This window comes from Streptomyces sp. NPDC035033, assembly GCF_040636735.1.
GTDB lineage: Bacteria > Actinomycetota > Actinomycetes > Streptomycetales > Streptomycetaceae > Streptomyces.
Window position 1 is genome coordinate 1 of record NZ_JBEZUZ010000054.1, and the last position, 51,433, is coordinate 51,433.

Sequence of the window (51,433 nt, forward strand, 5' to 3'; positions counted from 1 at the left end):
CCACCCCCGCCGGCCCCGCAGCGGCCCGTGCGGCCCGCGGGGGGGGGGCGCCCCGAGACCCCCCGCGGGCCCCCCCCCCCCCCCCCCCCGCCCCTCACTCCTTGCGGTAGGCGTACGCCTCCGAGGCCGCGGCCGCCACCTCGTCCAGACCGGCACCGGCGCTCGCCGTCACCAGGGCCGCCACCGCGCCCTCGACGAACGGCGCGTCCACCAGCCGCGCGCCCTCCGGCAGTTCGCCGCCCTCCGCGAGCAGCGCCTTCACCGTGAGGACCGCGCTCCCGAGGTCCACCAGGAGCGCCACCCCGGCCCCCGCGTCCACGGACCTCGCCGCCGCGGCGATCAGCTCCGCGCTCGTGCCGAGGCCGCCGTCCGGGGCGCCGCCCGCCGCCGCGACCGGCGCCGGGTCCCCGCCGGCCAGCCCGCGGGCCAGCTCCGCCACGGCCGTCGCGACGGCCGCGCTGTGCGAGACCAGGACGATCCCGACCCTCTCCCCGCTCATCCGGCGGCCACCTCCTCCAGCGCCGCGAAGAGCAGGGCCGAGGACGTCGCCCCCGGGTCCTGGTGCCCGACCGACCGCTCGCCGAGGTAGCTGGCCCGGCCCTTGCGGGCCCGCAGCGGGACGGTCGCCGCCGCGCCCTCCTCCGCCGCCGCCCGCGCCGCCGCGAACGACCCCGGCAGCGCCGCCACCGCCGGCGTCAGCGCGTCCAGCATCGTCTTGTCGCCCGGCGCCGCCCCGCCGAGCTGCCCGACCGCGGCGACCCCGGCCGCCAGCGCCTCCGCGAGCTCCGCCCGGCTGACCTCCCCGGCCTCGCCCAGCGCCTTGCCCGCCCGCCGCAGCAGCGTCCCGTACAGCGGCCCGGACGCCCCGCCCACCGTCGAGATGAGCTGCCGTCCGGCGGCCACCAGCACCGCGCCCGGCGTCGCGGGCGGCTCCTCCGCCAGGACCCGGGCCACGGCGGCGAAACCGCGCCGCAGGTTGGCGCCGTGGTCCGCGTCGCCGATCGCCGCGTCGAGTTCGGTCAGCCGGCCGGCCTCGCGGTCCACCGTCTCCGCCGCGGCCGCCATCCACCGCACCGCGAACCCGGCACCGTACGTCTCCGTCACGTCCGTCCCCTCTCCCACGCCCCGCTCACCGGCCCCAGCGCAGCGCGGCCGTCGACACCGGCGCGTCCCACAGCCGCAGCAGCTCCTCGTCCGCCGCGCACACCGTCACCGAACACCCCGCCATGTCGAGCGAGGTCACGTAGTTCCCGACCAGCGTCCGCGCCACCGGCACCCCGCGCGCGGCCAGCACCCGCCGCACCTCCGCGTTGAACCCGTACAGCTCCAGGAGCGGCGTCCCGCCCATCCCGTTCACGAGCAGCAGCACCGGGTCCGACAGCCGCAGGTCGTCCAGGACGGCGTCGACGGCGACCTCCGCGATCTCCCCCGCGGTCATCATCCAGCGCCGCTCCCGCCCCGGCTCGCCGTGGATGCCGACGCCCAACTCCAGCTCACCGGGCGGAAGTTCGAAGGTCGGACCGCCCTTCGCCGGCGTCGAGCAGGCGCTCAGGGCGACCCCGAACGACCGCGACCGTCCGACCACCCGCCGGGCCACCGCCTCCACCCGCTCCAGAGGCGCGCCCTCCTCGGCGGCCGCCCCGGCCAGCTTCTCCACGAAGAGGGTGGCGCCGGTCCCGCGCCGCCCCGCCGTGTACAGACTGTCGGTCACCGCCACGTCGTCGTCGACGAGGACCTTGGCCACCTGGATGCCCTCGTCCTCGGCGAGCTCCGCCGCCATCTCGAAGTTGAGCACGTCCCCGGTGTAGTTCTTCACCACGAACAGCACCCCCGCCCCGCTGTCCACCGCCGCGGCGGCCCGCACCATCTGGTCCGGCACCGGCGACGTGAACACCTCCCCGGGGCAGGCGGCGTCCAGCATCCCCGGCCCCACGAACCCGGCGTGCAGCGGCTCGTGCCCCGACCCGCCCCCCGACACCAGCGCCACCTTCCCCGCCACCGGCGCGTCCCGCCGCACCACCACCCGCCGTTCGACGTCCACGGTCAGTTCGGGGTGAGCGGCGGCGATGCCCCGCAGGGCATCGGCGACGACGGTCTCCGGCACGTTGATCAGCATTCTCAACGGTGTCTCCTCACGCGGCTGGCAGGGAGGGGGAAAGCCGGCCGTGGCGGTCCCCGGCGTCGCGGGCGGGGCCGATCCGCCCCCTGGGGGCAGTATCGGCCTTGCGGCGGCGAAGGTCACGCAGATCCGGCGGATGCGCGGCTCGCGGACGAGCGGAGCGCGCCCCCGATCTCCGCCGGGGGAGCTCCCGGGCTGAGGACCGCTCCCGGCGCCGGAGGCGGCGCGCCGAAGCGGACCGGGCGGGCCCCCCCGGGGCTCCGCCCCGCCCCGGGCGCGGGCGGGGGCGCCCCCCGGCGCCCCGGGCGGCCCTCTCGTCGACGAGAGGGCCGCCCGGTCCGTGGTGGGGCGGTTCAGGGGCGTCCGGCGTCCCGGGGGCGCTTCACGCCGGTGGCGGCCAGGACGGCACCGAGCGCGCAGAGCGTGCCCGCGACGAGGACCGAGGTGTGGACGCCGTTCATGAAGGCCTGGTGGCTGCCCTCGGTGACGGCCGTCCGGAGGGCGGCGGGCAGGGCGTCCGGGACGGGCGCGATGCCCATGGCCACGGCGTCCTTCGCCGCCAGCAGCCCTTCGGCCACGGGGCCCGGCGTCCCGGCGGCGGTGAGTTCCCCGGTGAGCGTCGTGCCGACCCGGCTGCTGATCAGCGAGACGAGGACGGAGGTGCCGAGGGCGCCGCCGATCTGGAGGGCGGTCGCCTGGAGGCCGCCGGCCACGCCGGCGTCCTCGACGGGGGCGTTGCCGACGATGGCGTCGGAGGAGGAGGCCATGACCATGCCGACGCCGAGGCCCAGGGCGACGAACGGCGGCCACAGGAGGGCGTAGGACGCGTGGGCGTCCCAGCCGAGCATGGCGAAGCAGGCGGCGCCCTGGAGCACCATGCCCAGGGGCATGGTGAGGCGGGGGCCGAACCGGTCGGTGAGGGCGGCGCCCAGCGGGGAGGCCACGACCGAGGCCAGGCTCAGCGGCAGCGTGCGGACGCCGGCTTCGACGGGGGTGAAGCCGCGGACGTTCTGCAGGTAGATCATGACGAAGAAGATCACGCCGAGCAGGACGAAGAAGTTCAGCGCGGTGATGAGCGTGCCGATGGTGAGCGCCGGGTTGCGGAACAGGCGCATGGGCAGCAGGGGCGAGGCGACGCGGGTCTGCCACCACCCGAAGGCCACGAGGACCAGGAGGCCGGCGGCGATGGCGCCGAGCGTGCCGGCGGAGGTCCAGCCCCAGGTCTCTCCCTTGACCACGCCGAAGACGAGCAGGAGCAGGCCCGCGGCGAGGAGGACGACGCTGAGGACGTCGAACGTCTCCCGCGCGGCGGCCTCGTTCCGGCTCCCGGGGAGGACGGCCGCGCTGAAGACGAGGGCGAGGACGCCGATGGGGGCGTTGATGAAGAAGACGGATTCCCAGTTGACGTGCTGGACGAGGAGGCCGCCGACGATGGGGCCGAGGGCGGTGGAGACCGAGGAGACCATGGCCCAGACGCCCACGGCCATGCCGAACTTCTTCGGCGGGAAGACGGCGCGCAGCAGACCGAGGGTGTTGGGCATCAGCAGGGCGCCGAAGAAGCCCTGGAGGGCGCGGAAGGCGATGACGCCCTCGACGGATCCGGCCAGGCCGATGGCGACGGAGGCGAGGGTGAAGCCCGCGACGCCGACGAGGTAGAAGGTGCGCCGGCCGAAGCGGTCGCCGAGCTTGCCGCCGAGGATGAGGGCCGCGGCGAGGGCGAGCAGGTAGGAGTTGGTGACCCACTGGAGGTCGGAGGTGGAGGCGTGGAGGTCGCGCCCGATCTCGGGGTTGGCGATGGCGACGACGGATCCGTCGAGGCCGACCATGAAGAGGCCGAAGGCCACGGCGATCAGGACGAGCCACGGGCGGGAGCGCCGGTCGGGGGCGGACGGTCCGGTGGGCGGGCGGTGGGACGGTTCGGCGAGCGTGCCGACGGAAGGCATGGCGGTGTCGGGTCTTTCGGTTCGGGGCGTGCCGACGCGGCCGCGGGCTTCACGGCCGGGCCGGACGCGGCCGCGCGTGCGCATGCGCGTGCGCGTGCGAAGGGGGAAAGGGGAGCGGGGCGCCGACACGGCACCGGGGCCGCCCGGACGGTGCGGGCGGGGGCCGGATCAGTGCGTGCCGTGCAGGTGCCGGTCGAGGCTCTGGAGGGCGCCGAGCGCGGAGCCGAGCGCGTCGAGCTCACCGTCGGTCATCGTGCGCAGGGCCCGGCCGACGCGGGCGCTCATGATCTGCGCGACCTCGCCGAGCCGCCGCGCGGCGACCGGCGTCAGATGGAGGTGCGCGACGCGCTTGTCGGCGGGGTCCTGACGGCGCACCAGCAGGCCCTGGTCGGTGAGCTGGGTGACCAGGGCGCTGACGTTGTTCGGCTTCATGAGCAGCGCTTCGGCGGCCGCCCGGACGGTGGTGCCGTCCTGTGCCGCGACGTGGCGCAGCAGGGCGAGCTGGCCCTCGGAGGGCTTGGGGTGCGGGTAGTCCTGATCGACGTACCGTTCGAGCGCCCGTCCCAGCGCGGGCAGGCAGGCCGCGAGGCCGGCGGCCGTGCGGTCGTTGTCCTGCGCGGACGCGCTGGGTGGGAGCATGGAGGGCATTTAACTATGAGCTCATAGCTATGTCAAGAGACCTGTTCCGCGGGGGCGCCCGCCGGCGCGGTCGCGGCGCTTCACGCGGCCTTGGCCAGGGTGGACCGGTCCGGGGCGGACGCGGGGCGGGCGGGTGCCGGGAGGCCGGTCCTGGTGGCCCGTCCGTCGCGGCGCGGCCAGAGGAGGAGGGCGCCGGCCGCCCCCGCCCCGGCGAGGGCCGCGAGGACGGACCAGGCGAGGGTGAGGCCGGCGGCCGTGCCGAGCCACCCGGCGATCGGATAGGTGATCAGCCAGGCCAGGTGCGACAGGGAGAACTGGGCCGCGAACGCCCCGGGGACCGCGTTCCGTCCGACGGAGGCGCGGAGGACCGCGCCGGTCGGCGTGATGACCAGCGCCATGCCGACGCCGATCGCGGCCCAGACGACCGCCGTGCCGGTCCACGTGGCGAGGCCGGCCGCGGAGAGCGTCACCGCGGCGGTCGTGGCGCCGACGAGGACCCCGGCCCCGGTCGTCATGACGGTGCGGGCGGCGACCCGGTCGAGGACGCGGGGGAGGACCAGCGCGGCCAGGAGGGTTCCGGCGCCGGAGGCGGCGAGCATCCGGGCGACGTCAGCCTGGGAGCCGCCGAGCCCGTCGCGGACGTGGTTGACGGTGTTGACGACGACGATCGACCCGGCCGCCGCGACCGCGAGGTTCAGCGCCATGACGCCGCGCAGCCGCGGAGTCCCGAGGAAGGTCCTGATCCCGGCCGCCGCCTTCTCCCACGCCCCGGCGCGGCCGCTGGGACGGGCGTCGGGGACGCGCGCCGACAGGACGAGCGCGGCGGAGGCGAGGAATCCGGCGGAGGTGCCCAGGAACAGCCGGTCGAAGCTCAGGAACGTCAGGGCGACGGCCGCCAGGACGGGGCTGAGCAGGCTCTCCATGGTGGAGGCGACCTGCGAGGCGGACAGGGCGCGCGTGTAGGCGGCCTCGTCGGGCACGATGTCGGGGATGACGGCCTGGAACGTCGGGGTGAAGGCCGCGGAGGCGGCCTGGAGCAGGCCGATCAGCACGTAGACGTGCCAGACCTCGGAGACCAGCGGCAGGGCCAGGACCACCGCGCCGCGGATCACGTCGAGGAGGAACAGGAACGTTCTCCGGGGGAGCCGGTCGACGTACGCGGCGGCCAGGGGCGCGATGACCACGTACAGGACCATCTTGATGGTCAGGGTGGTGGCGAGCACCACGCCGGCGCGCGGACCGGCGAGGTCGTAGGCGAGCAGACCGAGGGCCACCGTGGTCAGCCCGGTGCCGAACAGGGCGATGACCTGGGCGCCGAACAGACGGCGGTAGTCGCGCAGGGCGAACAGGCGCATGGCGGGTTCCTTCCGTGTCCGTGCGGCGGGGCGCGGCCCCGGGGCGGAGGCCGCGCCCCGCGCGTACAGGCGGGGAGATGGCGGGACAAGGGGTCGCTTCCGTCCGTGGGGTGGGCGGCGGGTGGTCAGTGGTGGCCGTGGTGGCCGTGGTGCGCGTGGTGGCCGTGGTGTTCCTGGGGGTGGTTCCCGTGTCCGGCCGCGGTGGTCTCCACCGTGAACTCGGCCGTCCGGACGACGCCGTCGTGCTGGAAGTCCAGGTACAGCCGGTAGGTGCCGGCCGAGGGCGCGACCGCCACGAAGGTGATGGCGGGGCCCGGCGCGGTGACGCCGTCGCCGGGCGCGCCCTCCGGGTGGACGTGGAGGTAGCCCAGGTCGCCGACCCGCAGCGCCACCAGGTGTCCGTACGCGGCCAGGTAGGGCTGCAGGTCGGTGACGGGGTGGCCGTCCCGGCTGACGGTGAGGGTCAGTTCGCTCGCCTCGCCGGGCACGAGCGCGCCGTCGAGCGCGACGGTGTACGCGCCGGTCCGCGCGGTTCCGGTGGGCTCGGGGAGCGGCCGCGGGGCGTACGGTCCGGCGACGGCGACGTCGATCCCCAGCGTCAGGGTCCCGTCGTGGCCGACCGGGTGGATGTCCGTGAAGAACCTCCAGTCCCCGGGCTCCAGGGCCAGTTCGGTGCTCCAGGTGCCCTTCTCGTCCCGCACCGGGTGCACGTGCTGGAACCCGGTCGTGTCCCGCCGGACGGCGATGAAGTGCAGTTCCTTCTCGTGCTCGGGGACGTACTCGGTCACCGGCAGCCCGTCGGGGCCGGTCACCCTGAAGTCGATCCGCCGCGTGCCGGCGGTGAGGACCGTCGCGTCGAGTTCGAGGGTGTACCCGTCCTCCGAGACCGACAGTCCGCCGGGCCGGCCCCCGCCGTGACTTCCGTGGCCGCCCTCCTCGTGACCGGCGTGACCGGCGTGACCGATGTGGCTGGCGTGGCTGGCGTGGTCGTTCATGACGTCTCCTCTGGCGTGCCGAGGCTTCCGGTGCCGTCCCGGTCGGGACGACGATCACAACCATATACCCCCCGGGGGTATTCCGGGGATGGTGGAGAAAATTTCGCGGAGGGTCCCCGGGGCGAGGCCCCGGGCGGCCGGGCGTGACCGCGGAGAGGCCGGGCGCCGCGCCGGCGGTCCGCGCCGCGGGGACCACCGCCTCCGCCGGACCGGCCTCCGGCCCCGCACGCGCCGGCCACGGGGACCCGGCGGCGAGGTGAACGCCGGGACAACCGACCGAGGGCGCGGGGGAGTTGCCGGGAGCGCTGCGTTACGTTGAGGGGGTGACCGACATCGAATCGCGCATCGACACCTCCCGGCCGCACACCGCCCGGATCTGGAACTACTGGACCGGCGGCAAGGACAACTACCCGGTCGACCGGGAGGCGGGGGACCGGATCCGGCAGCTGCACCCCGGGATCGGGGAGTACGCGAAGGCGGACCGGCTGTTCCTGGGCCGGGCGGTGCGGCACCTGGCCGAGCGGGAGGGCATCCGGCAGTTCCTGGACATCGGGACGGGGCTGCCGAGCGCCGACAACACGCACGAGGTCGCCCAGCGCGTCGCCCCCGACGCGCGGGTCGTGTACGTGGACAACGACCCGCTCGTGCTCGCGCACGCCCGCGCGCTGCTCGTCGGGACGCCGGAGGGACGGACGGACTACCTGGACGCGGACCTGCGGGACGTCGACGCGATCCTGGCCGCCGCGGCGGAGACGCTCGACCTGACGAAGCCGGTCGCGCTGATGCTGCTCGGGGTCGTCATCTTCGTCGAGGACGACGAGGAGTCGTACGGAATCGTCCGCCGGCTCATGGACGCGCTCGCGCCCGGCAGCCACCTCGTCCTGTCCCACACGGTCACCCGCCCCGACATGCCGGACGTCGACGCGGCGGTGGCGTTCTGGAACGAGCACGGCACCCCGAAGCTCACCCAGCGCACCCCCGAGGCGATCGCCCGCTACTTCGACGGCCTGGAGCTGCTGGAGCCGGGCGTGGTGTCCTGCTCCGCGTGGCGGCCGGAGACCGTGGTGCCGGACGTCGCGATGTACGCGGGCGTCGGCCGCAAGTGAGGACGCGGCGCGGGGGCTCCTGACGCCGCGCCGCCTCAGGGGCTCCCGTCGCCGCCGCCACCGTCACCGCCCCCGTCGCCCGGGCGGCGCGGGCGGCTCCGCCGCGAGGGCGGGGCGGGGTGGCGGGACAGCCGGGCGTCCAGTTTCGCGAGCGTGGCCGCCGTGGCCATGAGGACGAGCGCCGTCGCCGCGAGGCCGATGCCGACGTGCAGGCCGTGCGCGGTCAGGACCACGCCGATGCCCAGGCTCGCGGGGACCCCCAGACCGGCCACGGCCGTCTGGAGCGCCTCCAGTCGCCTGCGCGTGCCGAACCGGCCGGCCATAGCGGTTCCCCCTCGCCGTGAAGTGTCGGTCCGGGGGTGGTTCCCGCGCCGCCGGGGCGGAACACGCGCCTCCAGGCACGGCCCGTCGTACCGCCCGCCCCGTGCGTCCCCCCTCGTGCGTTCCCGGCCCGGTGGGCGGATCCTGGAAGGGACGGGGGAGCAGCGCCCCGGCGCCGTGCGGCACCGGCGGCGCCGGACGGCATGCGAGGAGGCAGACCATGACGCGGAACCTGGAGTGGAAGGTCGGCCTGGAACTGAACGAGGAGGCGGGCCGGACCAGGGCCGAGGCACGGCTCGACACGGGGACGGCGACCTTCACCGGGCACGGTTCTGCCCGCTGCAACCCGTCGGACACGGACGTGCCGGTGATCGGCGACGAGCTCGCCGCGAGCCGGGCGATGAAGGACCTGGCGGGACAGCTGATGCGGGAGGCGAACCGCGAGATGGAGGCGGCGGGCGCCGGGACGGTGCCCGGCCGCACGGGCCCCGGATACGGCTGGCCGGAGGCGGTCTCCTGAGGAGCCCGCCACCCCGTGCGGTACGGCTCCGCGGGCACCCGCCCGCGGAGCCGTACCGCGCCCGGCGGGCCGTTCACCCCTGAGACGGCTCCACGGTCAGGTGGTCGACGACCTCGACCACCCCGTCGACGGACTCGCACAGCCGCACCAGGAGCCGGACGAGGTCCTGCCGGTGCACGGTGCCGCTGAGGGTCACGCGGCCCTCGTCGACGTCGATGTGGAGCGCCGCGGGGGAGAGCCCGAGGATGCGCATGACGACGTCCTCGCGGATCTCCTCCTGGATCGCGCGGTCGCGGCGCAGGAAGAGCTGGAGCAGGTCGCTGCGGCTGAGGACGCCGATGAGCCGGCCGCCCGCGTCCACGACCGGCAGCCGCTTGACCCGGTGCCGCTCCATCACCCGGGCGGCCTCCACGGCCGTCCAGGAGGGGCGGGCGGTGTGCACCGGGCTGGACATCATCGCCTCGGCGGTGCTGGGGCCGTCCTTGGCGGTGTGCCGGCGCAGCAGGTCCGCCTCGGAGACCACGCCCACCGGCCGGTTCTCCTCGTCGACCACCGGCACCGCCGTGATGCCGTACTCGTCGAGGAGCCGCGCGATCTCCTTGAACGGGGTCCCGCGCTGGACCGAGACCGCCGTCGGGGTCATCAGGTCCGCGACACTGCGGTGCCTCATCGTCCGTTCCGTCCCTTCTGCGGGTGATGGTTCCATGATCCCGCATCCGCCGCCCGGGGGAGACGGGCGGGGTGGGGAACAGGGGTGCGGAAGACGTCTTGTGGGTGGGACGGGTCCGTGGTTACCTGCCGGTTACCTCCGGTAAGTCGCTGTCCCCACACGGAAGAAGGCCCCCCATGCCCTCGGCTCGTACGACCCGGACCCGTCGCCTCGCGGTCGCCCTCGCCGCCTCCCTCACGGCCTCTCTCTCGCTCCTCGCCCCGGCCGCCGCCGCGCCCCCGTCCGCCCCGGCCGGCGCCGCCGACGCGCCCCTGCGCGAGGTCATGTTCGTCGGCAACAACTGGGACGGCACCGCCGATGTCATCGCCGCCCGGGGCGACTTCCACCGCATCGGCCGGGTGAACGTGATCCCGGACAAGGAGGAGCGCCTCCGCGAGATCTACCTCAACCCCGTCAAGCTCGCGTTCTTCCTCGGCGTCCGCAACGGCCCGGGCGAGGGCCACGACCAGTTCGTGGACGACATGTACGCCACCCCCGACGGCACCGCCATGGTCGTCTCGCGCCCCAGCTTCGCCGACGTCGTCTCCCTCGACCTGCGCACCGGCCGGATCAACTGGCGCTTCCCGGTGGCCGGTCACCGCTCCGACCACATGGCCGTCTCGCCCGACGGCACCCGTGTCGCCGTCTCCGCCTCCACCGCCGACACCGTCCACGTCCTGGACATCGCCACCGGCCGCCAGGTCGGCTCCTTCAAGACCGGCGCCAAGCCCCACGAGAACGTCTTCACCTCCGACGGACGGCTGTGGAACATGTCGATCGGCGAGGTCACCACCGCCCTCGACGCGCCCTGGCTCGACTGGACCAAGGGCGACCGGAAGATCACCGTCGTCGACGCCACCACCTTCGAGACGGTCCGCGTCATCGACATGCGCCCCCGCCTCGACGCCTTCGGCCGCGACGACCTCTCCGACGCCGTCCGCCCCCTCGTCCTCACCCCCGACGAGAAGAAGCTCTACTTCCAGGTCTCCTTCCTCAACGGCTTCCTGGAGTACGACGTGGAGAGCGACCGCGTCACCCGGCTGAAGAACCTGCCGGGCAACCCCGCCACGGACCCCGACCGCACCACCTGGGTCAACGACTCGCGCCACCACGGCCTCTCGATCAGCCCGGACGGCCGCAAGCTCTGTGTCGCCGGCACCATGGACGACTACGCCACCGTCGTCGACCGCGAGACCCTCCAGGAGGGCCCGCTGGTGCCGGCGGACAAGCCCTACTGGGCCACGGTGAGCGGCGACGGCCGGTCCTGCGTCGTCTCGGAGAGCGGCTCCGACCGGGTCAGCGCCATCGACTTCGCCACCGGCGAGCGCGTCGCCTCGGTGGCCGTCGGCGACCACCCCCAGCGGGTCAGGCTCGCCCGCGTCCCCGCCGACTGGGTCTCCCCCACGGGGAACTGACCTCTCGTCACGTGGCGGAGGGGCCGGCCGGATCGCCCTCGATCCGGCCGGCCCCTCCTCGTCGTCCGCTCAGGAGCGGGCGACCGTCACCTCGTGGAGCGAGTAGCCCCACTGCGTGGCCCGCCGCTCCCCGTGGATCCGTACGTACCGGGCGGGCGTGGAGGCGAACTCGGCCGTGTCGTAACCGCCGTCCCCCGCCTCCGTCGACCAGACCGTCCGCCAGGCCTCACCGTCCTCGGAGACCTCGATCCGGTACTGGCGGGCGTACGCCCGCTCCCAGTCCAGGGTCACCCGGCCGACCCGCCGGACCTCGCCCAGGTCCACCCGGAGCCACTGGTCGTCCGACCAGTCGCTCGCCCAGCGGGTCCCGGTGTCCCCGTCGAAGGCGCGCCCGGAGGCGTAGCTCGTGAACGGGTGCCACTCGGTCGAACTGGCCGAAGCGGGCCTGCCCGACGCCAGGTTCACGCCCGGCTCGTGCCGCTCGGTCGCCCGCCAGGTCCGCAGGTAGGACTCGGCGCCGAGCGCCAGGTCGTCGATGACGGCGGGGCCGCCCGGGGTGCGCCGGATCTGCTCGATCCAGTCCGGCACCAGGCCGGCGTGCGCGGCGCCGTCCGTGTTGAGGTCCCAGGTCCGCTCGCCGGTCACCTGCCGGTCGAGCACGGTGCCGCCGTCGAAGCTGCGGTACGGGTACGTCACCGCGTTCGGCGCGTCGGGGCCCACCGGGCCGGGCCAGCCGCCGACGCCGTTCATGTCCGTGCCGTACCCGAGGCCGACGCCGTACTTCTCGCGCAGCTCGGCCTTCCCGTTCGCCTCGCCGATGAAGCCGCCGGCGCCGTGCATGTACGGAGCGGTGAACCCGCCCAGCTTGTACAGCCGTTCGGTCCAGTCGAGGTCCATCCAGCTGTGCGTGGAGAGCACGCCCGGGTACTCCTCGGCCTCCAGCATGTCCAGCGCCCGGCCGGCCGCCTTCACGCTCATGTGGTCGAGCTCCAGCATCATGCCCCGCTCCATCATGCCCCGGAGCGCGTACTCGCCCAGGCGGGTCAGCCCCCGGGTGTTGCAGCGCGCGTCGGAGGCGTAGCCCGGCACGCTCACCCCGGCCGGCAGCTTCTCCGCCATGGCGGCGGGCGCGACGAGCCCGATCGGGTTGTCCTGCTGCGGGCCCGCGCACTTCTCGGTCGCCCAGAAGGTGCCGGTGGACAGGAACTGGCCGATGTTCACCGCCACGCCCGTCGTGCCGCTGTCGAAGCGGACGCCGCACAGCGCGTTGTCGAACTTGTGGCACAGGAACATGCTGCGCACCCCGAGCCCGTACAGCTCGTCCAGGCCGCGGTCGATGTCCGCCCGGTCGCACTGGGCCACGTCGAGGATCTGCTTGCAGCCGAACGGCTCCGAGGTCTCCACCCCGAGGACGACGGCGAGCTTGCCCTGCTCGATCACCGACCGCGCCTGGTCGGCGCTGGTGACGACGCGGAACCAGCCCTTGCCCGGGCCGCCGAACATCGCGTCGACGTAGTCCTGCATCTCGTAGGTCTTCCGGGCCTCCAGGCGGATGGCCTCCATCTCGTCGCACCCCCGGTCCCGGGGCATGATCGAGCACAACAGGCCGTTGGAGACGAGGTCGTTGACGAGCACGCGCTGCCCGCCGCGCCAGGCCCGCTCCAGCCAGGCGTAGTAGTTCTGCTGGTGGGTCAGCGAGTCGTGGGCCGGCCAGTCGGCGAAGGTGGGCCAGCCGTCCGGGTCGTGGGTGCCGTTCGCGCCGCCGGTGAGGTTCTCGAAGAGGGCGCCGGAACCGTCCGGGTAGTGCTCCGGGCAGTCCTTCAGGGCGTCCGCCACGCCGGCCGTCGAGAACGGCTTGCCGCAGATCAGCCGCCCGCCGAAGCCCTCGTTGGACATCACGTGGTTGTGCGCGTCGACGAAACCGCGCACCCGCCCCTGGGCGTCGGTGCCGGTGAACGGCGCGCCCGTGGCGTTGACCTGGGAATCGGTCGCCGGCCGCGCGGTCGGCTCCCACCACGGCGAACCGGCCGCGGGGACGGGCGCGGCGCCGAAGAGCACCGCCGCGAGGGCGAGGAGGAGGGACACGAGGCCGAGGCGGCGTGTCCCGCGGAAGGAGGAGGTGTTCCGGGTCGTGGGTGGGGGCATGGTCGCGAAGCCTCCGGTCGGTGGGGGGAGTACCGGGCGCCCCGAGGATCGCGGTGCCGGAGGACCGAGTCAAGGGTCCGGGTCAAATGACCTGTTGACGATCGGGGACCCCGCCGCCGCCCCCGCCCCGGCGTCACCCCTCGATCAGCCGCACCAGCTGATCGGCCGTCAACTCCAGCTGGTCCTCGGCCGCTTCCTCGTCCCGCAGGACCAGGTACTGGAGCGTCATGCCGTCCACCGCCGCCGCCAGGTGCCGGGCCAGCGTCCCCACCGGCACCTTCGGCTCCTCCCCGCGCACCGCCCCCACCTGCTCCACCAGCTCCGTCGCCGACCGCACGTACTGCTCGTACTGGGCGCGCGCCAGGTGCTCGAAGCCCGGCTCGCGCAGCGCGTACTGGGTGAGGTCGTACGTGAGCATGTGGTGCTCCGGATGGGCGGTGACGTCCTCCCAGTACGCCCGCAGCGCCGCCCGCACCGTCTCGCGCAGGGTCGCCCGCGGCTCGACCGCCTTCCTCACCCGCGCCACGTAGTCGCCGATGATGGTCTCGATGGCCGCTTCGAGCAGGGCCTGCTTGGAGTCGAAGCAGTAGTGGAAGACGCTCAGCGAGACCCCGGCCTCGGCGGAGATCGACCGCGTGGTGGTCCTGGCCACGCCGTCCCGGCTCATCGCCCTGATCGCCGCCTCGACCAGCTGCCGGCGTCGCTCCGCCGACGGCATCCGCCCCATGCTTCCTCCTCGTTTCCGGGGCGCCAGGGTAACCGCAGCCTCCTGGCGGCGGACCGGGAGGCCGGTGGCCGGTCCGGCGGTCAGCCCGCCGGCGGCCAGGCGCCCCGGTCCGCGAGGTGCAGGATCAGGGCGGCGATGTTCCAGGCGTCGTCCTCGCCGCGGTGGTGGCGGCCTTCCAGGGGGAGGCCGGCGTGGGTGAGGGCCTGGGCCATGCCGGGGCACCTGCGCAGGGCGTGGGCCTCGGTGAAGACGGCCTTGGCGTTGGTGTGGCGGCGGCCGAAGGGGTACGGGGTGCGGGTGGCCTCGCACTGGCGGGTGAACTGTTTGCGGTCGTAGTCGCCCCAGCTCGCCCAGGGGCGGGTGCCGGCGGCGTGGTCGCGGGAGAGCAGCCGGCAGGCGGTCGCGAAGTCGACGCCGGTCTCCACCTCGGCCTGGGTCAGGCCGGTCAGTTCGGTGCAGAAGGCGCTCACGCGCGAGCGGGCCGGGCGGACCAGGATCCGGTGGCGGCCGACCCGTTCGCCGGCGACCGGGTCCACGACGGTCAGTCCGATCTCGATGATCTCGCTGACCTCGCCCGGCGGGGGCGTCGTGTCCCAGCAGGTCGCCTCGACGTCGACGACGTTGATCAGGGAAGGGGAGTCCATGGACGGAGCCTAGGAGGGCCGCCCGGCCGCGGGCATCCGGATTTTCCCGTGGCCCCGGTCCCCCGGCCCCCCGGTCTTCCTCAGCTCGCCTCAGTCCTCCTTCGGGGTCAGGACCGCGCGCAGGGCCGCCACCGCGTGGGCCCGGTGGTCGTCGAGCCAGTGGACGGCGGCGGCCTTGTCGCCCTCGCGGAGGGCGGAGAGGACGGCGCGGTGCTCGTGGACGGCCTGCGCGCGGTGGCCCGGGTCGGTGTAGTAGAGGGAGCGGTAGGCGTCCGTGGAGTCCCACAGGGTGGTGATCATGCGGACCAGACGGGGCATGCCGCAGGCGTCGATCAGGGTGAAGTGGAAGCGGCGGTTGGCCTCGGCCATGGCCGTCACGTCGCCGGCCCGGGCGGCCCGTTCGACCTCGCGCTGGATCTCCTCCAGGGTCGCAGTGAGGTCCTCCGGGCCGACGTCCATGGCGCGGCGGACCGCCTCCGTCTCCAGGAGGGCGCGGATGCGGTAGATCTCCTCCAGGTCGGCGAGGGACAGCTCGGCGACGAAGTAGCCGCGGTGTATGTGGTGGACGACCAGGCCCTCGGCCTCCAGGGCCTTGAGCGCCTCGCGCAGCGGGACGCGGCTCACCTCCAGCCGGGCGGCGAGGGCGTCCTGCCGGATGGGCGCGCCCGGGCGGAGCTCACCGCTGGTGATGGCGGCCCGCACCTCCTCCAGGACGAACTGCTGGGCCGTCTGGGGCCGTCGCCTCTCCACCACGCCGCTCATCGATCCGACCTTCCGTCGCCGTTCCTCGCGCACCGGCGGCTGCCGTCGCCGTCGGTGACCGCCATCTTCCTACGGATCAGGACCGCCCGGTCGCGTTGTCCACAGGCGGGATTCCGGCCAGTACCTCGGCGGTGTGCTCGCCGAGGCGCGGGGGAGCGGAGCGGTACGAGGGCGGGGTGGCGCCGAAGCGGACCGGGTGGGCGACCTGGCCGGGGCCGGCGGCCTCCTCCGGGATCCGGGCGCCGAGTCCCAGGCGGTCGGCGAGCGCGAAGGCGCCCGCCAGGTCGTTGATCGGGCCGCAGGGCACGCCGGCGGCGGTCAGCTCCTCGAACCAGGCGTCGGCGGTGCGGGAGGCGAGCGGCCCGGCCAGCGCGGCCGTCAGTTCCTTGCGGTGGGCGACCCGGGCCGTGTTGGTGGCGAAGCGGGCGTCCTCGGCCAGGCCGGGGAGGCCGATCCGCTCGCACAGCGCCCGGAACTGCCGGTCGTTGCCGACCGCCAGGACCAGCGGCCGGTCCCGGGCCTCGAAGACCTCGTACGGGGTGATGCTCGGGTGGCGGTTGCCCATGGCGCGCGGGACGACGCCGGCGCCGAGGTGGGCGGAGGCCTGGTTGGTGAGCGCGGAGAGCAGCGAGCCGAGCAGCGAGACCTCGACGCGCTGGCCCTCGCCGGTGCGCTCGCGGTGGCGCAGGGCGGCGAGGACGCCCAGTCCGGCGTGGAGGCCGGTGATGACATCGACGAGGGCGACGCCCGCCTTCGTCCCCTGTCCTCCGGGTTCGCCGGTGACGCTCATCAGACCGCCCATGGCCTGGACGAGCAGGTCGTAGCCGGGGAGCGCGGCGCCGCCGTCGGTGCCGAAGCCGGTCACCGAGCAGTAGACGAGGCCGGGGTTGGTGCGGCGGACCTCCTCGAAGCCGAGGCCCAGCTTCTCCATGGTGCCCGGCCGGAAGTTCTCCACCAGGACGTCGGCGCGGTCGACGATCGCCCGCGCCGCGGCCAGGTCGCCGGGGTCGGCGAGGTCGAGGGCGACGGACCGCTTGTTGCGGTTGACCCCGAGGAAGTAGGTGGCCCGGCCGTCCGCGAAGGGCGGCCCCCAGGCGCGGGTGTCGTCACCGGCGCCCGGCCGCTCGATCTTGATGACGTCGGCGCCGAGGTCGGCGAGGAGCATCGTCATGTACGGCCCGGCGAGGACCCGGCCGAAGTCGGCGACGACGAGCCCGGAGAGGGCGCCGGGGCCGGTCTCGTGGGGGTGGTCCGTGTGCATTCCCGTGCTCCCTCGGTGGCATCGGACGGTGGATCCAGGAGAGGGGATCCAGGAGATTGGAGATTGGATCCAATCGGGACCGTAGGGGCCGGAGATCGGATTTTCAATACTGGATCCAAAATCCAATCTGTGGTTACGCTTCGGCACGCCACGCCGAGCACGACCCTCGCCACAGCCGCCAGGAGGCCGCCCGTGAAGTCCTCGCCGTCCACCCCCACCCACCCCCTCGCCCTCCTCGCCGTCGACGGCCTGCTCAGCGACGAGGAGCGCGAGATCCGCGCCACCGTCCGCGCCGCCGCCGACCGCGAACTGCGCCCGCACATCGCCGGCTGGTTCGAGAAGGGCGAGATCCCGGCCCGCGAACTCGCCCGCACCCTCGGCGGGCTGGGCGTGCTCGGCATGCACCTGGAGGGGTACGGCTGCGCGGGCACCAACTCCGTGGCGTACGGCCTGGCCTGCATGGAACTGGAGGCCGTCGACTCCGGCCTGCGCTCCCTCGTCTCCGTGCAGGGCTCGCTCGCGATGTACGCGATCTGGAAGCACGGCTCCGAGGAGCAGAAGCAGCGGTGGCTGCCGAAGATGGCGGCCGGCGAGTACATCGGCTGTTTCGGCCTCACCGAGCCCGACGCCGGCTCCGACCCGGGCGCGATGCGGACCAACGCCAAGCGGGACGGCGACGACTGGATCCTCAACGGCACCAAGATGTGGATCACCAACGGTTCCGTCGCCGACGTCGCCGTGGTCTGGGCCCGCACCGAGGAGGGCGTCCGCGGCTTCCTCGTCCCGGCCGGCACCCCCGGCTTCAGCGCCCCCGAGATCACGATGAAGCTGTCGCTGCGGGCGAGCGTCACCGCCGAACTGGTCCTGGAGGACGTCCGGCTCCCCGCCGACGCGATGCTGCCCGGCGCCCGCGGCCTCTCCGGCCCGCTCGGCTGTCTCAACGAGGCCCGCTTCGGCATCGTCTTCGGCGCCCTCGGCGCCGCCCGCGACTGCCTGGAGACCGCGATCTCCTACGCGAAGGACCGCACCGTCTTCGCGCGCTCCCTCGCCTCGTACCAGCTCACCCAGCAGAAGCTCGCGGACATGTCCGTCGAGCTCGGCAAGGGCATGCTGCTCGCCCTCCACCTCGGCCGCCTCAAGGACGCCGGCGAGCTCACCCCCGAACAGATCAGCGTCGGCAAGCTCAACAACGTCCGCGAGGCCATCGCCATCGCCCGCGAGTGCCGCACGATCCTCGGCGCCAACGGCATCACCCTGGAGTACCCCGTGCTGCGCCACGCCAACAACCTGGAGTCCGTCCTCACCTACGAGGGCACCAGCGAGGTCCACTCCCTCGTCATCGGCAAGGCGCTCACCGGCGAGCAGGCGTTCCGCTGACCCGCGCGGGCGACCGGCGGGCGGGGGCGGTCCAGGCCGCCCCCGCTGACCCGCCCGTCGCTCAGCCCGCCGTCACGCGCGCGAGGAACGCGTCCAGGTTCCCCATGGCGCGGGCCACCCGGTCCTCCAGGGACAGGGTCTCCTCGTGCCGCAGCCCCCGCAGCTTCGGGACGCGCTTCCCGCGCAGGTAGAGGGAGCAGGCCAGGTCGGCGCAGACGTAGACGCCGACCGTGTTCCCCTCCCGGCCCCGGGCCCCGGCCAGCGGGGCGGCCAGCAGGGTGACGCCCGACGAGGCGTGCCCGGTCATGCAGATCTGGCACATGCTCGTCTTCACGGCGCTGGTCCGGCCCGTCGCGGGCACCCGCAGGGACACCCCGAGCGGCCCGTCCTCCCGGCGCACCACCAGATGGGCGCGGAGCGGCGCTCCGGGGTCCACCCACCCCAGGAAGTCCAGGTCCTCCCAGGGCGTCTCGGCGAAGTCCAGCGGCAGCTTCAGCCGCGCGGCATCCCCCTTCGTCGCGTTCACGAACGACGAACGGATCTCTTTCTCGGTCAACGGTTCCACTCGTTGGACCGTACAGGCATCCCCGCCGCCGGGGCATCCCGATATTTCCGGTGCGGGCCGGGAGCTACGCCACCCACTCCGGCAGCGCCGGGTCCGTGAACCGCCCCGGCGCCCCCTCCAGGGCCGCCGCCAGCCGCTCCGCGGCCGGCTCGTACACCTCCTCCGGCAGCGTGTACGGGATCCGCAGCCGGTGCTCGTGCGTCCCCGGGTCCACCCCGAACCGGGCCCCGCCCTCCACCCGCACCCCGTGCCGCAGCGCCCGCGCCGCCAGCTGCGTCGCCACCGGCCGCCCCAGGTCGATCCACAGGCACATCCCGCCCGGCGGCACCGACCACCGCCACTCCGGCAGGTGCCGGGCCAGCGCCGTGCCCAGCGCCTCCCGGCGCCGCCGCAGCTCCGCCAGGCGCGCGGCGACGATCGGCTCCAGGCGCCGCATCAGCGCCACCGCCACCAGCTGGTCGAGGACCGAACCCGACAGATCGGCCGTGACCCGGGTCCGCGTCAGCTCCGTCACCACCCGCGCCGACGCCCGCACCCAGCCCACCCGCAGCCCGCCCCAGCAGCTCTTGCTCAGCGAGCCCAGCGAGACGATCTGCTCCCCGCCGCCGGTCCCGGCCGCCGCCGCGAACGGCGCCGGGGCCGGCACGTCCAGCGCCATGTCCGTCAGCGTCTCGTCCACCACCAGCCACGTCCCCGTCGCCCGCGCCGCCCGCGCCAGCTCCCGCCCCTGCTCGCGCGGCATCAGCCGGCCCGTCGGGTTGTGGAAGTCGGGGATCAGATAGGCCAGCCGCGGGGCGGTCTGCCGCAGCGCCGCGTCCACGAGCCCGGTGTCCCACCCGGCCTCGGTCACCGGCACCGGCGTCACCCGCATCCCCCGGCCCCGCATCGCGTCGAGCGCGTTCGCGTACGAGGGGTTCTCCGCCAGCACCCGGTCGCCGGGCCGCCCGAACTGCGCGAGGACCAGCGACAGCGCCTGCTGCGCCCCCGTCGTCACCAGGATCTGCTCCGGCCGCGTCGGCAGCCCCCGCGCGGTGTACCGCTCCGCCACCGCCGCCCGCAGCTCCGGCAGGCCGTACGGGTGGTAGCCCGGCGCCGCCGCGTACCGCGGCAGCTCGGCGGAGGCCTCCGCCAGCGCCTCCGCCAGCTCGGCCCGCGGCCCCTGCGGCGCGGCCATCGCCAGGTCGATCACCTCGTCCGACTGGTCCGGGAAGAGGCCCGGCACGGTCGGCGCCTGCCCGTCCGGCAGCGCCGTCCACGTCCCCGCGCCCCGCCGGCTGTGCGCGTACCCGCTCTCCCGCAGCAGGTCGTACGCCCCCGTCACCGTCGTCCGGCTCACCTCCAGGACCTGCGCGAGCTCCCGCTCGGCGGGCAGCCGCAGCCGTAGCGCCACCCGCCCGTCGAGCAGCGCCTCCCGCACCGCGCGCGCGAGCTCGCGGTAGCCGAACCGGCCCTCCGGCGGCGGGGTGAGCAGCGAGGCGAGCTGGCGGCCCGTCAGGGTCCGGTCCACGGTGTGGACCACGCGGCCCTCTGCCATGCCAATCACTCCTTATTGGCTCTGCTGTCCAGTCCAATAAGGCTACAGACTTCCCTCAGTGGCTCGGTAGTGCTCCGGACGGGGCCGACCACCGGCCACCTTCGCATTCCACGCGGCCGGTCCACGGTCCGCGCGACCGGGAGGAGCCCCATGACCACGCACTTCACCGACCGCGACGAGCGGCTCTGGCAGCGGCGCGCCGAGGAGCCGGCCGCCCGCCCGCTGCCCGTGGGCACCTGGCTGCGCACCCTGCGCGCCACCCTCCGCCCCCACCGGCCCGCCGCCCGGCCGGCCCTCCGGTCCACGGCCCGCCATCGGCCCGCCGCCCGGCCGGCGGAGGGCGCCGTGTGACCCCCGGAGCGCCCCCGCGGGGCGCGGGGCCTCAGCCCGTGACCGGGGCGGATCCGGAGGAGGGGACCAGCGGCGACAGACCGGAGGAGGCCGACGCGGAACGCCCGTCCGTCCCGCCGGTGGTCGTGCCCGTCGTGGTGTCGGTGGTCGTGGTCTCCGTCCCGTCCGTCGGGGCTTCGTCGGTCGTCGTGCCGGGGTCGTCCGACGGCGAGTCCGGCGGGGGGTCGGAGGGGGAGTCCGGCGGCGAGTCCGAGGGCGAGTCCGACGGGGTGTCGGAAGGGGGCTCGGAGGTGGGGGACGAGGAGTCCGTCGACGGGGTCGGCGTGGACGTCGTCGCCGTCGGCGAGAGGGTGGGCGGGCACGGGGACGGCGTCACGCCGTCGACCGGCTTCGGCGTCTCGTCGCCGGTCACCGTCACGCACGGCGCCGGCGAGGTCGGGGTGCCCGACGGCGCCGGGGAGGTGGTGGTCGGCGTGGGGCGGGGCGGCGGAGGGGTCGGCTTGTCGTGCCGCCCGGTGTCGCCGTGCTTCCGCGCGAACCAGGAGTCCCGCTCGGGGTCGTACACCACGAACACGTCGACCACCGTCACCGAGGGGGCCACGACCACGACCTGGGAGGCCTGGTAGTTCGGCCACGGGGTGCCCGTGGTGCGCGGCTCCCGCTGGGCCACCGGCTCGGCCAGCGGGTTGCCGCAGGCGCACCGCACCCGGGGCACGCCCCGGCTGTCGACGAGGACGGCGGTCCCGGCCTGGAGGACCGCCTGGTACGTGGTGGCGGCGCCGTCCTTGAAGCCGTGGTTGGTCACCCGGGTGTCCACCCGGAGCTGGAGTGGCGTCAGGGAGCGGAGGTAGCCCGGCACCGCGTTCGCCTCCAGGCCGAGGATCCTCGCGAAGGCGGCGTTCTTGGCGGGCTCCGCGGAGAGGTAGCGGATCTGCCGCTCCACGTCGCAGCTCGCCGTCTCGCGCGTACCGCCGTACAGGCCGGGGGTGGAGCCCGACACTCGCGGGGTGGCGGCCTCCGCCGTACCGGTGCGCGGCGGCAGCGAGGCCGCTCCGGAGGCGCTGTCCGTGCGGGCCGTGGAGGCCGTGAAGGGGTCGGGGCCGGAGGCGGAGGTGTTCTGCAGGAAGACCTCCCCGCTGCCGCCGGACCCGGCGGTGTCGCCCTTGTCGTCCGACCGTCCGACGAGCACCACGGTGAGCGCGGCGGCCGCGACGACGACGGCGGTGAGCGAGGCGATCTTCGGCACCGACCGCCACCACGGCGGCCCGCCGCCCCTCTCGCCGCCGTAGTGGGACCCGCCGCCGCCCCCGGGGCCTCCTCCTTCGCCCCCGCCGCCCCCGCCTCCTCCTCCGCCGGAACCGCCGTGGGGCGGCGTGGGCGGGGGCCCGGCGGCCCCGGGGCGGGTGGCCGCGCCGGACAGCGGACCCGAGGGCGGGCCCGTGGGCGGACCGGAGGGGGGAACCGACGGAGGTCCGGACGGCGGCGGGTGGGAAGTCACGTTTTTCCCTTTCTTCCGTACGGCGCCATTCTGGGCGCCGTACGGAAGCCCCGCACCCGCAGCCGCCCTCCCCGGGGGCCGGCCCCACCGCGCCCCCGGCCGCCCGGTTGCCGGAGACCGGTACCCGGAGGGCGGCCAGGCTGCTGGGGGCGGACATGGCGCCCGCCGGGCGGCCCGTGGCGTGATCGTTCCGGTCCGGGCGGACGAGGAGCCCGGGAGCACGGCGGGGAGGACGACCATGACGGGGAACGCGACGGCGGGCCGGGACCAGGACCGGCCCGGGTCGGTGCGGGGGCAGCGGCTGTGGGGGATCGGCTGCGCGCTGCTCGGGCTGGCGGCGCTGGGGGCCGCGGCGGGGCTGGGCGTGGTCCTTTCCGGACAGGTGGAGGCCGAGCGGGCGTACCGTGCGGCCGGGCCCTGCGCCGCCGGAGCGGCCGGCGGGACGGACTGCCTGCGCACGGTACGGGCCACGGTGGAGTCCGCCGAGGAGGTCCGCTCCGGGAAGGCCCGGCAGTTCCGGGTGCGGCTGCGCCCGCCGGCCCCCGCTCCGCTGGACAGGCCGCTGGACCTGGAGCCGGCGGGGGAGCTCTCCCGGGTCCTGGGGCCCGGCGACGCCGTCGAGGTCACCGTCTGGCGCGACCTCCGCGTCTCCGCCCGGCACGCGGGCCTGAGCGAGGACGTCGACCCGCTGCCGGAAGGCGATGTGGGGCCGCTCGCCGGGCTCGCGGCCGCCTGCGTCTGGCTGGCGGGGGTGGCCTTCGTCGGCGCGTACGGCGGTGAGCGCCGGGCCCGGGACACGGCGCGGGGCCGCGTCCCCCGGGCGCGGGTCCGTTTCGGCCCGGCGAGGATCTGCGGCGTCCTGGCCGTCCCCCTCCTCGTGGGTTTCGTCGCCGGCGGGGTCTGGGACGGCTGGGCGGCCGTGGCGGCGACGGCCGCCGGCTCGGCCCTGGTGGCCGTCCAGGCCACCGTCTTCGTCCTCCGCGCCGACCGCTGAGCCGCCCGGCGGCGGCCGCGGGCCCCGCCGCCCTCACCCCCGCCTCCGTTCCTTCTCCGCCGGGGTGACGGCGCGTCACCTGAACGACCGGAGGAAGGCCCGGGTCCGCTCGTGCTCCGGCGCGTCGAGGAGCGACCCGGGCGGGCCGGATTCGAGCACGCGGCCCCGGTCGAACATCAGGATCCGGTCGGAGACGTCCCGGGCGAAGCCCATCTCGTGCGTGACGCAGAGCATGGTGATGTCGGTGGCGCCGGCCACGTCCCGCAGCACGTCCAGGACCTCCGCCACCAGTTCGGGGTCGAGGGCGGAGGTCACCTCGTCCAGGAGCAGCAGGCCGGGGCGCATCGCCAGGGCCCGGGCGATGGCGACGCGCTGCTGCTGGCCGCCGGAGAGCCGGGTGGGGTGGGCGTCCTCCTTGTCGGCGAGGCCGACGAGGGCCAGCAGGTCCCGGGCGCGCGCGGCGGCCTCGTCCGCGTCGAGGCCCAGGACGTGCCGGGGCGCCTCCACGACGTTCGCCAGGACGCTCATGTGCGGGAAGAGGTTGAACTGCTGGAAGACCATGCCGACGCGTCTGCGGCGCGGGGCCAGGTAGCGCTCGTCCGCCGGGACGAGCTTCCCGCCGGGGCCGGCCGGCATGTGCGAGAACGGCTCCCCGTCGACGTGGACGATCCCGTCCGTGACCCGCTCCAGGGTCATCAGGAGCCGCAGGATGGTGGTCTTCCCGGAGCCGCTCGGGCCGATCAGCGTCACCCGCTCGCCGGGCGCGACCGTCAGGTCGAGGCCGTCGAGGACGGTGTGGTCCCCGAACCGCTTCGTCACCCGGTCGAACCGGACCTTCTCCGGGGCGCGATCGGTCTCAGTGGGCAAGGCGGGCCTCCAGTCGGCGGACGAGCAGGGACGTCGGCCAGCTCGCCAGCAGGAAGACGACGGCGGCCAGGGTGAAGCTCTCCAGATAGGCGAAGTGGGTGCTGCCGAAGGCGCTCGCCTCGTGGACCATCTCGTCCACCGTGATCACGGAGAGGAACGGGGTCTCCTTGAACAGGGAGATCGCGTAGTTGCCGAGCGACGGGAGCACGTTGCGCACGGCCTGCGGCAGGACCACCGCGCGCCACACCCGCCGCCGCGGCAGCGACAGCGCCGTGCACGCCTCCCACTGCCCCTTCGGCACGGCGTCGATCCCGGCCCGGTACACCTCGGAGAGGTACGTGGCGTAGTGCAGGCCCAGGACCAGGACGCCGAGCGCGAGCGCGTCCAGGCCCGGCACCAGCACCCAGGCGGCGAAGAGCTGCACCATGACCGGCGTCGAGCGGACGAACGCGGCGAGCGCGCCCACCGGCCCGGCCACCCACCGGGGGGCGGAGCGCCGGAGCAGGGCGACGGCGAGGCCGGCGACCGCGGCGACGGCGAAGCCGAGCACGGTGGCGAGCAGGGTGACGCCGAAGCCGGACAGCACGACGGGCAGCGCGGCGCGCGCCGCGTCCATGTCCCACATCACGCGCCACCGCCCACGGCGCCCAGCCGCGCCTTCGCCCGGCGCTCCAGCGCGTTCATCCCCGCGCCCAGCAGGGCGGCGATCCCGAAGTACAGCAGGAGCAGCAGCAGATGGGCGGCGGCGGTGCCGCCGGTCGCCGAGCGGAGCTGGTCGATCCGGAAGGTGAGGTCGGCGACGGTGACCAGGGACAGCAGCGGGGTCGCCTTGAGGAGTTGGATCAGCAGGTTCTTGAAGGGCGGGATCATCAGCGCGTACGCCTGCGGCAGCACGATCCGCCGCAGGCGCAGCCCCGGCCCCATGCCCAGCGCGATCGCCGCCTCGGTCTGGGCGGCGGGCACCGCGGCGAGCGCGCCCCGCACCACCTCCGCCCCGTAGGCCCCGTAGTTGAGGCCGAGGGCGAGCACCCCGCAGGCCAGCGGTTCGAGGCGGAAGCCGAGCATCGGCAGCGCGAAGAACAGCCAGAACAGCTGGACGTACAGCGAGGTGCCGCGGAGGAACTCGACGGTGACGCGGGTGGCGCCGCGGACGACGACGGAGCGGGAGCGGGAGGCCAGGCCCAGGGCGAAGGCGACGAGGAGGGCGAGGGCCGCGCCCAGCGCCGTCGCCTCCAGGGTGACCAGGAGGCCCTCGCCGATCGACGGCAGCGCCCGGCCCAGCTCGGAGAGGAACGCGGTCATGCCGGAGCCCGTCACCCCGCGCACAGGTCCGCGGTGCGCAGGGTGCGCGGCGGCACCTCGCGCTCGGTGAAGCCGTACTTCCCGATCAGCCGCACGTACCGGGCGGGGTCGCCGGTGATCTTCGTGAGTTCCGTGTCGAAGGCCTTCCGCAGGGAGACGGCGCCCCGCCGGAAGACGGCGCCGCCGGGGCTGTACCGCTTCACCCCGTCGACCACCGGCACGAACGGTTCGAGGACCTCCACGGCGGCGCCGGCGTTGGTGCGGGCGAGCCGGCGCAGCGAGATGCCGGTGAGGGCGAAGGCGTCGATCCGCCCGGCGAGCAGGGCGTCCAGGCCGTCCTGCTGCTTGGCCACCGTCACCACGGACCCGTCCCGGACGCCCGCCGCCTTCGCGTACGCGGCCTCGACGGCGGCCGTCAGGACGCCGACCCGCGCCCCCGCGCCCGCGCACGACGCCAGGTCGCTCAGGCCCTTCGGATTGCCCCGGGGGACCATGAGCGCGGTGGGGGAGACGAACTCCGGCTCGGAGAAGGCGACTTTGGCGCACCGCTCGGGCGTGATGGCCATGCCCGCGCTCACCACGTCGAACCGGCCGGCGAGCAGCCCGGGGATGAGCGACCCGAACTCGGTGAGCGTGGGCCGCAGTTCGGGTATGCCGAGGGCGGTGAAGACCTCCCGGTGGAGGGTGGGCGCCTCGCCGACGAGCTCGCCGCCGTCCTGGAAGCCGTACGGTGCCTCGCCGGCGAACCCCACCCGGACGTGGCCCTGCTTCCGCAGCCTCTCCAGCAGGTCCGCGTCACCGGCCGGCGCGCCCGTGCCGGCCTCCGTCCGGCTGCACGCGACGAGCGGGGCGGAGACGGTGAGCAGTCCGCCGAGCACGGCGGCGCGGGACAGGAGGTGTCTGCGGGAGGGGTGCGTCGTCATGTGCGTCCTTTCGCGGGGGAGGGGTGTCAGCCGATGGGGGTGGTGTCCCGGGCGGCGATGAAGGAGGGGCGGCGCACGGGTGCGGCGAACGGCCGCTCCGGGGCGTTCTCCACGCTGTTGAAGACGAGGAAGACGTTGCTGCGGGGGAAGGGGGTGATGTTGTCGCCGGAGCCGTGCAGGGCGTTGCAGTCGAACCAGACGGCGGAGCCGGCCTCGCCGGTGAAGTGCTCGATGCCGCAGGCCTCGGCGAAGGTGGTGAGGGCCTTGCGCGAGGGGATGCCGGCGTCCTGCATCCGCAGCGACTTCTTGTAGTTGTCCTTCGGCGTCTCGCCGGCGCAGCCGAGGAAGGTGCGGTGCGAGCCCGGCATGATCATGAGGCTGCCGTTGGTGGTGTGGTTCGGGGTCAGCGCGATCGACACCGACACCGCCCGCATCAGGGGCAGTCCGTCCTCGGCGTGCCAGGTCTCGAAGTCGGAGTGCCAGTAGAAGCCGCTGGCGCCGAAACCGGGCTTGACGTTGACGCGCGACTGGTGGATGTAGACGTCGGAGCCGAGGATCTGCCGGGCGCGGTCCACGAGCCGGGGGTCGGCGGCGAGCCGGCCGAACACCTCGCTGATCCGGTGCACTTCGAAGACGGAGCGGATCTCCCGGGAGCGGGGTTCGACGATCGCCCGCTCGTCCTCGCGCAGCCCCGGGTCGGCGACCAGCCGGTCGAGCTCCGCGCGGAGTTCGGCCACCTCCTCGGGGGTGACGAGGGCGTCGACGGCGAAGAAGCCGTTGCGCTCGTACTCCTCCAGCTCGCGCGGCCAGAAGGGGCCGGGCGTGCCGGGCTCGGACCAGACGACGGGCTCCTTGCGGTAGACGAGGGCCTCCTCGGTGCCGCGCGTGGGGTAGGGGTCGACGGGGCGGGCGGGAGCGGTGGTCATCGCGGTGCTGGCCTTTCTCGTACGGCGGGGATGGGGGAGGGGCGGGCGGTCAGGCGTCGTCCGGTTCGGTGAGCAGCGGGTAGACGCCGTTCTCGTCGTGGTCCTCGCGGCCGGTGACCGGCGGGTTGAAGACGCACAGGCAGCGGAACTCCTCCTTGACCTTGAGGGTGTGCCGCTCGTGGCCGTCGAGGAGGTACATGGTCCCGGGGGTGATCGTGTACGTCGTGCCGGTCTCGTGGTCGGTGAGTTCGGCCTCGCCGGCGGTGCAGACGACCGCCTCGACGTGGTTCGCGTACCACATGGCGGTCTCGGTCCCGGCGTACAGGACGGTCTCGTGGAGGGAGAAGCCGACGCGCTCGCGGGCGAGGACGATGCGCTTGCTCTCCCAGGTGCCGGAGGCGGACCTCACGTGCCGGTCGGTGTTCTCCAGCTCGGCGAAGCTGCGGACGATCATCGGTGGGCGGACCTTTCTGCGGGGGGTCAGGCGGTGTGGCGGACGGCGCGGGCGAGGATGCCGAGGCCCTCGTCCAGCTCGTCGTCGGTGGCGGTCAGCGGGGGCAGCAGCTTGACCACCTCGTCGCGCGGCCCGGAGGTCTCCACGAGGAGCCCCAGCTCGAAGGCGCGCCGGCAGACGGCCCGGGCCCGCTCCCCGTCCTCGAACTCCAGCCCCCACACGAGGCCGCGCCCGCGGGGGGTGCCGGCGCCGAGCGTGCTCAGGGCGGCCTCGACCGCGGCGGCCCGCCGGAGGGTGCGGTCCCGCAGTGCCGTGTCGCGCCAGTACGCGTCGAGGGCGGCGGTCGCGGTGACGAAGGCGGGGTTGTTGCCGCGGAAGGTGCCGTTGTGCTCGCCGGGCTCCCACACGTCGAGCTCGTCGCGGAAGAGGCAGAGGGACAGGGGCAGTCCGTAGCCGCTGATCGACTTGGAGAGGGTGACGACGTCCGGGGTGATGCCGGCCTCCTCGAAGGAGAAGAAGTCACCGGTGCGGCCGCAGCCCATCTGGATGTCGTCGACGATGAGGAGCATGTCCCGGCGGCGGCACAGGTCGGCGAGGCCGCGCAGCCACTCGGCGCGGGCCACGTTGATCCCGCCCTCGCCCTGGACGGTCTCGACGATCACGGCCGCCGGATGGTCGAGGCCGGACCCGGAGTCCTCCAGGAGCCGCTCGAACCAGAGGAAGTCCGGGGTCCGGCCGCCGAGGTAGTGGTCGTACGGCATCTGGGTGGTGTGGGTCAGCGGCACGCCCGCCCCGGCCCGCTTGCCGGCGTTCCCGGTGAGGGCGAGCGAGCCCAGCGACATGCCGTGGAAGGCGTTGGTGAAGGAGACGACCGTCTTGCGGCCGGTGACCTTGCGGGCGAGCTTGAGCGCCGCCTCGACGGCGTTGGTGCCGGTCGGGCCCGGGAACATCACCTTGTAGGGGAGGCCGCGGGGTTCGAGGACCACCGAGCGGAAGGTCTCCAGGAAGCGCCGCTTGGCCGTCGTCGACATGTCGAGGCCGTGGGTGACGCCGTCGCTCCCGAGGTAGTCGAGGAGCGGGCGTTTGAGGGCGGGGTTGTTGTGGCCGTAGTTGAGCGAGCCGGCACCGGCGAAGAAGTCGAGGAAGCGGCGGCCGTGCTCGTCGAACAGGAGGCTGCCCGTGGCCCGTTCGAAGACGGTGGGCCAGGCGCGGCAGTAACTGCGCACCTCCGACTCGACGGTCTCGAAGACGGTCGGGGCGGTTTCTGCGATGAGCGTCATGCGGGACTCCAGTACGGGGAAAGGGGGGGTGGTCAGAAGGCGAGGGGCGCGATGCGGTGCAGCACCTCGGCCTCGTGGCCGGGGGCCGGGAAGGCGGCGGACGGGAAGAGGACCGTCCGGCTCACGCGTGCCCCGTGCCGCCGCGCATAGGCGCCGAACAGGCGCTCGGACGCCGTGTTGTCCGGGGTGATGGTCGTCTCGACGGCGTCGAGCGGCGTCGAGCGGGCGACGCGCTCCGAGAGGTGGTCGAGGAGCGCCCCGGCGATGCCGCGCCCCCGGTGCGCGGCGTCGACGGCGACCTGCCACACCAGCAGCGTCCCCGGCGCGTCGGGCCGGAGGTAGCCGGTCACGAAGCCCAGCGGCCGTCCGTCCGCGCCGCGGGCGACGGCGGACGTCCCGGCGAAGTCGCGGCACCACAGGAGGTAGCTGTAGGAGGAGTTGACGTCCAGCGTGCCGGAGTCCCGTGCGAGCCGCCAGAGTTGGGCGCCGTCCTCGGCCCGGGGCCGCCCGACGGTCCACTCGCGGGCGGAGACCGGCGCTTCGTCCCGGACGTGTTCCGGTGCTGTGTGAGCTGTGGTCATGGGCGCCGAAGTTACCCAGCGCAGCCGTGAACTTCCTGGACCCGAGGGGTTCCGGAAGGCGGTGATCCGTGTTATGGGACGGCGGCGGTCGCGTGGACGACCGGGCGGCCGTCCCGTGGAATCGGGGGGTCGTTAGTCGTTCAGAACGGGACAAAGTGTTCGTTTATAACGACGGCATAACACCTTCGATCCGTGCTGCGGCGCTGCCGGAGCGTTACCGCATCGTCGGTTCCGGGCCCGTTTGGCCGCGGCGAATCCGGTTAGGGATGCCTCGTATGGGGCCATGCTCACGGACCGTCACCGTCACCGTTGCTGTTGCTGTTGCTGTTGCTGTTGCTGTTGCTGTTGCTGATGCCGATGCCGATGCCGATGCCGATGCCGTCGCCGTCGTGCGGTGCGGCGGCTCCGGTCCGCCGTCCGGACGGACCGCACCCGCAGGCGGAGCCGCCCTGGCCGGACTAGCGTGGTCAGGGTGAGCAGCCCGCTCCCCAGCACCCCGCCCCCCGCCACCGGCCCCGGCGCCCCCGGCGGCACCCCCGCCCGCGCGGGGATCCGCACCGTCGTCCAGGCCCTCGCCGCCGTCGTGGCGGGATACGTCGCCATGGGCGTCACCGCCGCCCTCGGACTCTGGGCCGCCGGCGCGGCCGACCTGCCCGGCGGCTTCGCCGCCGTCCTCGCCGCGGTCGTCGTCATGGCCGCCGGCGGGCAGATCGAGGTGACGGGCTCGGCCGGCTCCCTCGCCGGCACCCAGGGCGAACTGACCGCCATGCCCCTCACCGTCACCCTCGTCGGCGCGCTCGTCACCGGCGCGCTCTTCCTCCGCCCGCTGCGCCACCACGCCGTGGCCGGGACCGCCGAGCTCGCGGCCCGCGCCGCGGCCCTCGCCGTCCTCTGGCTGGCCGCCCTCGCCGGGCTCTCCGCCCTGGCCCGCCACGACTTCCGCCTCACCCTCGGCGTCGGCGACTCCCAGGACCCCCTCGCCGACCTCTTCGGCGAACTCATCGACGCCGCCGACCCCACCGTCGGCTTCCGGACCCTTTTCGGCCCCACCCTCGGCCACGGCCTCCTGTGGATCCTCGGCGTGCTCCTGATCGCCCTCCTCGTCTCCCGCCGCAGCCCCCTGCCCCCGCGCGCGCTGCGGTACCAGGAGGCCGTCCGGCCCGCCGCCTCGGCGATGCTCCTGCTGGTCCTCGCGTACGTGGCCGTCGGCCTCGTCATCGGCCTGGTCGTCGCCGCCACCAAGGGGCACGCCGCTGAGACCCTCGCCGTCCTCCTCCTGGGCCTGCCCAACGTCAGCTGGCTCGCCCTCGGCGTCGGCATCGGCGGCGCCTGGGAAGGCACGGTCGACGGCCCCTTCGGACTCCCGATGCCTCAGGTCCTCGACGCCGTCCTGCGCGGCGGCGACGGCACCGGCCTGTCCACCGTGGACCTCTCCTCGCTCGCCGCCGAGGACGGGCGCGCCTGGTGGCTGCTGCCCGTCGCCGCCGTCCTCGTCCTCGCCGCCGCCTTCGTCGCGGCCGTGCGCTCCCCGGCCCGGGTACGGCCCTGGCGGCACGCCCTCCACCTCGGCGTCGCCTTCGCCCTGACCATGCTCGTGATCGCGCCCCTCACCCTCGTCGAGGCCCGCTTCGGCCTGTCGGTCCTCGGCATCGGCGACCTCGCGGCGCTCGGCGGCGAGGTCGTGCTCCGGCCCGAGGTGTGGCGGACGGTCGGCCTCGCCCTGCTCTGGGGCCTCGTCGCCGGCTTCCTCGGCGGCCTCCTCGCCACCCGCGCCCGGCACCACGGCCAGCTTCCGGCGGACCCCGGGGCCGGGGCCGGGGTCAGGGACCGGCGTCCAGGCGCCTGAACACCGGCCGCGCCCAGCCCGGCGGCTCCGGCGGCGGGCCCGGCGTCCGGTGGCCCGCCCCGCTCGCCGCGGCCGGCCCTCCCGCCGCCCCGGCCAGCGCGGCCCGCAGCTCCGCGACGAACTCCAGGCACGTCCCGTACCGCTCCTCCGGCGTCTTCGCCAGCGCCCGCGCGAACACCGCGTCCGCCGCCTCCGGCAGCCCCGGCCGGAACTCGCCCAGCGGCGGCGGAGGGTCGTACTGCTGCGCCCACAGCACCGCCCAGTCGGTGTCGCGGCGGAACGGCGGCGCCCCGGCCAGCGTCTCGAAGACCACGCACGCCAGGCTGTACACGTCGCAGCGCCCGTCCACCGGCTTGCCCGAGATCTGCTCGGGCGCCACGTAGTCCAGCGTGCCGACGAACTCGCCGACCGTCGTGAAGCCGGTCAGCGACAGCGACTTCTTCGTCAGCCCGAAGTCGGTCAGGTACACGTGCTCCGGATGCTCCCGGTCGGTGCCCTCGGCGACCAGGATGTTGCCCGGCTTCACGTCCCGGTGCACCAGGTCGTGCGCGTGCGCCGCGTCCAGCGCCGACGCCACCTGCGCCGCGATCCGGCCCGCCGCCGGCGGCGGCAGCGGCCCCTCCCGGGCCAGCAGCGCCACCAGGTCCTGCCCGGCCACGTACCGCATCGCGATGTACAGGACCCCCTCCGTCTCGCCCGCCTCGAAGACCGGCACGATGTGCGGGTGGTCGATCGAGGCGGCCACCCGCGACTCGTGCGCGAACCGCTTCCGGAAGGTGTCGTTGCGGGCCAGCTCCGGTGCCAGCAGCTTCAGCGCCACCGTCCGGTCGAGCCGCAGGTCCCGCGCCCGGTACACGACGGCCATCCCGCCGCGCCCGATCTCGGCCTCCACCCGGTAGCCCGCGATCTCCTTGCCGGCGAGCCCGGACGGCCGCCCCGCCGGGAGCCCGGTGTCCCGCGCCCCGTCCCCGCCCCCCATCAGCGGTCGTCCTCCGCGTCGGACGGGCGGCGCACGACCCGCGTCGGCGGCGGACCGTCCGCCGGCGCCGCGTCGACCCGCGGCACCACCTGCGTCGGCTCGTACGCGACCGGCGCCGGCTCGCGACCGGCCGGGGCCGGTTCGCGGTCGGCCGGGGGTGGTTCGTGGACGATCCGGGTCGGCTCGTGGGGGGCTGGGACCGGTTCGTGGACGATTCGGGTCGGTTCGTGGTCGGCCGGGGGTGGTTCGTGGACGATCCGGGTCGGTTCGTGGGGGGCCGCCGCCGGGCCGGGCCCGGGTTCGGGCTCAGGTCCGGGACCTGATTCGGATCCGGGTTCGGGCGCGGGTTCGGGCGCGGGCCGGGGTGTCTTCGCGGCCCGGGGCGGCTCGGCCGTGCGGGACGGCCCCGAGGTGGCCGCGTACGTCGTGAGGCCCGCCCCGTCGCAGTACACCCAGCGCTCGTGCTCCGCGTCGTACAGCCACACCGACTCGCCGTCGACGACCATCCCGACCCGCAGCCCGCGCGTGCGCCACCGGAAGGTCTCCCCGTCCGCCCGGCCCGCCGCCAGCTCCTCCACCGCCCGCCGGTACCGGCCCAGGGCGTCCTCCGCGCGGGCGATGAGGGGCCGCGGATCGGCCGTCCGGGTGAGTGCGGAACCCGCCGCCGGAGGGTCCTCCGGAACCGTCACCAGGAGCCGGGCGTCCACCCACGCGGACCAGCCGTTGGAGCACAGCACCCGCCCCCAGTCCCCGGCCCGCTCCACCAGCCGCACCGGCAGGAAGGCGTCCAGCGGCACCGACGGGTAGCCGGGGTCGGGCGCCTGCCAGGTGGGCAGCCCGTCGCGCGGCACCACGTGCGTGGGCCGGAAACCGGATCCGATGTCCGAGAGATCGGATCCCGTGGCCTGGATATTGGATCCAGCGGCCGGGATCCCGGATCCAGCATCCGGGATATTGGATCCAATACCTCGGACAGGGGATCCGAACTCCGACACGGGGTCGGGGACGTTCACGGCCCCACCTCCTGATCGCGGTTCAGCGGCGCATGACGACCGGTTCGTGACGGCGCAGCAGCCGGGCCACGGCGAACCCGAGCACCAGACAGAGCACGGCCAGCATGCCCATGTCGAAGAGCCAGGCCGCCGCCGTGTGGTCCATCAGCGGGTCGGCGGTCTTCTCGCTCGGGGCCACCGCCCCGATGTCGATCGTCGCGCCCATCGCGGCGAACGCCCACCGCGACGGCACCAGCCAGGCCAGCTGCTCCAGGACCGGGGTGCCGCGCACGTTCAGCAGCGCCCCGCAGAACACCACCTGGACGATGGCGAGGAGGACGAGCAGCGGCATCGTCACCTCCTCCTTGCGGACCAGCGCCGACACGAGCAGGCCGAGCATCATCGCGGTGAAGGCGAGCAGGGCGACCGCGAGCGTGATCTCGACCAGCGGGGGCATCAGGACGCCCTTGCCGTCGGGCACGTTCAGCGGCACGCCGACCAGGGCCACCAGGGTCAGCACCACGGCCTGCACGACGGTCACCGTGCCGAGGACGACGACCTTGGAGGCGAGGTAGGCGGAGCGGGACAGGCCGACGGCTCTCTCCCGGCGGTAGATCGTCCGCTCCTTCACCAGCTCGCGGACCGCGTTGGCCGCGCCGGTGAGGACGCCGCCGACACAGAGGATCAGCAGCACGTTCAGCGTGGACTCGGGGTTGAGGCTGCCCTCGGACAGGGCGCGGGCCATCGCGCCCATCACGAACGGCAGGGCGATCATGATGGCGAGGAAGGTGCGGTCGGCGGCGAGCGCGGCCGTGTAGCGGCGGACCAGGGTCCGCAGCTGCCCGCCCCAGCTCTGCGGCTTCGGGGGCGGCGCGGGCACGGCGGCCTCCGGGGCCCCGGAGGCGGAACCGCCCGGCACGGGCGCGTACGGCCGGACCGTCGCGTCCTCGATGTACCGCCGGTGGAAGCGGGAGCCCCGGTACTGCCCCGCCCAGTCCCGGTCCCGCTGGGTCTCGAAGGCCTCGAACGCCTCCGGCCACTGCGCGAAGCCGAAGAAGGACAGGGTGTCGTCCGGCGGCCCGTAGTAGGCCACCCGGCCGCCGGGGGCGAGCACGAGGAGCCGGTCGCAGACGTCCAGGCTGAGCACGCTGTGGGTGACGACGACGACCGTGCGCCCGTCGTCGGCGAGCCCGCGCAGCATGTGCATCACGGAGCGGTCCATGCCCGGGTCGAGGCCGGAGGTCGGCTCGTCGAGGAAGAGCAGGGACGGTTTCGTGAGGAGCTCCAGGGCGACGCTGACCCGCTTGCGCTGCCCGCCGGAGAGGCTGTGGATCGGCTGGTCCGCCCGCTCGGCGAGGCCCAGTTCGCCGATCACCTCCTCCACGCGCGCGTGCCGCTCGGCGGGCGCGGTGTCCCCGGGGAAGCGCAGCTCGGCGGCGTACGACAGGGCGCGCCGGACGGTCAGCTGGAGGTGCAGGATGTCGTCCTGCGGGACGAGCCCGATGCGCTGGCGCAGCTCGGCGTAGTCCCGGTAGAGGTCGCGGCCGTCGTAGAGGACGGTGCCGCGGTCGGCGGGCCGCTGCCCGGTGAGGGCGCCGAGCAGGGTCGACTTCCCGGCGCCGGACGGGCCGACGACCGCGAGGAGCGTCTTCTCGCCCACCGGGAAGGAGACCCCGTCGAGGAGGGTCTTGCGGCCGTGGTCGACGGTGACGGCGAGCTCCTGCACGTCGAGGGAGATCTCCCCGGTGTCGGTGAACTCGACGAGCCGCCCGCCCGCCAGGCAGAAGGCGCTGCGCCCGATGCCGACGATGTCGTCCGCCGTGACCCGGACCGGCTCGACCACGGGACGCCCGTTGAGGAAGGTGCCGTTGTGACTGCCGAGGTCGTGGATCCAGTACGTGCCGTCCGGCCGGGCGAGGAGTTCCGCGTGGTGCCGGGAGACGACGAGGTCGGCGACGACCACGTCGTTGTCCGGGGCCCGCCCGATCCGCACGGTGTGCTCCGGCAGCGGCCGCACCGCCGTCGGCCGCCGGAAGGTCCCGGTGGCCCCCGGCCGGGACACCCCGGCGGGCCGGGGCGCGTCCGAGGACCGGGGCGCGTCCGCGGGCGCCGCCGCCTCCCGTACCTCTTCCCGGGGTACGGGCTCCGCGGGCGGAGGCGGCGGGGAGGAGCCCGGAGGGGGCGCGCGGTGGGGTTCGGCCGCGGGCCGGACGGGGGGCGGGGCGCCGACGGCCGGGGGCTCCGGAGGCGCGGTGAGGACCGCGCGGGGGCCGTCCTGGGGGTGCCCGAAGCGGACGACCGTGCCCGGCCCGACGACCCGGGGGAGCCGTACCCGCACGCCGTCCGCGTAGGTGCCGTTGGTGCTGTCCTCGTCGGCGAGCGTCCACTGGCCGCCGGCGGCGCGGAGCACCGCGTGGTGCCAGGACGCCCGGGCGTCGGCGAGCACGATGTCGCTGGTGGGGTCGCGCCCGACGCGGTAGACGCGGCCCGGATCCATTCGCGTCGCGACCCCGTCGACGAGGAGGACCAGGCCGGGTGCGGCGGGCACGACCGGCCGCTCTCCCATGCGTGAATCCTATCCGCCGGGGCCCGGTCCCGCCCGGCGCCGGGCCGGGGCGCGGGCGCCGGACGCGGGTAGGGTGGGCGCCGGGCGCCGCGGGGAGCGGCGCAGGGACGACGGGAGGACGCGGACGTGCCGAAGGGCGTCACGAGACGGCGGCCGCGCACCCGGGCGGCGCTCCTGAAGGCCGCCCTGGAGGTCTTCGCCGAGCACGGCTTCCACGCCACCACCATCGAGCAGATCTGCGAGCGCGCCGGATACACGCGGGGCGCGTACTACTCGAACTTCACCGGCAAGGAAGAGCTCTTCCTCGCCCTCTTCGACGAGCACAGCGAGCGGACGGTGCGCCGGCTCGCCGCCTCGATCGACGCGCTGGCGGCCGAGGAGTACACCCTCTCCCGGCTCGCCGAACTGGCCGCCGCCGTCGAGCCGGACGAGCGCGACTGGTACCTGGTCACCACCGAGTTCACCCTGCACGCCATCCGCGACCCGCAGGCGGCCTGGGTGCTGGCCCGGCACGACGAGCGGCTGCGGGCCGAGATCGCCCGCGGCCTGACCCTCGTGCTGCGCCGGGCGGGCCGCGAACTGACCGTGGACGCCGACCGGTTCGCCCGGCTCCTCATCGCCCTGCGCGAGGGCGGTCTCGCGCAGAGCTACGTGGAGCCGGAGGCGCTGCCGCCGGGCGACCTGGAGCGGGAGTTCCTGGTCCCGCTCCTGGAGGCGTCGACCCGCCCCCGGGACCCGGATCAGTCGAAGAGGTCCGGGTCGGACGCCACGATCTGATCCCACAGCGGCCGGGCCTGGAACCAGCCGGCCAGGTGGCCGCCGATCTGCCCCCGGGTGAGCAGCGCCGTCTCGCGGTCGATGAGTTGCGGGGCGCCGGCCGCCATGGCGAGCAACTGGGCCTGGCAGGACCGCTCCATGGTGACGAACCACCACACCGCCTCGGCGACGGAGTGCCCCACCGTGAGCAGTCCGTGGTTCTTCAGGATGACCGCCTTGTACGCGCCGAGCGCCTTGGCGACCCGCTCGCCCTCCTCGGCCTCGTTCACGACGCCCCGGTAGTCGTCGTAGATCCCGTGGTCCTCGAAGAAGGCGCAGGCGTCCTGGGTGATCGGGTCGAGCGGGACGCCCAGGCTGGAGAACGCCTTGCCGTGCAGCGAGTGCGAGTGCGCCGCCGCGATCGCGTCGGGGCGGGCCGCGTGCACCTTCGCGTGGATGACGAAGGCGGCCCGGTTCACCGGCCGGCGGCCCTCCAGGACCCGCCCGTCGTGGTCGACGAGGATCAGGTCGGAGGCCTTGATCTGACTGAAGCTCATGCCGAAGGGGTTGACCCAGAAGGCGTCGGGGTTCCCGGGATCGCGGACGGTGATGTGCCCGGCGACCCCCTCCGAGAACCCGAACCGGCCGAAGATCCGGAAGCCCGCGGCGAGCTGCTCCTTGCGGTACCGGCGTTCCTCCTCGACGCTCTCGAAGGCCGGCGGGAGGGGGAGCTCCACCCCGTCGGGCAGGGGCCCGACGGCGGCGGCGAGGGCGGGCGGCACGGTGCTCATGACGGCTCCTGAGGGATGCGGAAGGGCACGGCGAGCCGAAAAGATACAGTCGCGTATCCGATACATCAACGCATCGGACGCATGACCTCCCGCGCACGCGGGGCCGGATATCCGGTGGCGCGGGGCGCTCCGGGCCCGGCAGGGTGGGCGCCACGCGCGCGTGCGCGGACCGAGCCGAGAGGGAGAGCGCCCGTGCCCGTCGTACCCGGATCCCGTGTGGCCCTCCTCGGCGGCGGCTTCTCCACCGACGACGACGGGCTCCTGGACGACTGGGTGCTCGGCCACGCGCGCGCGGCACGCCCCCGGGTCTGCTTCGTCCCCACCGCGAGCGGCGACGCCCCCGGCTACGTCGAACGGTTCCTCGCCGCCTTCCGGCCCCGGGCCTGTGAGCCCGGCGTCCTGTCCCTGTTCCGGCGGGAGGCCGACGACCGGGCCCTGCGCGCCTTCCTGCTCGCCCAGGACGTCGTCTACGTGGGCGGCGGCAACACCGCCAACCTGCTCGCCGTCTGGCGGGCGCACGGGGTGGACCGGATCCTGCGCGAGGCGCTGGAGCGCGGCACGCTGCTGTGCGGGATCAGCGCGGGCGCCAACTGCTGGGCGGAGGGCTCGCACACGGACTCCTTCGGCCCGCTCACCCACCTCCCCGACGGCCTCGGGGTGCTGCCGGGCTCGGTCTGCCCGCACTACGACGGCGAACCCGGCCGCCGCCCCTCGTACCGGGCCGCCGTGGCCCGCGGCGCGCTGCCCGCGGGCTGGGCCGTCGAGGACGGCGTCGGCGTCCTCTTCGCCGGCGGGCGGCCCGCGGAGGTGGTGACCCGCCGGGTGGAGGCCCGGCTGTACCGGGTGGAGCCGGACGGCCGCGGCGGGGCCGTGGAACGGGCCCTGCCCGGCCGTCTCCTCGGCTGACCAGGCCCCCGCCTCACGCCCCGGGGGCGCCGAAGCGGGCCAGGAGGTGCCAGACCTTCTTCACGTCCTGGGGGTCGTACGCCCCCGACCGGGAGGCGTCCTGGACGATCCGGGCGTCCAGGTGCCCGTCGACCGCGATGCGGGCGCCCAGCTCGACGTACTCGGGACCCCGGAACCCCGGGTGGCGGCGGAGCTCGGCGACCGACAGGCGGAAGCCGCCGTGCCACTCCACGGGGCACGGCAGCCGCCGGGCCGCCTCCTCGACCTCGGTGCCCCGGTGGCTCGGGTCCAGGACCAGGGCCTCCACGTCCCGCGCGAGCTCGACCGGACCGTGCACCTGCGCCTCGACGTAGTCGTCCAGCGGATCGGCCCCGTCCGCCTCCGCCAGCGCCACCAGCGCCATCCGGGACGCCACCCCGAAGTCGGTCGGCTCCAGGAAGCTGTCGGGATAGCAGAAGCTCGCCCGGGCGGTGGCCTCCGGCGTCAGGCGCAGGTGGGCGGAGCCGAAGCGCGGCGCGGCGCCGTAGGGGCGGCGCCGGAAGTCCAGGGCTCCGTAGACCGGGCGCTCGTGGGCCGGCGCCTCGTCGTACGCGCCGCCGAAGATCCGGCTCTCCCAGCGCCACCGGTCCCCGCCGGGCCGCGCCGTGAGCCCGCCGTTTCCGGTGCCCGTCACGAACTGCGAACGGTAGACGCCCTCCTCGGCCAGCCGGTCCAGGAAATGGGGGTGGAAGTTGAGCGTGACGCGCAGCTCCGGGTCCATCGGCGCGCCCGACGAACGGGCCTCCACGTGCGCCAGCGCCCGCCGGGCCGTGTCGTGGAGCGGGGAAGGGGCGGAGACGGGGGCGGGGCGGGATGCGGAGGTCGTCGTCATGCGGGGAGTGTGCCCGAAGCGACGGGCTTGCGGCGCGGGGTTTTCGCTGGTTACGGTCGCGGCGAGAGCCCGGAGAAAGCGCTTTCCCCATCCGTCTCCGCACCCACACCCGCCTCCGCCCCCGACGCCCACCCCCTCCTCCCCGCCCCCCGACCCCCAGGAGCCCCCGTGCCCACCCCCGACGTCCTCGTCTACACCCGCACCGCCGGGTACCGGCACGACTCCATCCCCGACGGCGCCGCCGCCCTCGCCGAACTCGCCGCCGCGCGCGGCCTGACCGCCGGGGCCACCGAGGACCCCGCCGCCTTCACCGCCGACGGCCTCGCCGGCCGCGCCCTCGTCGTCCTGCTCTCCACCACCGGCACCGTCCTCACCCCCCGGGGCCGCACCGCCCTGGAGGCGTACCTCCGGGGCGGCGGCGCCCTGCTCGCCGTCCACGCCGCCGCCAACGCCGAACCCGACTGGCCCTTCTACGGCGACCTCCTCGGCACCCGCTTCGCCGGCCACCCCCCGCTCCAGCCCGGCGCCGTCCTCGTCGAGGACGCCGGCCACCCCGCCTCCGCCCCGCTGCCGCCCCGCTGGGAGTGGACGGACGAGTGGTACGAGTACGCCTCGCACCCCCGCGCCGCCGACGGCGTCCACGTCCTGCTGCGCGCCGACGAGACCGCGTACGAGGGCGGCACCCTCGGCGACGACCACCCGCTCGCCTGGTGCCGGGCCGTCGACCGGGGCCGCTTCCTCTTCACCGCCCTCGGCCACGCCCCGGAGGCGTACCGCGACCCGGTCTTCCGCGCCCACCTCGGCGGCGCCCTGGACTGGCTCCTCGGCTGATCCACGCGCGCGTGCGTCACCCCACCGCACCCGCCCCCCTTGCGCCGGGGCCCGGGAAGCGGGAGGTTTCCGGTGGGGGCCGACGCAGGAGGAGAAGGCCATGGCCATCGCCACCGTGAACCCCGCCACCGGCGAGACGCTGCGCACCTACGAGGCGCACGGGCCGGACGAGGTGGAGCGGCGGATCGCCGCCGCCCACGAGGCGTTCCGCCACTGGCGCACCACGTCCTTCGCCGAGCGGGCCCGGCTGCTGCGCGCCGCCGCGGGCCTCCTCGACGAGGACACCGAGGACATCGCCCGGACCATGACCCTGGAGATGGGCAAGCCGCTCACCGCCGCCCGCGCCGAGGCGGGCAAGTGCGCCAAGGCCATGCGCTGGTACGCCAAGCACGCCGAGGAGCTCCTCGCCGACGAGCACCCGGCCGAGAGCGACGTCCGGGACTCCGGCGCCGACCGGGCCCGCGTCCACTACCGGCCGCTCGGCCCGGTCCTCGCCGTCATGCCATGGAACTTCCCGCTGTGGCAGGTGATCCGCTTCGCCGCGCCCGCGCTCATGGCCGGCAACACCGGGCTGCTCAAGCACGCCTCCAACGTGCCCAGGACCGCGCTCTACCTCGGTGACCTCTTCCGCCGCGCCGGCTACCCCGACGGCTGCTTCCAGACCCTCCTCATCGGCTCCGCCGAGGTCGAGGCGGTCCTCCGCGACCCCCGGGTGGCCGCCGCGACCCTCACCGGCAGCGAACCCGCCGGCCGGGCCGTCGCCTCCGTCGCCGGCGACGTCGTCAAGAAGACCGTCCTGGAGCTCGGCGGCAGCGACCCGTACATCGTGATGCCCTCCGCCGATGTCGTGCGGGCCGTGAAGACCGCCGTCACCGCGCGCGTGCAGAACAACGGCCAGTCCTGCATCGCCGCCAAGCGGTTCATCGTCCACGAGGACGTCTACGAGGACTTCACCGAACGCTTCACCGCCGCCATGAACGCCCTCACCGTCGGCGACCCGCTCGACGAGTCCACCGACGTCGGCCCCCTCGCCACCGAGAAGGGCCGCGCCGACCTGGAGGAGCTCGTCGACGACGCCGTACGGAAGGGCGCCCACGTCCTGTGCGGCGGCGCCCGGCCCGACGGACCGGCGCTCGCCGGCGGCTGGTACTACCGGCCGACCGTCCTCACCGGCATCACCCCCGCCATGCGGATCCACCGGGAGGAGGCCTTCGGGCCGGTCGCCACCGTCTATCCGGTGCGGGACGCCGAGGAGGCGGTGGCCGTCGCCAACGACTCGCCGTTCGGCCTCAGTTCCAACGTGTGGACCCGCCGCGACGAGGACGTCGACCTTTTCGTCCGCGACCTCCAGGCCGGCGGCGTCTTCGTCAACGGCATGACCGCCTCCCACCCGGCGCTCCCCTTCGGCGGCGTCAAGCGCTCGGGGTACGGCCGGGAGCTGTCCGGCCACGGCATCAAGGAGTTCTGCAACGCCACCACGGTCTGGCAGCGCGCCTGACCGGCCCGGCCCGCGCCGTCACCCCAGCCAGTCGCGGAGCACGTCGTCCGCCCCGTACTCCTCGCGGTGCGTCCGCTCCAGTTCCGCGCACGGGTCCGGCAGTTCCTCCGACGCGGCGACGGCCCGCCGCCACCGGGCGTCGCCCGCCGCCCGGTCCGGGGTCTCCTCGACCGCGTCGGCGTCGTACGAGGACTCGCCGGTGCGGGCCCGGGGCGACACCGCCAGGGTGTAGCGGCGGCCCTCGGCCAACGGCGCCCAGAACGCGTCGTCGTACCACCCCGCGACCTGCTCCACGTCGATCGTGGAGCCCGGCGCGAAACCGTCCCCGTCCGGGTCCCGTTTGAAACGGGCGTCGACCGTCAGCCGGGCCCGCACCACCCGCTCCTCCCGCTCGCCCCCGCCGCCCGGCCGCCGGTACGTCCACACCTTCCGCACCGTGCCCGCCACCAGGACCCGGGCGTCGGCCGCGACGTGCGCCGCGTCCTCCCGGCCGTGCAGGCAGAAGCAGAAGACGGGGTCGTGGTGCGCGGCCTCGTAGAAGGCCAGTCCGGTCGTCCCGCCGACGGCCAGCAGGGCCCCGCCGAGCGAGGACAGGAGCAGAGCGCGCTTCTTCATGGTCGGCCCAACGAGCCGGACCCCGGCCGGTCGCGGCCGGACCCTCCCCGACCGGCCCTTCCCCGACCGGCCCTTCCCCGACCGGGCCTTCCCCCGGCCGTTCGCGGGCCGGACCTCCCACCGGCCGGTCGCGGGCCGGGGTCCTCCGGGCTCCTCAGCCGCCCGGGGCCGGCCCGCCCGCGGCCACCGCCGCCGCCGGGCCGATCTCGCACCACACGGCCTTGCCCTCGCCCCGCGGCTCCACGCCCCAGCGCGAGGCCAGCGCGTCCATCAGGAGCAGCCCCCGGCCCGAGGTCGCCGCCTCGCCCGGGGTGCGCCGCCGGGGCCAGGCGCTCGACCGGTCCTGCACCGAGAGCCGTACCCGCCGCACCGGTTCCGGCAGCACCTCCAGGGTGAGGACCGCGCCGCCCTCGGTGTGCAGCAGCACGTTCACCAGCAGCTCGCCCGTCAACAGCTCGGTGTCGTCGGCGAGTTCCGGCATCCCCCAGTCCCGCAGCGCCTGCCCCACGGCCGCCCGCGCGTCGGAGAGCCCCTGCGGGTCGGCCTGGTGGATGTACTGGTGGATGCGCGGCGCCCGGTGCGTCCCCGGGTCCGGGCTCCGCCGCAGCACGAGGAGCGCCACGTCGTCACCGGAGCCCCACCGCTCCCACAGCCGCTCCGACAGGTGGTCGGCCAGCGCCTCGGCCTGCGGGGGGCCGCTGCTCACCGCCTCGGAGAGGGCCGCGAGCCCCGCCTCGATGTCGGTGCCCGGCTGCTCGACCAGCCCGTCCGTGCACAGCACCAGCGTCTCGCCCGGCACCAGGTCGAGCCGGGTCTCCGGGAACTCCTCGTCGCCGAAGACGGTCGCGAGCCCCAGCGGCATCCCGCCGCGCAGCTTCGGCTGCCCCACCCGCCCGTCCGTGTGCCGGATCAGCGGCCCCAGGTGCCCGGCCCGCACCGCCCGGACCGTGCCACTCGCCAGGTCCACCTGGGCGTAGGTGCAGGTGGCGAAGCGTTTGGTGTCCAGTTCGGCGAGGAACCGCGAGGCCCGCGCGAGGACCGTCGACGGAGCATGGCCCTCGCCCGCGTACGCCCGCAGCGCGATCCGCAGCTGCCCCATGATCGCCGCCGCGTGGGTGTCGTGGCCCTGCACGTCGCCGACGACGACCCCGACCCGGCCGCGGGGCAGCGCGATCACGTCGTACCAGTCCCCGCCGACCTGCCGCCCGCTCCACGCCGCGTGGTACCGGACCGCGATCTCCCCGCCGGTGATCTCCGGGATCCGGCGCGGCAGCATCGTCTCCTGGAGTCCGGTGGCCAGCTCCCGCTCCTCGTCGAAGAGGATCGCCCGCTGGAGCGACTGGGCCACGATCGCCGCGAGGCCGAGGGCCAGGTTCCGCTCGTCGGCCGTGAAGGCCGTCCGCCCCCGGTAGAACAGCGCCATCCCGCCCAGCGACCGCGCCTGCGCCACCAGCGGCAGGTAGCAGGCCGCCCGGAACGGCAGCCGCTCCAGGTACGGCGCCAGCTCGGGGAAGTCCCGCCCCAGCGAGGCGAACGAGGAGACGAACCGCGGCCGGCCGCTCACCACGGCCTCCGCCAGCGGCAGCCCCCGGTCGAGGCGCCGCGTCCGCAGCCCTTCGAGCACGTCCAGGGAGTCGCCGCTGAGCGCGATCACGTTCAGCGAGCCGTTCTCGACGAGGCCGAGCGCGAGCCCGTCCGCCCCCAGCCGCGCGAGCCCGCCCGGGCCGGTCAGCGCCGCCGTCACGTCGTCCACCGTCACCGCCCGCGACAGCGCGTGCGTGGTCCGCTCGACGATGCTCGTCTGCATCTCGCGGCGCTTCTCCAGCTGTGCCACGAACGCCGCGTGCGACACCTCGGCCGTGGTGTCCCGCACCGCCCCCACGATCCGGTGCGCCCGCCCCTCCCCGTCCCGCAGGATCCGCGCCAGCACGTGCGTCCAATGGGGTGTGCCGTCGTCCTGCGGGATGGGGAAGTGCGTGCTGTACGAGGTGTCGCCGCCGGTCACCGCCGCCCGCACCACCCGGTCCAGGCGCGTCCGTTCCACCGGGTCGAGCCGTGCCACCAGACTCGCCGGCCGCCCGTCGAAGCCGTCCGGGGACACACCGAAGACCAGCAGCCCGGACGCGTCGACATCGATGGTGCCCGTGTCGAGGTCCCAGTCGAAGCTGCCGGTCCGGTTCATGGCGAGCCACTCGGCGGGCCCGATCCCGCCGCCGCGGCCGTGCGGATCGTCATCGGTCATCCCCCCCATTGTCGAACCCGCACCCCGCCGACGCCATGGCTGCGACACGGCGCGGCGCCCGGATGCGGGGCGGGGGAGCGGGCACCAGAATGGCGAGTGCCGGGACGTACCCGCAGAAGCATGGAGGAGGCGGCATGAACGCTGAGCCCGACGAGAAGTCCCGGGGGGACGTACCGACGCCCGACCGGCTGCTGCACTCCGGTTCCGAGGGCGAGTTCACGGCGGAGGACGTGGTGCTCGCCGCCGGCAAGGACGTGACCCCGAAGACCCTGGCGTGGGCCGAGCGCCGGATGGCGGAGAAGGGCCGCGCCGCCCTGGACGAACTCCTTCCCTAGCCGGCGGAGGAACGCGGACCCGGGGCGCGGGCCGATACCCGCCCCGTCCCGGGCCTTCCCCCTTTGTGGAACACGTTCTACCGTGACCGCCGTCGCGCCGAGCACGCCGACGCCGTCACGGGAGGCCGGGATGCACCTGCAGTACACGCCGGAACAGAACCGCCTGCGCGCCGAACTGCGGGCGTACTTCGCCGAGCTCGTCCCCGAGGACGTGCACCGCCGATACGGCGACCCGGCCGCCCAGAAGCGCTTCTACCGCGAGACGATCCGCCGCCTCGGCGCGGACGGCTGGCTCGGCGTCGGCTGGCCCGTCGAGTACGGCGGCCGCGGCCTCACCCCGATGGAGCAGTTCATCTTCTTCGACGAGGCCGCCCAGGCGGGCGTCCCGCTGCCGCTGATGGCGCTGAACACGGTCGGCCCCACGCTCATGCGGTTCGGCACGGAGGAGCAGAAGGCGTACTTCCTGCCCCGCGTCCTCTCCGGCGAGATCGACTTCGCCATCGGCTACAGCGAGCCCGGCGCCGGCACCGACCTCGCCGCCCTGCGGACCCGCGCGGTCCGCGAGGGAGACACGTACGTCGTCAACGGGCAGAAGATCTGGACGACCAACGGCGACACCGCCGACTGGGTCTGGCTCGCCGTCCGCACCGACCCGGACGCCGCCCCCCACAAGGGCATCACCATGCTCCTGGTGCCGACCACCGACCCCGGCTACTCCTGCACGGTGATCAACACCCTCGCCTCGCACGACACCACGGCCAGCTACTACGACGACGTCCGGGTCCCCGTCACGCACCGGGTCGGCGAGGAGAACCAGGGCTGGCGGCTCATCACCAACCAGCTCAACCACGAACGCGTCACCCTCGCCGCCCACGGCACCATGGCCGTCCGCGCCCTCCACGACGTCCGCCGCTGGGCCGCCGACACCCTCCTCACCGACGGCCGCCGCGTCCTCGACCTCTCCTGGGTCCGCCGCGCCCTGGCCCGCACCCACGCCCGCCTCGACGCGATGAAGCTCCTCAACTGGCAGATGGTGAACGCCGTCCACCACGGCACCCTCACCCCCCAGGACGCCTCCGCCGTCAAGGTCTACGGCTCCGAGGCCCGCCGCGACGCCTACGCCGCCCTCATGGAGGTCGTCGGCGCCGCCGGCGCCCTCAAGGACGGTTCCCCCGGCGCCGTCCTCCACGGCGAACTCGAACGCGGCTACCGCTCCGCCGTCATCTTCACCTTCGGCGGCGGCAACAACGAGATCCAGCGCGAGATCATCTCCTGGATCGGCCTCGGCATGCCCCGCGTCCGCCGCTGAGGAGGCGCGCCCGCAGGCGGTGCGGGGAGCCCCGGCCGGACGCGCCCCGACAGCCGCGGCCGTCCCCGACGACATTCGTCCAAGACCGATCGCCGGCGGCCCCCGCACCATCCCTCCATGAGTGATTACCTCGTCGAGCACGCGCACGGCATGCACGTGGTCCGCGACGGCCCGCGGAAGGCGCCGCCGCTCCTGCTCATCCACGGATCAGGAGCCTCCGGCGGCTTCTGGAGCCCGGTGGTCCCGGCACTCGCCGAGCACCACCACGTGGTGACGGTCGACCTCCCCGGTTGCGGCCAGTCCCCGCCCTCGCCCCCCTACGACGTGCCGGTGCAGGCCGGCCGGGTGGCGGCGGTGCTCGACGGCCTCGGCCTCGGGCCCGTCGCCGCGGTCGGGCACTCCAGCGGCGGCTACGTCGCCACCGCGCTCGCCGAACAGCGCCCCGACCTGGTGAGCTCGCTCGCGCTGATCAGCACCGGGCCGAGTCCCGACGCGCTCCTGCCGGAGCCGTTCCTCCTCCGCCTGCTGCTGGCCCCGCCGCTGGGGCCGCTGATCTGGTCGTGCCGTTCCGACGCGGTGATCCGCAAGGGGATCAGGGCCACGGCCGCTCGCCCCGTCGACATCCCGGACGACCTGGTGGCCGGGGTGCGGGGGATCACCTACCGCACCTTCAGGGCGGTGCTGCGCCGGAACACGGCGTACGTCGCCGAGCGCGGAGTGCCCGAGCGCCTCGCCGCGCTCGGACTCCCCGCACTGGTGCTCTTCGGCACCGCCGACCCCCGCTGGGACCCGTCGTCGGTGCGCCGGTACGAGGCGGTGCCCGGGGCGCGCGTCGAGATGCTGCCCGGCGTCGGGCACGTGCCCACGCTCGAAGCACCCGGACCGACCGGCGACCTGCTGCTGGGCTTCACGGCGGCGGGCTGACGCACGCCGGTGCCGCGGGTCTAGGATCGTGACGTGCCGTCGACCATGACACGACCCGCCCGGCCCCCGGTGGCCATCGCGGTCCCGCACCCGTCGGCCCGGCGGCTGCCGGGGGTCGGCATGGCCGGGTTCCGGCAGCTCGCCCCCGAACCCGCGGGCATCGCCATGGTCGCGCACCCGGCCGTGACCCTGCTCATCGACCTGAGCGACGCGGGAAGGGGCATCGTCCACCACGCGCACGGCCGGCACACGCGCGGCAGCGTCGTCGTCGGACTGCTCCCCGGCGACCTCCGGGCGGCCGGCCGGGAGGCCGAGTGCCTCCAGATCCGGCTGGAGCCGGTCGCGGCGGCCGCGGTGCTCGGCGCGGCGCCCGAACTCACCGGGGCGGTCGTGTCCCTGGAGGACGTCTGGGGCCGCGACGCCGGGCGGGTCGAGGACCGGCTGCGCGCGGCGGCCTCGTGGGACGAACGGTTCGCCATCGCGGCGGACTTCCTCGCGCGGCGCCGGAGTGCGCGCGCCCGCCCGCCCGTCGATCCGGAGGTCGCCCACGTCTGGCGGCGGACGCTCGGCAGCCGGGGGCGGGTCCGGGTGGAGGACCTCGCGGACGAGGTCGGCTGGAGCCGCCAGCTGCTGTGGGCCCGGTTCCGGTCCCAGCTGGGCGTCACCCCCAAGCGGGCGGCCCGGCTGGTGCGGTTCGACCACGCCGCCCACCTCCTCGCAGCGGGGCGCGCCGCCGCCGGTGTCGCGGCCGAGAGCGGCTACGCCGACCAGTCCCACCTCCACCGCGAGGTGAGGACGTTCACCGGCCTGACGCCGACGGCCGTGGCCGCCGCTCCCTGGCTCGCCGTGGACGCCACCGCCTGGCCGGGCTCCGCGCCGGTCGCCGGCGCCGCCCCCGCGTGAGCGCGGAGCGCCGTGACTCCCCGCTCACGGAGTCCCGCGCCCGCCTTCCCGCCGGGGCTCCCGCACCGCCCTCCCGCGCGAGCCCTCGCTCAGTGGTACGCGCAGAGGTACGCCGTCTCCACCGCGACCTTCAGGTGGAAGGTGCTCTCGCCGGGGACCTCGAAGCGCTCCCCGGCGGCGTAGGCGCGCCAGTCGTCGGAGCCGGGCAGCCGGACCGTGAGGGCGCCGCTGACCACGTGCATGGTCTCGGGGGCGGCGGTGCCGAACTCGTACTCGCCCGGAGCCATGACGCCGATCGTCGCCCGGCCCTCCTCCCGGGTGAACGCGATCGACGTGACGGTGCCGCCGAAGTACTCGTTGACCGTGAACATGGGCATCCTCGCGGGAATCCGGTGAACGGGGTGGGGTGACCGACCGCTCGGGTACCGGCGGCGGGCGGGGGCAACCCTAGCCGCGCCGGCCGGACGGCGGACGCCCCTCTCAGTGGGTGGACTCCTCGCCCGCCGGCAGGGCCCGCTGGAGCAGGATCGTGTCCAGCCGCCGCCCGTGCTTGTGGCCCACGGCCCTCAGCCGGCCGGCCTCGGCGAAGCCGAGCCGCAGGTGGAGGGCGACGGACGCGGGCGTGCCGTGATCCGCGACCACGGCGATCATCTGGTGGACGCCCGCCCGCGAGCACGCGTCGATCAGGGCCTCCATCAGGGCGCCGCCCAGGCCCCGGCCGGTGTGCTCCGGGGCGAGGTAGACCGAGTTCTCGACGGAGTGGCGGTAGGCCGGCTTCGGACGCCACGGCGAGGCGTACGCGTACCCGGTGACCCGGCCCGCCTCCTCCGCCACCAGGAACGGCAGACCGCGCGCCGCGAGGTCGGCCAGCCGGGACTCCCAGAAGGAGAGCGGCGGCGCCGTCTCGTCGAAGGTGACCACCGTGTGGTCCACGTAGTGGGCGTAGATCGCGGCGACCGCGGCCAGGTCGGTTCCGGTCGCGGGACGGATCAGCGCGGCGGGGGCGTCGGGTGTGATCACCGCACCGATCCTAGAGGTGCCGGGCGGGGAGGGCCCCGGCCGGGAGACCCCGGTCAGGGGAGTTCCGGCCTCGCCCTCCGTGCCCGCCGCCCCCGTTCCGTTTGCGGAGGCGGGGCGGCCGGGTTTGAGTGTGGGTGACCCCCCACGCCCTCCAGGAGTGCTGACATGTCGATGGCGTTTGGTTCCCCCTTCGGCCCGTCCGATCCCTTCGGGGATCTGCTGAACCGCTTCTTCGGGATGTCGCCGGCCTCCTCGCCACCGGCCGTCCAGCGGGTCCCCATCGGACGCCTCCTCACCGAGTCGTCCCACGAACTCCTGGGCGCGGCCGCCCGCAAGGCGGTCGAGGACGGCACCTCCGACCTCGACACCGAGCACCTGCTGTGGGCCGCCGCCCGGACCGAACCCACCCGCCGGCTCCTCGCCCGCGCCGGCGTCGACCCCGACGCCCTCGCCGACCGGATCGCCGAGGTGCTGCCCCACGAGGCCGCAGAGCCCTCCGCCGAGCCGGGCCTCACCCCCGCCGCCAAGCGGACCCTCGCGCTCGCGCACGCCACCTCGCAGGCCGCCGGCGTCTCGTACATCGGCCCCGAGCACATCCTGGGCGCCCTGATCAGCGACGCCGACTCCGGCGCCGGCCGCTTCCTGCGCACCGAGGACCTCGACGTCTCCAAGCTGCGCGGCGTGGCCGACCAGGCCGTCCGGGGCGGCGACGCCGCGGCGCCCGCCGCGCCGCAGCAGCCCGCCACCACCCTCGACGAGTTCGGCCGCGACCTCACCGAGGAGGCGAAGGCCGGCAAGCTCGACCCGGTCGTCGGACGGGCCGAGGAGATCGAGCAGACCATCGAGATCCTCTCCCGCCGCTCCAAGAACAACCCCGTCCTCATCGGCGAGCCCGGCGTCGGCAAGACCGCCATCGTCGAGGGCCTCGCCCAGCGGATCGTGGCCGGCGAGGTCCCCGACACCCTCAAGGGCAAGCGGGTCGTCTCCCTCGACCTGTCCGGCATGGTCGCCGGCGCCCAGTACCGAGGCCAGTTCGAGGAACGCCTGAAGAAGGTCATCGAGGACGTCCAGAAGTCCGAGGGCGACATCGTCCTCTTCATCGACGAGCTGCACACCGTCGTCGGCGCCGGCGCCACCGGCGAGGGCTCCATGGACGCCGGCAACATGCTCAAGCCCGCCCTCGCCCGCGGCGAGCTGCACGTCGTCGGCGCCACCACCATCGACGAGTACCGCCGGTACGTCGAGAAGGACGCCGCGCTCGAACGCCGCTTCCAGCCCGTCCTCGTCCCCGAGCCGACCGTCGAGGAGACCGTCCAGATCCTCGAAGGGCTCCGCGACGCCTACGAGGCCCACCACCGGGTCCGGTTCGCCGACGGCGCCCTCGCCGCGGCCGCCGAGCTCTCCGACCGGTACGTCAGCGACCGCTTCCTGCCCGACAAGGCCATCGACCTGATGGACCAGGCCGGCGCCCGGGTCCGGCTGCGCAGCGCCGGCCGCTCCACCGAGGTGGTCAGCCGCGAGGACAAGCTCGCCAAGCTGCGCCGGGAGAAGGACCAGGCCGTCGCCGCCGAGGACTTCGAGAAGGCGAAGGAGCTCAAGGAGCGGATCGCCGAGGTCGAGGGCGAACTCGCCGGCATCGAGGAGCGCCGCGAGGGCGTCGTCTCCGTCACCGCCTCCGACATCGCCGACATCGTCTCCCGCCGCACCGGCATCCCCGTCGCCCAGCTCACCACCAGCGAGAAGGAACGCCTGCTCAGGCTGGAGGAGGAGATGCACGCCCGGATCGTCGGCCAGGACGAGGCCGTCACCGCCGTCTCCGAGGCCGTCCGCCGCAACCGCGCGGGCATGGGCGACGAGAACCGGCCGGTCGGCTCGTTCCTCTTCCTCGGCCCCACCGGCGTCGGCAAGACGGAACTCGCCAAGACCCTCGCCGAGCTCCTCTTCGGCGACGAGGACCGGATGATCCGGTTCGACATGAGCGAGTTCCAGGAGAAGCACACCGTCGCCCGGCTCGTCGGCGCCCCTCCCGGGTACGTCGGCTACGAGGAGGCCGGCCAGCTCACCGAGAAGGTCCGCCGCCAGCCGTACAGCGTCGTCCTCTTCGACGAGGTCGAGAAGGCCCACCCCGACGTCTTCAACACGCTGCTCCAGATCCTCGACGACGGGCGCCTGACCGACGGCCAGGGCCGGACGGTCGACTTCCGCCACTGCGTCGTCATCATGACGTCCAACATCGGCGCCCACCGCATCCTCGCCCACCAGGGCGACGCGGCCGAGCTGAAGGACGAGCTGATGGAGGACCTGCGGGGCCGGTTCCTGCCCGAGTTCCTCAACCGCATCGACGACATCATCGTCTTCCACAGCCTCACCGAGAAGGACCTGACCGAGATCGTCGAGCACCTCCTCGACCGCAGCAAGCACCGCGTCCACGCCCAGGGCATGACCCTGGAGGTCACCGAGGCAGCGACGAAGCTCCTCGTCGCCCACGGCTACCAGCCCGAGTTCGGCGCCCGCCCGCTGCGCCGCACCATCCAGACCGAACTCGACAACCGGGTCGCCTCCCTCCTCCTCGGCGGCGAGGCGGACCCCGGCGACACCATCGTCGCCGACGTCGTCGGCGACTCCCTCCACTGCACCATCCGCAAGGGCGGATCCGGCGGCCCGGAGCCGGAGGCGGCCCTGGCGGTGGCGACCCGGGTGAGTTCGGTCGTCTCGCCCTTCTGCGAGAAATTCGGC

Annotated in this window: 49 protein-coding genes and 1 pseudogene; 16 read left to right on the forward strand and 34 right to left on the reverse strand. The window is 74.8% G+C overall.

Going from position 1 to position 51,433, the window contains the following annotated elements; all coding sequences use genetic code 11:
• Positions 1-94 precede the first annotated feature (94 nt).
• The 7 genes from AB0E83_RS21670 to AB0E83_RS21700 form a co-directional block, all read right to left on the reverse strand.
• Entirely contained in the window at positions 95-499 is a 405-nt protein-coding gene (locus tag AB0E83_RS21670) for a PTS fructose transporter subunit IIA (protein WP_362114111.1), read from the reverse strand.
• Positions 496-1,065, reverse strand: a complete 570-nt coding sequence (gene dhaL / locus AB0E83_RS21675) for a dihydroxyacetone kinase subunit DhaL (protein WP_362114242.1) — start codon at positions 1,063-1,065, stop codon at positions 496-498. The genes AB0E83_RS21670 and dhaL overlap by 4 nt, the downstream gene beginning before the upstream one ends.
• A gap of 64 nt (positions 1,066-1,129) precedes the next feature.
• On the reverse strand, positions 1,130-2,122 hold the full coding sequence (dhaK, locus tag AB0E83_RS21680; RefSeq protein WP_362114114.1) for a dihydroxyacetone kinase subunit DhaK: 993 nt from the start codon (positions 2,120-2,122) through the stop codon (positions 1,130-1,132).
• 350 nt (positions 2,123-2,472) lie between these two features.
• Positions 2,473-4,062 carry an MFS transporter gene (locus AB0E83_RS21685; protein WP_362114117.1) on the reverse strand — a complete coding sequence of 530 codons (1,590 nt, stop codon included), beginning with the start codon at positions 4,060-4,062 and terminating at the stop codon, positions 2,473-2,475.
• A 168-nt stretch (positions 4,063-4,230) separates the two neighbouring features.
• Positions 4,231-4,701 (reverse strand): MarR family transcriptional regulator, encoded by a 471-nt coding sequence (locus tag AB0E83_RS21690; protein ID WP_362114120.1) that lies wholly within the window; start codon positions 4,699-4,701, stop codon positions 4,231-4,233.
• Positions 4,702-4,781: 80 nt separating this feature from the next.
• Entirely contained in the window at positions 4,782-6,056 is a 1,275-nt protein-coding gene (locus tag AB0E83_RS21695; protein ID WP_362114123.1) for an MFS transporter, read from the reverse strand.
• Between the two features lie 125 nt (positions 6,057-6,181).
• Positions 6,182-7,051, reverse strand: coding sequence for a hypothetical protein (locus tag AB0E83_RS21700; RefSeq protein WP_362114126.1), 870 nt, complete (start codon positions 7,049-7,051; stop codon positions 6,182-6,184).
• 323 nt (positions 7,052-7,374) lie between these two features.
• Between AB0E83_RS21700 and AB0E83_RS21705 the strand changes: the two genes are divergently transcribed.
• Complete coding sequence (locus AB0E83_RS21705; protein ID WP_362114129.1) at positions 7,375-8,157, forward strand: SAM-dependent methyltransferase; 783 nt, start codon at positions 7,375-7,377, stop codon at positions 8,155-8,157.
• A gap of 35 nt (positions 8,158-8,192) precedes the next feature.
• Here the strand turns inward: AB0E83_RS21705 and AB0E83_RS21710 are convergent, their stop codons facing one another.
• Positions 8,193-8,480, reverse strand: coding sequence for a hypothetical protein (locus AB0E83_RS21710; RefSeq protein ID WP_362114132.1), 288 nt, complete (start codon positions 8,478-8,480; stop codon positions 8,193-8,195).
• Between the two features lie 218 nt (positions 8,481-8,698).
• Between AB0E83_RS21710 and AB0E83_RS21715 the strand changes: the two genes are divergently transcribed.
• Positions 8,699-8,998 (forward strand): DUF1876 domain-containing protein, encoded by a 300-nt coding sequence (locus tag AB0E83_RS21715; RefSeq protein WP_362114135.1) that lies wholly within the window; start codon positions 8,699-8,701, stop codon positions 8,996-8,998.
• A 73-nt stretch (positions 8,999-9,071) separates the two neighbouring features.
• On the opposite strand, the gene AB0E83_RS21720 is transcribed toward AB0E83_RS21715, so the two are convergent.
• On the reverse strand, positions 9,072-9,668 hold the full coding sequence (locus tag AB0E83_RS21720; protein WP_362114138.1) for a CBS domain-containing protein: 597 nt from the start codon (positions 9,666-9,668) through the stop codon (positions 9,072-9,074).
• 176 nt (positions 9,669-9,844) lie between these two features.
• On the opposite strand from AB0E83_RS21720, the gene AB0E83_RS21725 reads away from it, so the two are divergent.
• On the forward strand, positions 9,845-11,122 hold the full coding sequence (locus AB0E83_RS21725; protein WP_362114141.1) for a YncE family protein: 1,278 nt from the start codon (positions 9,845-9,847) through the stop codon (positions 11,120-11,122).
• A gap of 69 nt (positions 11,123-11,191) precedes the next feature.
• Here AB0E83_RS21725 and AB0E83_RS21730 read toward each other — a convergent pair whose 3' ends face one another.
• The 5 genes from AB0E83_RS21730 to AB0E83_RS21750 all read right to left on the reverse strand — a co-directional run bounded on the left by AB0E83_RS21730 (position 11,192) and on the right by AB0E83_RS21750 (position 16,661).
• Positions 11,192-13,267: a discoidin domain-containing protein gene (locus tag AB0E83_RS21730; RefSeq protein ID WP_362114144.1), complete on the reverse strand. Its 2,076-nt coding sequence runs from the start codon at positions 13,265-13,267 to the stop codon at positions 11,192-11,194.
• Positions 13,268-13,400: 133 nt separating this feature from the next.
• Positions 13,401-13,994: a TetR/AcrR family transcriptional regulator gene (locus AB0E83_RS21735; protein ID WP_362114147.1), complete on the reverse strand. Its 594-nt coding sequence runs from the start codon at positions 13,992-13,994 to the stop codon at positions 13,401-13,403.
• Positions 13,995-14,074: 80 nt separating this feature from the next.
• The gene (locus AB0E83_RS21740) at positions 14,075-14,638 is read right to left on the reverse strand and encodes a 3'-5' exonuclease (protein WP_362114150.1); all 564 of its coding nucleotides are present in this window, start codon (positions 14,636-14,638) and stop codon (positions 14,075-14,077) included.
• 90 nt (positions 14,639-14,728) lie between these two features.
• Positions 14,729-15,400, reverse strand: a complete 672-nt coding sequence (locus AB0E83_RS21745; RefSeq protein WP_362114153.1) for a GntR family transcriptional regulator — start codon at positions 15,398-15,400, stop codon at positions 14,729-14,731.
• 76 nt (positions 15,401-15,476) lie between these two features.
• On the reverse strand, positions 15,477-16,661 hold the full coding sequence (locus tag AB0E83_RS21750) for a CoA transferase (protein WP_362114156.1): 1,185 nt from the start codon (positions 16,659-16,661) through the stop codon (positions 15,477-15,479).
• Positions 16,662-16,853: 192 nt separating this feature from the next.
• Here AB0E83_RS21750 and AB0E83_RS21755 point away from each other — a divergent pair, with 192 nt between their 5' ends.
• The gene (locus tag AB0E83_RS21755; RefSeq protein ID WP_362114159.1) at positions 16,854-18,038 is read left to right on the forward strand and encodes an acyl-CoA dehydrogenase family protein; all 1,185 of its coding nucleotides are present in this window, start codon (positions 16,854-16,856) and stop codon (positions 18,036-18,038) included.
• A 61-nt stretch (positions 18,039-18,099) separates the two neighbouring features.
• Here the strand turns inward: AB0E83_RS21755 and AB0E83_RS21760 are convergent, their stop codons facing one another.
• The gene (locus AB0E83_RS21760; RefSeq protein ID WP_362114162.1) at positions 18,100-18,603 is read right to left on the reverse strand and encodes an FBP domain-containing protein; all 504 of its coding nucleotides are present in this window, start codon (positions 18,601-18,603) and stop codon (positions 18,100-18,102) included.
• Positions 18,604-18,667: 64 nt separating this feature from the next.
• Positions 18,668-20,137 (reverse strand): PLP-dependent aminotransferase family protein, encoded by a 1,470-nt coding sequence (locus AB0E83_RS21765; RefSeq protein ID WP_362114165.1) that lies wholly within the window; start codon positions 20,135-20,137, stop codon positions 18,668-18,670.
• Positions 20,138-20,287: 150 nt separating this feature from the next.
• On the opposite strand from AB0E83_RS21765, the gene AB0E83_RS21770 reads away from it, so the two are divergent.
• Entirely contained in the window at positions 20,288-20,488 is a 201-nt protein-coding gene (locus AB0E83_RS21770; RefSeq protein WP_362114168.1) for a hypothetical protein, read from the forward strand.
• 31 nt (positions 20,489-20,519) lie between these two features.
• On the opposite strand, the gene AB0E83_RS21775 is transcribed toward AB0E83_RS21770, so the two are convergent.
• The gene (locus AB0E83_RS21775; protein WP_362114171.1) at positions 20,520-21,734 is read right to left on the reverse strand and encodes a DUF6777 domain-containing protein; all 1,215 of its coding nucleotides are present in this window, start codon (positions 21,732-21,734) and stop codon (positions 20,520-20,522) included.
• 490 nt (positions 21,735-22,224) lie between these two features.
• Between AB0E83_RS21775 and AB0E83_RS21780 the strand changes: the two genes are divergently transcribed.
• Entirely contained in the window at positions 22,225-22,980 is a 756-nt protein-coding gene (locus AB0E83_RS21780) for a hypothetical protein (RefSeq protein ID WP_362114174.1), read from the forward strand.
• 75 nt (positions 22,981-23,055) lie between these two features.
• Here AB0E83_RS21780 and ehuA read toward each other — a convergent pair whose 3' ends face one another.
• The 8 genes from ehuA to ectA are packed head-to-tail and all read right to left on the reverse strand — an operon-like array spanning position 23,056 to position 29,313.
• Complete coding sequence (ehuA, locus tag AB0E83_RS21785; protein WP_362114177.1) at positions 23,056-23,847, reverse strand: ectoine/hydroxyectoine ABC transporter ATP-binding protein EhuA; 792 nt, start codon at positions 23,845-23,847, stop codon at positions 23,056-23,058.
• On the reverse strand, positions 23,837-24,472 hold the full coding sequence (gene ehuD / locus AB0E83_RS21790; protein ID WP_362114245.1) for an ectoine/hydroxyectoine ABC transporter permease subunit EhuD: 636 nt from the start codon (positions 24,470-24,472) through the stop codon (positions 23,837-23,839). Before ehuD ends, ehuA begins: the two co-directional genes overlap by 11 nt.
• Positions 24,472-25,149: an ectoine/hydroxyectoine ABC transporter permease subunit EhuC gene (gene ehuC, locus AB0E83_RS21795; RefSeq protein ID WP_362114180.1), complete on the reverse strand. Its 678-nt coding sequence runs from the start codon at positions 25,147-25,149 to the stop codon at positions 24,472-24,474. Before ehuC ends, ehuD begins: the two co-directional genes overlap by 1 nt.
• Positions 25,150-25,160: 11 nt before the next feature.
• Positions 25,161-26,072 (reverse strand): ectoine/hydroxyectoine ABC transporter substrate-binding protein EhuB, encoded by a 912-nt coding sequence (gene ehuB, locus AB0E83_RS21800; RefSeq protein WP_362114183.1) that lies wholly within the window; start codon positions 26,070-26,072, stop codon positions 25,161-25,163.
• A 26-nt stretch (positions 26,073-26,098) separates the two neighbouring features.
• Complete coding sequence (gene thpD / locus AB0E83_RS21805; protein WP_362114186.1) at positions 26,099-26,998, reverse strand: ectoine hydroxylase; 900 nt, start codon at positions 26,996-26,998, stop codon at positions 26,099-26,101.
• Positions 26,999-27,047: 49 nt separating this feature from the next.
• Positions 27,048-27,452 (reverse strand): ectoine synthase, encoded by a 405-nt coding sequence (locus AB0E83_RS21810; RefSeq protein WP_362114189.1) that lies wholly within the window; start codon positions 27,450-27,452, stop codon positions 27,048-27,050.
• 26 nt (positions 27,453-27,478) lie between these two features.
• Positions 27,479-28,732, reverse strand: a complete 1,254-nt coding sequence (ectB, locus tag AB0E83_RS21815) for a diaminobutyrate--2-oxoglutarate transaminase (protein ID WP_362114192.1) — start codon at positions 28,730-28,732, stop codon at positions 27,479-27,481.
• A gap of 32 nt (positions 28,733-28,764) precedes the next feature.
• Positions 28,765-29,313, reverse strand: a complete 549-nt coding sequence (ectA, locus tag AB0E83_RS21820; RefSeq protein ID WP_362114195.1) for a diaminobutyrate acetyltransferase — start codon at positions 29,311-29,313, stop codon at positions 28,765-28,767.
• A gap of 550 nt (positions 29,314-29,863) precedes the next feature.
• Between ectA and AB0E83_RS21825 the strand changes: the two genes are divergently transcribed.
• Positions 29,864-31,159, forward strand: a complete 1,296-nt coding sequence (locus AB0E83_RS21825) for a streptophobe family protein (RefSeq protein ID WP_362114248.1) — start codon at positions 29,864-29,866, stop codon at positions 31,157-31,159.
• Here the strand turns inward: AB0E83_RS21825 and AB0E83_RS21830 are convergent.
• The 3 genes and pseudogenes from AB0E83_RS21830 to AB0E83_RS21840 all read right to left on the reverse strand — a co-directional run bounded on the left by AB0E83_RS21830 (position 31,134) and on the right by AB0E83_RS21840 (position 35,696).
• Entirely contained in the window at positions 31,134-32,138 is a 1,005-nt protein-coding gene (locus AB0E83_RS21830) for a serine/threonine-protein kinase (RefSeq protein ID WP_362114198.1), read from the reverse strand. The genes AB0E83_RS21825 and AB0E83_RS21830 overlap by 26 nt on opposite strands.
• A 398-nt stretch (positions 32,139-32,536) precedes the next feature.
• A pseudogene (locus tag AB0E83_RS21835) lies at positions 32,537-33,019 on the reverse strand (hypothetical protein); the annotation flags it as partial.
• Positions 33,020-33,173: 154 nt separating this feature from the next.
• Positions 33,174-35,696, reverse strand: coding sequence for an FHA domain-containing protein (locus tag AB0E83_RS21840; RefSeq protein WP_362114201.1), 2,523 nt, complete (start codon positions 35,694-35,696; stop codon positions 33,174-33,176).
• Between the two features lie 126 nt (positions 35,697-35,822).
• On the opposite strand from AB0E83_RS21840, the gene AB0E83_RS21845 reads away from it, so the two are divergent.
• Positions 35,823-36,473 carry a TetR/AcrR family transcriptional regulator gene (locus tag AB0E83_RS21845; RefSeq protein WP_362114204.1) on the forward strand — a complete coding sequence of 217 codons (651 nt, stop codon included), beginning with the start codon at positions 35,823-35,825 and terminating at the stop codon, positions 36,471-36,473.
• Here the strand turns inward: AB0E83_RS21845 and AB0E83_RS21850 are convergent.
• Positions 36,437-37,243, reverse strand: a complete 807-nt coding sequence (locus tag AB0E83_RS21850; protein ID WP_362114207.1) for a class II aldolase/adducin family protein — start codon at positions 37,241-37,243, stop codon at positions 36,437-36,439. The two genes, AB0E83_RS21845 and AB0E83_RS21850, sit on opposite strands and share 37 nt — an antisense overlap.
• 192 nt (positions 37,244-37,435) lie before the next feature.
• Here AB0E83_RS21850 and AB0E83_RS21855 point away from each other — a divergent pair, with 192 nt between their 5' ends.
• Positions 37,436-38,149: a peptidase E gene (locus AB0E83_RS21855; protein ID WP_362114209.1), complete on the forward strand. Its 714-nt coding sequence runs from the start codon at positions 37,436-37,438 to the stop codon at positions 38,147-38,149.
• A gap of 13 nt (positions 38,150-38,162) precedes the next feature.
• Here the strand turns inward: AB0E83_RS21855 and AB0E83_RS21860 are convergent, their stop codons facing one another.
• Positions 38,163-38,909 carry a DUF3626 domain-containing protein gene (locus AB0E83_RS21860; RefSeq protein WP_362114251.1) on the reverse strand — a complete coding sequence of 249 codons (747 nt, stop codon included), beginning with the start codon at positions 38,907-38,909 and terminating at the stop codon, positions 38,163-38,165.
• A gap of 279 nt (positions 38,910-39,188) precedes the next feature.
• Between AB0E83_RS21860 and AB0E83_RS21865 the strand changes: the two genes are divergently transcribed.
• Together AB0E83_RS21865 and AB0E83_RS21870 are read left to right on the forward strand one after the other, a co-directional pair.
• On the forward strand, positions 39,189-39,851 hold the full coding sequence (locus AB0E83_RS21865) for a ThuA domain-containing protein (protein WP_362114212.1): 663 nt from the start codon (positions 39,189-39,191) through the stop codon (positions 39,849-39,851).
• Between the two features lie 100 nt (positions 39,852-39,951).
• Positions 39,952-41,349, forward strand: coding sequence for an NADP-dependent succinic semialdehyde dehydrogenase (locus AB0E83_RS21870; protein WP_362114215.1), 1,398 nt, complete (start codon positions 39,952-39,954; stop codon positions 41,347-41,349).
• An 18-nt stretch (positions 41,350-41,367) separates the two neighbouring features.
• Here the strand turns inward: AB0E83_RS21870 and AB0E83_RS21875 are convergent, their stop codons facing one another.
• Complete coding sequence (locus AB0E83_RS21875) at positions 41,368-41,964, reverse strand: hypothetical protein (RefSeq protein ID WP_362114218.1); 597 nt, start codon at positions 41,962-41,964, stop codon at positions 41,368-41,370.
• A 154-nt stretch (positions 41,965-42,118) separates the two neighbouring features.
• Positions 42,119-44,206 (reverse strand): SpoIIE family protein phosphatase, encoded by a 2,088-nt coding sequence (locus AB0E83_RS21880; protein WP_362114221.1) that lies wholly within the window; start codon positions 44,204-44,206, stop codon positions 42,119-42,121.
• 134 nt (positions 44,207-44,340) lie between these two features.
• Here AB0E83_RS21880 and AB0E83_RS21885 point away from each other — a divergent pair, with 134 nt between their 5' ends.
• The 4 genes from AB0E83_RS21885 to AB0E83_RS21900 all read left to right on the forward strand — a co-directional run bounded on the left by AB0E83_RS21885 (position 44,341) and on the right by AB0E83_RS21900 (position 47,677).
• The gene (locus AB0E83_RS21885; RefSeq protein WP_362114224.1) at positions 44,341-44,541 is read left to right on the forward strand and encodes a hypothetical protein; all 201 of its coding nucleotides are present in this window, start codon (positions 44,341-44,343) and stop codon (positions 44,539-44,541) included.
• A gap of 130 nt (positions 44,542-44,671) precedes the next feature.
• Positions 44,672-45,850: an acyl-CoA dehydrogenase family protein gene (locus tag AB0E83_RS21890; protein ID WP_362114227.1), complete on the forward strand. Its 1,179-nt coding sequence runs from the start codon at positions 44,672-44,674 to the stop codon at positions 45,848-45,850.
• A gap of 117 nt (positions 45,851-45,967) precedes the next feature.
• Positions 45,968-46,774, forward strand: a complete 807-nt coding sequence (locus tag AB0E83_RS21895) for an alpha/beta hydrolase (RefSeq protein ID WP_362114230.1) — start codon at positions 45,968-45,970, stop codon at positions 46,772-46,774.
• 45 nt (positions 46,775-46,819) lie between these two features.
• Positions 46,820-47,677, forward strand: coding sequence for an AraC family transcriptional regulator (locus AB0E83_RS21900; RefSeq protein ID WP_362114254.1), 858 nt, complete (start codon positions 46,820-46,822; stop codon positions 47,675-47,677).
• Between the two features lie 89 nt (positions 47,678-47,766).
• Here the strand turns inward: AB0E83_RS21900 and AB0E83_RS21905 are convergent, their stop codons facing one another.
• Both AB0E83_RS21905 and AB0E83_RS21910 read right to left on the reverse strand, forming a co-directional pair.
• Complete coding sequence (locus AB0E83_RS21905; RefSeq protein WP_362114233.1) at positions 47,767-48,048, reverse strand: pyrimidine/purine nucleoside phosphorylase; 282 nt, start codon at positions 48,046-48,048, stop codon at positions 47,767-47,769.
• A gap of 109 nt (positions 48,049-48,157) precedes the next feature.
• Positions 48,158-48,697: an N-acetyltransferase family protein gene (locus tag AB0E83_RS21910; protein ID WP_362114236.1), complete on the reverse strand. Its 540-nt coding sequence runs from the start codon at positions 48,695-48,697 to the stop codon at positions 48,158-48,160.
• A gap of 165 nt (positions 48,698-48,862) precedes the next feature.
• On the opposite strand from AB0E83_RS21910, the gene AB0E83_RS21915 reads away from it, so the two are divergent.
• Positions 48,863-51,433: AAA family ATPase (locus tag AB0E83_RS21915; RefSeq protein ID WP_362114239.1), on the forward strand; the 2,571-nt coding region annotated here is incomplete at its 3' end.

Excerpts from the sequence above, each read along its gene's own strand:
- AB0E83_RS21900 (WP_362114254.1), top strand. The coding sequence starts at position 46,820 with ATGACACGACCCGCCCGGCCCCCGGTGGCCATCGCGGTCCCGCACCCG.
- AB0E83_RS21810 (WP_362114189.1), bottom strand. The coding sequence starts at position 27,452 with ATGATCGTCCGCAGCTTCGCCGAGCTGGAGAACACCGACCGGCACGTG.
- AB0E83_RS21895 (WP_362114230.1), top strand. The coding sequence starts at position 45,968 with ATGAGTGATTACCTCGTCGAGCACGCGCACGGCATGCACGTGGTCCGC.
- AB0E83_RS21765 (WP_362114165.1), bottom strand. The coding sequence starts at position 20,137 with ATGGCAGAGGGCCGCGTGGTCCACACCGTGGACCGGACCCTGACGGGC.
- AB0E83_RS21875 (WP_362114218.1), bottom strand. The coding sequence starts at position 41,964 with ATGAAGAAGCGCGCTCTGCTCCTGTCCTCGCTCGGCGGGGCCCTGCTG.
- AB0E83_RS21745 (WP_362114153.1), bottom strand. The coding sequence starts at position 15,400 with ATGAGCGGCGTGGTGGAGAGGCGACGGCCCCAGACGGCCCAGCAGTTC.
- AB0E83_RS21690 (WP_362114120.1), bottom strand. The coding sequence starts at position 4,701 with ATGCTCCCACCCAGCGCGTCCGCGCAGGACAACGACCGCACGGCCGCC.
- AB0E83_RS21890 (WP_362114227.1), top strand. The coding sequence starts at position 44,672 with ATGCACCTGCAGTACACGCCGGAACAGAACCGCCTGCGCGCCGAACTG.
- AB0E83_RS21735 (WP_362114147.1), bottom strand. The coding sequence starts at position 13,994 with ATGGGGCGGATGCCGTCGGCGGAGCGACGCCGGCAGCTGGTCGAGGCG.
- AB0E83_RS21840 (WP_362114201.1), bottom strand. The coding sequence starts at position 35,696 with ATGGGAGAGCGGCCGGTCGTGCCCGCCGCACCCGGCCTGGTCCTCCTC.
- ectB (WP_362114192.1), bottom strand. The coding sequence starts at position 28,732 with ATGACGCTCATCGCAGAAACCGCCCCGACCGTCTTCGAGACCGTCGAG.
- ehuC (WP_362114180.1), bottom strand. The coding sequence starts at position 25,149 with ATGACCGCGTTCCTCTCCGAGCTGGGCCGGGCGCTGCCGTCGATCGGC.
- AB0E83_RS21720 (WP_362114138.1), bottom strand. The coding sequence starts at position 9,668 with ATGAGGCACCGCAGTGTCGCGGACCTGATGACCCCGACGGCGGTCTCG.
- AB0E83_RS21905 (WP_362114233.1), bottom strand. The coding sequence starts at position 48,048 with ATGTTCACGGTCAACGAGTACTTCGGCGGCACCGTCACGTCGATCGCG.
- AB0E83_RS21850 (WP_362114207.1), bottom strand. The coding sequence starts at position 37,243 with ATGAGCACCGTGCCGCCCGCCCTCGCCGCCGCCGTCGGGCCCCTGCCC.
- AB0E83_RS21770 (WP_362114168.1), top strand. The coding sequence starts at position 20,288 with ATGACCACGCACTTCACCGACCGCGACGAGCGGCTCTGGCAGCGGCGC.
- AB0E83_RS21695 (WP_362114123.1), bottom strand. The coding sequence starts at position 6,056 with ATGCGCCTGTTCGCCCTGCGCGACTACCGCCGTCTGTTCGGCGCCCAG.
- AB0E83_RS21860 (WP_362114251.1), bottom strand. The coding sequence starts at position 38,909 with ATGGACCCGGAGCTGCGCGTCACGCTCAACTTCCACCCCCATTTCCTG.
- ehuD (WP_362114245.1), bottom strand. The coding sequence starts at position 24,472 with ATGTGGGACATGGACGCGGCGCGCGCCGCGCTGCCCGTCGTGCTGTCC.
- AB0E83_RS21870 (WP_362114215.1), top strand. The coding sequence starts at position 39,952 with ATGGCCATCGCCACCGTGAACCCCGCCACCGGCGAGACGCTGCGCACC.
- AB0E83_RS21715 (WP_362114135.1), top strand. The coding sequence starts at position 8,699 with ATGACGCGGAACCTGGAGTGGAAGGTCGGCCTGGAACTGAACGAGGAG.
- AB0E83_RS21725 (WP_362114141.1), top strand. The coding sequence starts at position 9,845 with ATGCCCTCGGCTCGTACGACCCGGACCCGTCGCCTCGCGGTCGCCCTC.
- ectA (WP_362114195.1), bottom strand. The coding sequence starts at position 29,313 with ATGACCACAGCTCACACAGCACCGGAACACGTCCGGGACGAAGCGCCG.
- AB0E83_RS21750 (WP_362114156.1), bottom strand. The coding sequence starts at position 16,661 with ATGCACACGGACCACCCCCACGAGACCGGCCCCGGCGCCCTCTCCGGG.
- AB0E83_RS21880 (WP_362114221.1), bottom strand. The coding sequence starts at position 44,206 with ATGACCGATGACGATCCGCACGGCCGCGGCGGCGGGATCGGGCCCGCC.
- dhaL (WP_362114242.1), bottom strand. The coding sequence starts at position 1,065 with ATGGCGGCCGCGGCGGAGACGGTGGACCGCGAGGCCGGCCGGCTGACC.
- ehuB (WP_362114183.1), bottom strand. The coding sequence starts at position 26,072 with ATGACGACGCACCCCTCCCGCAGACACCTCCTGTCCCGCGCCGCCGTG.
- thpD (WP_362114186.1), bottom strand. The coding sequence starts at position 26,998 with ATGACCACCGCTCCCGCCCGCCCCGTCGACCCCTACCCCACGCGCGGC.
- AB0E83_RS21700 (WP_362114126.1), bottom strand. The coding sequence starts at position 7,051 with ATGAACGACCACGCCAGCCACGCCAGCCACATCGGTCACGCCGGTCAC.
- AB0E83_RS21670 (WP_362114111.1), bottom strand. The coding sequence starts at position 499 with ATGAGCGGGGAGAGGGTCGGGATCGTCCTGGTCTCGCACAGCGCGGCC.
- AB0E83_RS21885 (WP_362114224.1), top strand. The coding sequence starts at position 44,341 with ATGAACGCTGAGCCCGACGAGAAGTCCCGGGGGGACGTACCGACGCCC.
- AB0E83_RS21685 (WP_362114117.1), bottom strand. The coding sequence starts at position 4,062 with ATGCCTTCCGTCGGCACGCTCGCCGAACCGTCCCACCGCCCGCCCACC.
- AB0E83_RS21740 (WP_362114150.1), bottom strand. The coding sequence starts at position 14,638 with ATGGACTCCCCTTCCCTGATCAACGTCGTCGACGTCGAGGCGACCTGC.
- AB0E83_RS21780 (WP_362114174.1), top strand. The coding sequence starts at position 22,225 with ATGACGGGGAACGCGACGGCGGGCCGGGACCAGGACCGGCCCGGGTCG.
- AB0E83_RS21710 (WP_362114132.1), bottom strand. The coding sequence starts at position 8,480 with ATGGCCGGCCGGTTCGGCACGCGCAGGCGACTGGAGGCGCTCCAGACG.
- AB0E83_RS21730 (WP_362114144.1), bottom strand. The coding sequence starts at position 13,267 with ATGCCCCCACCCACGACCCGGAACACCTCCTCCTTCCGCGGGACACGC.
- AB0E83_RS21830 (WP_362114198.1), bottom strand. The coding sequence starts at position 32,138 with ATGGGGGGCGGGGACGGGGCGCGGGACACCGGGCTCCCGGCGGGGCGG.